The organism is Halomonas sp. Mc5H-6, from assembly GCF_024124705.1.
Classification (GTDB): Bacteria; Pseudomonadota; Gammaproteobacteria; order Pseudomonadales; family Halomonadaceae; genus Vreelandella; species Vreelandella subterranea.
Window position 1 is genome coordinate 166,801 of sequence record NZ_JAMXSI010000005.1, and the last position, 55,842, is coordinate 222,642.

General features: G+C 59.8%; 58 protein-coding genes (2 of these 58 cut by a window edge). 21 read left to right on the forward strand and 37 right to left on the reverse strand.

The window, feature by feature from the left end; translation table 11 throughout:
• The 6 genes from NH395_RS09560 to rpsB all read right to left on the reverse strand — a co-directional run.
• Positions 1-133: the 5' portion of a phosphatidate cytidylyltransferase gene (locus NH395_RS09560; protein WP_253024345.1), read on the reverse strand. 674 nt of this gene lie to the left of the window's left edge; the window shows 133 of its 807 coding nt (coding positions 1-133); its start codon is at positions 131-133; its stop codon lies off the left edge, out of view.
• Positions 126-917: a polyprenyl diphosphate synthase gene (gene uppS, locus NH395_RS09565; protein WP_253024355.1), complete on the reverse strand. Its 792-nt coding sequence runs from the start codon at positions 915-917 to the stop codon at positions 126-128. Before uppS ends, NH395_RS09560 begins: the two co-directional genes overlap by 8 nt.
• 90 nt (positions 918-1,007) lie before the next feature.
• On the reverse strand, positions 1,008-1,565 hold the full coding sequence (gene frr / locus NH395_RS09570; RefSeq protein ID WP_066319453.1) for a ribosome recycling factor: 558 nt from the start codon (positions 1,563-1,565) through the stop codon (positions 1,008-1,010).
• A 4-nt stretch (positions 1,566-1,569) separates the two neighbouring features.
• A complete protein-coding gene (pyrH, locus tag NH395_RS09575; RefSeq protein ID WP_066319449.1) occupies positions 1,570-2,346 on the reverse strand; it encodes a UMP kinase in 777 nt (258 codons plus the stop codon).
• Positions 2,347-2,469: 123 nt separating this feature from the next.
• Positions 2,470-3,339, reverse strand: a complete 870-nt coding sequence (tsf, locus tag NH395_RS09580; RefSeq protein WP_092827648.1) for a translation elongation factor Ts — start codon at positions 3,337-3,339, stop codon at positions 2,470-2,472.
• Between the two features lie 223 nt (positions 3,340-3,562).
• Positions 3,563-4,318 carry a 30S ribosomal protein S2 gene (rpsB, locus tag NH395_RS09585; protein ID WP_066319445.1) on the reverse strand — a complete coding sequence of 252 codons (756 nt, stop codon included), beginning with the start codon at positions 4,316-4,318 and terminating at the stop codon, positions 3,563-3,565.
• A gap of 351 nt (positions 4,319-4,669) precedes the next feature.
• Here rpsB and map point away from each other — a divergent pair, with 351 nt between their 5' ends.
• The 7 genes from map to NH395_RS09620 all read left to right on the forward strand — a co-directional run bounded on the left by map (position 4,670) and on the right by NH395_RS09620 (position 12,427).
• A complete protein-coding gene (gene map, locus NH395_RS09590; RefSeq protein WP_092827650.1) occupies positions 4,670-5,461 on the forward strand; it encodes a type I methionyl aminopeptidase in 792 nt (263 codons plus the stop codon).
• Positions 5,461-8,136: a [protein-PII] uridylyltransferase gene (locus NH395_RS09595; RefSeq protein ID WP_092827652.1), complete on the forward strand. Its 2,676-nt coding sequence runs from the start codon at positions 5,461-5,463 to the stop codon at positions 8,134-8,136. Before map ends, NH395_RS09595 begins: the two co-directional genes overlap by 1 nt.
• Positions 8,137-8,249: 113 nt before the next feature.
• Positions 8,250-9,446, forward strand: a complete 1,197-nt coding sequence (dapC, locus tag NH395_RS09600) for a succinyldiaminopimelate transaminase (RefSeq protein ID WP_253024357.1) — start codon at positions 8,250-8,252, stop codon at positions 9,444-9,446.
• A gap of 41 nt (positions 9,447-9,487) precedes the next feature.
• The gene (locus NH395_RS09605; RefSeq protein WP_253024359.1) at positions 9,488-9,826 is read left to right on the forward strand and encodes a Spx/MgsR family RNA polymerase-binding regulatory protein; all 339 of its coding nucleotides are present in this window, start codon (positions 9,488-9,490) and stop codon (positions 9,824-9,826) included.
• Positions 9,827-9,856: 30 nt separating this feature from the next.
• A complete protein-coding gene (gene dapD, locus NH395_RS09610; protein ID WP_253024361.1) occupies positions 9,857-10,882 on the forward strand; it encodes a 2,3,4,5-tetrahydropyridine-2,6-dicarboxylate N-succinyltransferase in 1,026 nt (341 codons plus the stop codon).
• Positions 10,869-12,041 carry a succinyl-diaminopimelate desuccinylase gene (dapE, locus tag NH395_RS09615; protein ID WP_253024363.1) on the forward strand — a complete coding sequence of 391 codons (1,173 nt, stop codon included), beginning with the start codon at positions 10,869-10,871 and terminating at the stop codon, positions 12,039-12,041. Before dapD ends, dapE begins: the two co-directional genes overlap by 14 nt.
• On the forward strand, positions 12,038-12,427 hold the full coding sequence (locus NH395_RS09620; protein ID WP_253024365.1) for a hypothetical protein: 390 nt from the start codon (positions 12,038-12,040) through the stop codon (positions 12,425-12,427). Before dapE ends, NH395_RS09620 begins: the two co-directional genes overlap by 4 nt.
• Positions 12,428-12,510: 83 nt before the next feature.
• Here NH395_RS09620 and NH395_RS18375 read toward each other — a convergent pair whose 3' ends face one another.
• Positions 12,511-13,041: a cold shock domain-containing protein gene (locus tag NH395_RS18375; RefSeq protein WP_092827663.1), complete on the reverse strand. Its 531-nt coding sequence runs from the start codon at positions 13,039-13,041 to the stop codon at positions 12,511-12,513.
• 111 nt (positions 13,042-13,152) lie between these two features.
• Between NH395_RS18375 and NH395_RS09630 the strand changes: the two genes are divergently transcribed.
• Complete coding sequence (locus NH395_RS09630; RefSeq protein ID WP_092827665.1) at positions 13,153-13,401, forward strand: SlyX family protein; 249 nt, start codon at positions 13,153-13,155, stop codon at positions 13,399-13,401.
• A gap of 25 nt (positions 13,402-13,426) precedes the next feature.
• Here the strand turns inward: NH395_RS09630 and ald are convergent, their stop codons facing one another.
• The 7 genes from ald to radC all read right to left on the reverse strand — a co-directional run bounded on the left by ald (position 13,427) and on the right by radC (position 18,847).
• Positions 13,427-14,545 (reverse strand): alanine dehydrogenase, encoded by a 1,119-nt coding sequence (ald, locus tag NH395_RS09635; RefSeq protein ID WP_253024367.1) that lies wholly within the window; start codon positions 14,543-14,545, stop codon positions 13,427-13,429.
• A 166-nt stretch (positions 14,546-14,711) separates the two neighbouring features.
• A complete protein-coding gene (locus NH395_RS09640) occupies positions 14,712-15,146 on the reverse strand; it encodes a thioesterase family protein (protein WP_253024369.1) in 435 nt (144 codons plus the stop codon).
• 32 nt (positions 15,147-15,178) lie between these two features.
• A complete protein-coding gene (locus NH395_RS09645) occupies positions 15,179-16,369 on the reverse strand; it encodes a class I SAM-dependent rRNA methyltransferase (RefSeq protein WP_253024371.1) in 1,191 nt (396 codons plus the stop codon).
• A 131-nt stretch (positions 16,370-16,500) separates the two neighbouring features.
• The gene (gene mutM / locus NH395_RS09650; RefSeq protein WP_092827671.1) at positions 16,501-17,328 is read right to left on the reverse strand and encodes a bifunctional DNA-formamidopyrimidine glycosylase/DNA-(apurinic or apyrimidinic site) lyase; all 828 of its coding nucleotides are present in this window, start codon (positions 17,326-17,328) and stop codon (positions 16,501-16,503) included.
• A 155-nt stretch (positions 17,329-17,483) separates the two neighbouring features.
• Positions 17,484-17,639: a 50S ribosomal protein L33 gene (gene rpmG / locus NH395_RS09655; RefSeq protein WP_027337782.1), complete on the reverse strand. Its 156-nt coding sequence runs from the start codon at positions 17,637-17,639 to the stop codon at positions 17,484-17,486.
• Positions 17,640-17,687: 48 nt separating this feature from the next.
• Positions 17,688-17,924, reverse strand: a complete 237-nt coding sequence (gene rpmB / locus NH395_RS09660; RefSeq protein WP_066319413.1) for a 50S ribosomal protein L28 — start codon at positions 17,922-17,924, stop codon at positions 17,688-17,690.
• 248 nt (positions 17,925-18,172) lie between these two features.
• Entirely contained in the window at positions 18,173-18,847 is a 675-nt protein-coding gene (radC, locus tag NH395_RS09665) for a DNA repair protein RadC (protein WP_253024373.1), read from the reverse strand.
• A 116-nt stretch (positions 18,848-18,963) separates the two neighbouring features.
• Here radC and coaBC point away from each other — a divergent pair, with 116 nt between their 5' ends.
• From coaBC to slmA, 5 genes are all read left to right on the forward strand, one after another.
• Entirely contained in the window at positions 18,964-20,241 is a 1,278-nt protein-coding gene (coaBC, locus tag NH395_RS09670; RefSeq protein WP_253024375.1) for a bifunctional phosphopantothenoylcysteine decarboxylase/phosphopantothenate--cysteine ligase CoaBC, read from the forward strand.
• A complete protein-coding gene (gene dut, locus NH395_RS09675) occupies positions 20,238-20,696 on the forward strand; it encodes a dUTP diphosphatase (RefSeq protein ID WP_253024377.1) in 459 nt (152 codons plus the stop codon). The genes coaBC and dut overlap by 4 nt, the downstream gene beginning before the upstream one ends.
• A gap of 32 nt (positions 20,697-20,728) precedes the next feature.
• Positions 20,729-22,117, forward strand: coding sequence for a phosphomannomutase/phosphoglucomutase (locus NH395_RS09680; RefSeq protein WP_253024379.1), 1,389 nt, complete (start codon positions 20,729-20,731; stop codon positions 22,115-22,117).
• 115 nt (positions 22,118-22,232) lie between these two features.
• On the forward strand, positions 22,233-23,132 hold the full coding sequence (gene argB / locus NH395_RS09685) for an acetylglutamate kinase (protein WP_253024381.1): 900 nt from the start codon (positions 22,233-22,235) through the stop codon (positions 23,130-23,132).
• Positions 23,133-23,152: 20 nt separating this feature from the next.
• Complete coding sequence (gene slmA / locus NH395_RS09690; protein WP_253024383.1) at positions 23,153-23,761, forward strand: nucleoid occlusion factor SlmA; 609 nt, start codon at positions 23,153-23,155, stop codon at positions 23,759-23,761.
• An 84-nt stretch (positions 23,762-23,845) separates the two neighbouring features.
• On the opposite strand, the gene rpoH is transcribed toward slmA, so the two are convergent.
• From rpoH to ftsY, 4 genes are all read right to left on the reverse strand, one after another.
• On the reverse strand, positions 23,846-24,712 hold the full coding sequence (rpoH, locus tag NH395_RS09695) for an RNA polymerase sigma factor RpoH (RefSeq protein ID WP_066319400.1): 867 nt from the start codon (positions 24,710-24,712) through the stop codon (positions 23,846-23,848).
• 103 nt (positions 24,713-24,815) lie between these two features.
• A complete protein-coding gene (gene ftsX, locus NH395_RS09700; RefSeq protein WP_253024385.1) occupies positions 24,816-25,856 on the reverse strand; it encodes a permease-like cell division protein FtsX in 1,041 nt (346 codons plus the stop codon).
• A complete protein-coding gene (gene ftsE / locus NH395_RS09705; RefSeq protein WP_066319397.1) occupies positions 25,853-26,521 on the reverse strand; it encodes a cell division ATP-binding protein FtsE in 669 nt (222 codons plus the stop codon). The genes ftsX and ftsE overlap by 4 nt, the downstream gene beginning before the upstream one ends.
• A complete protein-coding gene (gene ftsY / locus NH395_RS09710; RefSeq protein ID WP_253024387.1) occupies positions 26,518-27,762 on the reverse strand; it encodes a signal recognition particle-docking protein FtsY in 1,245 nt (414 codons plus the stop codon). The genes ftsE and ftsY overlap by 4 nt, the downstream gene beginning before the upstream one ends.
• A 91-nt stretch (positions 27,763-27,853) precedes the next feature.
• On the opposite strand from ftsY, the gene rsmD reads away from it, so the two are divergent.
• A complete protein-coding gene (gene rsmD / locus NH395_RS09715; protein WP_253024389.1) occupies positions 27,854-28,462 on the forward strand; it encodes a 16S rRNA (guanine(966)-N(2))-methyltransferase RsmD in 609 nt (202 codons plus the stop codon).
• 103 nt (positions 28,463-28,565) lie between these two features.
• Positions 28,566-28,748 (forward strand): cell division protein ZapB, encoded by a 183-nt coding sequence (gene zapB / locus NH395_RS09720; RefSeq protein ID WP_066319393.1) that lies wholly within the window; start codon positions 28,566-28,568, stop codon positions 28,746-28,748.
• Positions 28,749-28,761: 13 nt separating this feature from the next.
• Here zapB and rimI read toward each other — a convergent pair whose 3' ends face one another.
• The 7 genes from rimI to prfB form a co-directional block, all read right to left on the reverse strand.
• The gene (rimI, locus tag NH395_RS09725) at positions 28,762-29,205 is read right to left on the reverse strand and encodes a ribosomal protein S18-alanine N-acetyltransferase (RefSeq protein WP_253024391.1); all 444 of its coding nucleotides are present in this window, start codon (positions 29,203-29,205) and stop codon (positions 28,762-28,764) included.
• Positions 29,195-30,019, reverse strand: a complete 825-nt coding sequence (locus NH395_RS09730; protein WP_253024393.1) for a hypothetical protein — start codon at positions 30,017-30,019, stop codon at positions 29,195-29,197. Before NH395_RS09730 ends, rimI begins: the two co-directional genes overlap by 11 nt.
• The gene (locus NH395_RS09735; RefSeq protein ID WP_066319386.1) at positions 30,016-30,324 is read right to left on the reverse strand and encodes a BolA/IbaG family iron-sulfur metabolism protein; all 309 of its coding nucleotides are present in this window, start codon (positions 30,322-30,324) and stop codon (positions 30,016-30,018) included. The genes NH395_RS09730 and NH395_RS09735 overlap by 4 nt, the downstream gene beginning before the upstream one ends.
• Before the next feature lie 41 nt (positions 30,325-30,365).
• A complete protein-coding gene (locus tag NH395_RS09740) occupies positions 30,366-31,769 on the reverse strand; it encodes an MFS transporter (protein ID WP_253024395.1) in 1,404 nt (467 codons plus the stop codon).
• An 88-nt stretch (positions 31,770-31,857) separates the two neighbouring features.
• Entirely contained in the window at positions 31,858-32,244 is a 387-nt protein-coding gene (locus tag NH395_RS09745) for a hypothetical protein (RefSeq protein ID WP_066319382.1), read from the reverse strand.
• Between the two features lie 91 nt (positions 32,245-32,335).
• Entirely contained in the window at positions 32,336-33,847 is a 1,512-nt protein-coding gene (gene lysS, locus NH395_RS09750; RefSeq protein ID WP_253024397.1) for a lysine--tRNA ligase, read from the reverse strand.
• Between the two features lie 34 nt (positions 33,848-33,881).
• Positions 33,882-34,980, reverse strand: a protein-coding gene (gene prfB, locus NH395_RS09755) for a peptide chain release factor 2 (RefSeq protein ID WP_366065589.1) whose coding sequence is annotated in 2 segments (ribosomal slippage) — positions 33,882-34,904 and positions 34,906-34,980 — 1,098 coding nt in all. Because the reading frame shifts where the segments join, the coding sequence is not laid out codon by codon here.
• A 219-nt stretch (positions 34,981-35,199) separates the two neighbouring features.
• On the opposite strand from prfB, the gene NH395_RS09760 reads away from it, so the two are divergent.
• The 4 genes from NH395_RS09760 (at position 35,200) to NH395_RS09775 (ending at position 40,305) form a co-directional block, all read left to right on the forward strand.
• Positions 35,200-36,780 (forward strand): peptide ABC transporter substrate-binding protein, encoded by a 1,581-nt coding sequence (locus NH395_RS09760; protein ID WP_253024399.1) that lies wholly within the window; start codon positions 35,200-35,202, stop codon positions 36,778-36,780.
• A 77-nt stretch (positions 36,781-36,857) separates the two neighbouring features.
• A complete protein-coding gene (gene oppB / locus NH395_RS09765; protein ID WP_066319373.1) occupies positions 36,858-37,787 on the forward strand; it encodes an oligopeptide ABC transporter permease OppB in 930 nt (309 codons plus the stop codon).
• Positions 37,780-38,658, forward strand: coding sequence for an ABC transporter permease subunit (locus NH395_RS09770; RefSeq protein ID WP_253024401.1), 879 nt, complete (start codon positions 37,780-37,782; stop codon positions 38,656-38,658). The genes oppB and NH395_RS09770 overlap by 8 nt, the downstream gene beginning before the upstream one ends.
• A 33-nt stretch (positions 38,659-38,691) precedes the next feature.
• On the forward strand, positions 38,692-40,305 hold the full coding sequence (locus tag NH395_RS09775; protein ID WP_253024403.1) for an ABC transporter ATP-binding protein: 1,614 nt from the start codon (positions 38,692-38,694) through the stop codon (positions 40,303-40,305).
• A gap of 57 nt (positions 40,306-40,362) precedes the next feature.
• Here the strand turns inward: NH395_RS09775 and NH395_RS09780 are convergent, their stop codons facing one another.
• Positions 40,363-41,703 (reverse strand): outer membrane protein transport protein, encoded by a 1,341-nt coding sequence (locus tag NH395_RS09780; RefSeq protein WP_253024405.1) that lies wholly within the window; start codon positions 41,701-41,703, stop codon positions 40,363-40,365.
• Positions 41,704-41,969: 266 nt separating this feature from the next.
• Between NH395_RS09780 and NH395_RS09785 the strand changes: the two genes are divergently transcribed.
• The gene (locus NH395_RS09785; protein WP_066319364.1) at positions 41,970-42,389 is read left to right on the forward strand and encodes a MerR family transcriptional regulator; all 420 of its coding nucleotides are present in this window, start codon (positions 41,970-41,972) and stop codon (positions 42,387-42,389) included.
• On the forward strand, positions 42,386-44,902 hold the full coding sequence (locus NH395_RS09790) for a heavy metal translocating P-type ATPase (protein WP_253024407.1): 2,517 nt from the start codon (positions 42,386-42,388) through the stop codon (positions 44,900-44,902). The genes NH395_RS09785 and NH395_RS09790 overlap by 4 nt, the downstream gene beginning before the upstream one ends.
• A 74-nt stretch (positions 44,903-44,976) precedes the next feature.
• On the opposite strand, the gene NH395_RS09795 is transcribed toward NH395_RS09790, so the two are convergent.
• The 11 genes from NH395_RS09795 to ffh form a co-directional block, all read right to left on the reverse strand.
• Positions 44,977-45,594 carry a YitT family protein gene (locus NH395_RS09795; RefSeq protein WP_253024409.1) on the reverse strand — a complete coding sequence of 206 codons (618 nt, stop codon included), beginning with the start codon at positions 45,592-45,594 and terminating at the stop codon, positions 44,977-44,979.
• A 43-nt stretch (positions 45,595-45,637) separates the two neighbouring features.
• Positions 45,638-47,461 (reverse strand): DHHA1 domain-containing protein, encoded by a 1,824-nt coding sequence (locus NH395_RS09800; protein ID WP_253024446.1) that lies wholly within the window; start codon positions 47,459-47,461, stop codon positions 45,638-45,640.
• Positions 47,462-47,466: 5 nt separating this feature from the next.
• Positions 47,467-48,855 (reverse strand): threonine synthase, encoded by a 1,389-nt coding sequence (gene thrC / locus NH395_RS09805; protein WP_066319355.1) that lies wholly within the window; start codon positions 48,853-48,855, stop codon positions 47,467-47,469.
• A gap of 8 nt (positions 48,856-48,863) precedes the next feature.
• Entirely contained in the window at positions 48,864-50,180 is a 1,317-nt protein-coding gene (locus NH395_RS09810; protein WP_066319352.1) for a homoserine dehydrogenase, read from the reverse strand.
• An 85-nt stretch (positions 50,181-50,265) separates the two neighbouring features.
• Positions 50,266-51,069: a DsbC family protein gene (locus NH395_RS09815; RefSeq protein ID WP_253024411.1), complete on the reverse strand. Its 804-nt coding sequence runs from the start codon at positions 51,067-51,069 to the stop codon at positions 50,266-50,268.
• On the reverse strand, positions 51,044-51,925 hold the full coding sequence (gene xerD / locus NH395_RS09820) for a site-specific tyrosine recombinase XerD (RefSeq protein WP_253024413.1): 882 nt from the start codon (positions 51,923-51,925) through the stop codon (positions 51,044-51,046). Before xerD ends, NH395_RS09815 begins: the two co-directional genes overlap by 26 nt.
• 112 nt (positions 51,926-52,037) lie before the next feature.
• Positions 52,038-52,394 (reverse strand): 50S ribosomal protein L19, encoded by a 357-nt coding sequence (gene rplS / locus NH395_RS09825; RefSeq protein ID WP_066319347.1) that lies wholly within the window; start codon positions 52,392-52,394, stop codon positions 52,038-52,040.
• A gap of 173 nt (positions 52,395-52,567) precedes the next feature.
• On the reverse strand, positions 52,568-53,344 hold the full coding sequence (gene trmD / locus NH395_RS09830) for a tRNA (guanosine(37)-N1)-methyltransferase TrmD (protein WP_253024447.1): 777 nt from the start codon (positions 53,342-53,344) through the stop codon (positions 52,568-52,570).
• Positions 53,345-53,391: 47 nt separating this feature from the next.
• Entirely contained in the window at positions 53,392-53,937 is a 546-nt protein-coding gene (gene rimM, locus NH395_RS09835) for a ribosome maturation factor RimM (protein ID WP_253024415.1), read from the reverse strand.
• A 45-nt stretch (positions 53,938-53,982) separates the two neighbouring features.
• Positions 53,983-54,231, reverse strand: coding sequence for a 30S ribosomal protein S16 (gene rpsP, locus NH395_RS09840; RefSeq protein WP_007111767.1), 249 nt, complete (start codon positions 54,229-54,231; stop codon positions 53,983-53,985).
• Positions 54,232-54,452: 221 nt separating this feature from the next.
• A protein-coding gene (ffh, locus tag NH395_RS09845; protein ID WP_066319340.1) for a signal recognition particle protein crosses the window boundary here: on the reverse strand, positions 54,453-55,842 show its 3' portion. The gene runs 32 nt beyond the window's last position; only the last 1,390 of its 1,422 coding nucleotides appear in the window; its start codon lies beyond the right edge, outside the window — the gene reads right to left on this strand; its stop codon occupies positions 54,453-54,455.

A 55,842-nucleotide genomic window follows, 5' to 3' on the forward strand; every position in this document is an offset into this window, starting at 1 on the left:
TGGTCCACTCCCATGCACCCAGCAGCATGACGGAGGCCGTGAACAGGGCAAAGCTCTCACCTTGCAGACCGAACAGGCCGACCAGCACCACAGGCGCTAGCCAGACCGCGGTTATCACTCGTTGCTTAAGCACCCTGGGCCTCTAACTGTTCGTCGGTCATGCCAAAACGACGTTGCCGTCGACAGAAATCAGCCAGGGCATCATCGAACGCCTCGGCATGGAAATCGGGCCAGAGCAACGGCGAAAAGTGCAGCTCGGCATAAGCCAGTTGCCAGAGCATGAAATTCGACAACCGCTGTTCGCCGCTGGTCCGAATACACAAATCGATGGGAGGAATATAAGCCCCCTCACTCATCGCCTGGTCCATCTGGACTTCGTCGATAGCGGATGGCGAAATTTCCCCAGCGACCGCCTGTTCAGCCAGTCGGCGGGCTGCCTGAGCAATATCCCATTGGCCGCCATAATTCGCGGCAATCACCAGGTGCATACCGGTGTTGTTGGCGGTCAGCGATTCGGCACGCTGAATATGTTTCTGGATCGCATGAGAAAAGCCACGCTGCTCGCCGATAATCGACAGGCGGATATTACGCTCATGCAGCTTCTTGACCTCTCGCTTGAGGGCCATCAGAAAAAGCTCCATCAGCGCATTGACTTCCGTTGCTGGCCGCTTCCAGTTCTCGCTTGAGAAGGCGAACAGGCTAAGCGTTTCCACCCCACGCTCAGCCGCACGCTGAATGACCGCCCTGACGGCCTCTACGCCTGCGCGATGCCCGCGCGCGCCCGAAAGCCCCCGCGCACGCGCCCAGCGATTGTTGCCGTCCATGATAATGGCCACATGGGACGGCAACGAATCCTTCTCAACCTCCATCGCGTTGGCATCGTCCGGTCGTTGTCCGGGGAGCTGCGGTGACGTCATGAATGCTTGCACCAAAGATCAATCATAGAAAAGCCACTCAAAGATGGCTGAGCGGGCAGCATTGCTGCCCGCGGCGTGAACATCCGCTTCTTACACCTGCATCAGATCGTGTTCTTTCGAAGCGAGCGCCTGATCGATCTCAGCGATGTACTTGTCGGTCAGCTTTTGAATCGCCTCTTCGCCTTCACGCTGATCGTCTTCGGTGATCTCTTTATCTTTTAACAATGACTTGAAATCGCCGTTGGCATCGCGGCGTACGTTGCGCACTGCGACACGCGCGTGCTCTGCCTCGCTGCGCGCCTGCTTGATATAGCCTTTGCGGGTCTCTTCGGTGAGCATCGGCATCGGCACGCGGATAACGTTGCCCGCGCTGGCCGGATTCAACCCCAGGTCAGACGTCATGATCGCCTTTTCGATTTTCTGCACCATGCTCTGTTCCCATGGCGAAATCGTCAGCGTCCGCGCGTCTTCAACGTTGACCGAGGCCACCTGATTCAGCGGCACCTGACTGCCGTAATATTCCACGGTCACCGCATCCAGAATGCTCGGATGGGCACGCCCGGTGCGAATCTTGTTAAAGTTGCTGTGCAGCGCCTCGACACTTTTTTTCATGCGCGCCGCGGCATCTTTCTGAATGTCATTAATCACGTGGTTACCCTCTGTCTATCAGCGTGCCTTCCTTGCCCCCAACTACTAAATTTAGCAGGGCACCAGGCTTGTTCATATCAAACACCCGCACTGGCATGTCATGGTCACGTACCAGGCAGATAGCGGTCAAATCCATGACGCCGAGCTTTTGATCAAGCGCATCATCATAGGTGAGCTGTTCATACTTGACGGCATCGGGGTGTTTCACCGGGTCCTTATTGTAGACACCGTCGACCTTGGTCGCTTTGATCACCACATCAACGTCAACCTCGATACCCCGCAGGCAGGCAGCCGAGTCAGTGGTAAAGAAAGGATTGCCGGTCCCGGCGGAAAACAGCACCACGTCGCCGGACGTCAAATAGCGAATCGCCGTGCGCCGGTCATAGTGCTCGACCACCCCGCTCATGGGGATCGCCGACATCACCCGCGAGCGAATATTGGAACGTTCCAGCGCATCACGCATCGCCAGGGCATTCATCACCGTTGCCAGCATGCCCATATGATCACCGGTGACGCGGTCCATACCGGCTTCATTGAGCGCCGCACCGCGAAACAAATTGCCGCCGCCGATGACGATACCCACTTGAACGCCAATACCCACTAGCTGGCCAATTTCCAGCGCCATCCGGTCCAGCACCTTCGGGTCAATACCAAAGTCATGCTCCCCCATCAGCGCTTCGCCCGACAGCTTGAGCAAAATACGCTTGTATTTTGACTTGGAACCATCGGTTTTCGATTTGCTAGACAGAGAGGTAAGCGGTTCTTGAACATCACGCGACATGGCAATTCTCCTGGGGCAGACCTGGGCGCCGACAAGCGGCATCACCCCTTTCATTATGCAGGGGCCGGATACGCGAAGGCGTGCGCTCGCGCGCACGCCAACCTACAACTGGAACATCAGACCTTAGTGACGGCCAGCCTGTTCCATAACTTCTTTCGCGAAGTCGACTTCTTCTTTCTCAATGCCTTCGCCCACGCCAAAGCGGGTAAAGCCGACCACTTCGCCGCCTGCCGCTTTGACATACTCGGCCACCGTCTGGTTCTGGTCTTTCACGAACGGCTGCTCGGTCAGGCTGTTTTCGGCCAGGTACTTCTTCAAGCGACCTTGCACCATTTTTTCAGCGATCTGTTCCGGCTTACCGGCCATGTCAGGCTGAGCAAGGATAATCGCTTTTTCGGCGTCCAGCTCTTCCTGAGGCATGTTCTCCGGGTGCGCAACCGAGGGGTTGATGGCGGCAACGTGCATCGCCACGTCTTTCGCTACCTGGGCATTGCCGCCTTTAAGGACGGTCAACACGCCAATACGGCCACCGTGAACGTATTCACCGACCACGCCACCGTCAACAGCGTCGACAACAACGGCACGACGCACGCCAATGTTTTCGCCGATCTTCTGCACCAGCTGCTCACGGGCGGTTTCCAGCTCACCGTCCATCACGGCGGCAACGTCTTCGCTTTTAGCAGCGAAGAAGGCATCAGCAATCTTGTTGGTGAAGTCGATGAAGTTGTCATCGCGAGCCACAAAATCGGTCTCGGAGTTGATTTCCACCATAACGCCGTAGCTGCCATCGTCGGCAACGCGGGTTACAACGGCGCCTTCCGCAGCGGTGCGGCCGGCTTTTTTCGCGGCTTTCAAGCCGGAGCTTTTACGCAGGTTCTCAATTGCAACTTCGATGTCGCCACCCGCTTCGGTGAGTGCTTTTTTACACTCCATCATGCCCAAGCCGGTGCGTTCGCGAAGATCTTTAACCTGAGAGGCGCTGATAGCGGCCATGAGATTTCACCTCTGAAATGGTTCTAGCTGAGAGTTAGTTAAACGCCCTGCCGAGTGTCGCAACGGTTCATGACCGAATGATCTCACTCTACACGACGCTGCCGACATTGATGTCGGCCCAAGACTGCCCACTCCAAGCATTAACCCAAAGCGGGAAAAAGGGGGCTCAGGCCCCCTCTTAACATGATGCAGCGCCAGCGATGGCACTGCATCGACCACCGGTTTACTCGGCGGCAGCGCTGCTGTCGGCGTCAGCGGCTTCTTCAGTATCTGTCACTTCGACGAACTCGTCGGCGCGACCTTCTTTTGCACGACCGCAGGCATCGGCAATGGCTTTTACGTAAATCTGGATAGCGCGGATGGAGTCATCGTTGCCCGGAATCACGTAGTCCACGCCATCGGGGTTGGAGTTGGTATCTACCACACCGATGACCGGAATGCCCAGCTTGTTGGCTTCGTTGATCGCGATACGCTCGTGGTCAACGTCAATCACGAACAGCGCGTCCGGAAGGCCGCCCATGTTCTTGATACCGCCCACGGAACGCTCGAGCTTGTCCTGCTCGCGGGTCGCCATCAGGACTTCTTTCTTGGTCAGCTTCTCGAAAGTGCCGTCTTCGTGCATCGCTTCAAGTTCGCGCAGGCGTTTGATGGATACGCGAATGGTCTTGAAGTTGGTCAGCATACCGCCCAACCAGCGATGGTTGACGAACGGCTGGCTTACGCGATTGGCTTCTTCCTTGATGATCTTGCTAGCGCTGCGCTTGGTGCCAACAAACAGGATCTTGTTGTTGGATGCCGCCATCTTCTCGACCACGTCGATCGCTTCGTTCAGCGCCGGCAGGGTATGTTCGAGGTTGATGATGTGAATCTTGTTGCGCGCGCCGAAGATGAATTTGCTCATCTTCGGATTCCAGTACTTGGTCTGGTGACCGAAGTGAGCGCCTGCTTTGAGCAGGTCACGCATATTGACGTGAGACATGATAAAACTCCTGAAACTCGGGTTAGGCCTCCACGCACCCCATGGATCCGACCATTGGCATCGTCAGACGCTGCCAGCGGCACCCGGGACCATGTGCCGGTGCATGTGTGTTTTCAAGGCTTGCTGTTCAATACCGCAACGTTCAACCGCCCGTAAGCGACGAAACCTGCGATGCCGTGATAACGCTTTGATGCTTCATCGACCTCGACAGCAGAAAGTTTGCAGCGGATGACGATTGCAGGAAAGCGCGCGGCTTTATACCATAGATCATCGTCAAGATGAAGCCGTCATCCGTTCAGCGGGCCTTTTATTGCCGCTCAACTTGCCATTCTGAGTCAACATCGAGAATCCATGAACGTTCCCATTAAAACGCCTTCTGAAATCGACAACATGCGCGAAGCTGGACGCCAGGCGGCCAGCGTGATCGAGATGATCACCCCCCACGTCCAGGCGGGCATCAGTACCGGTGAAATCGACCGCCTGTGTCACGAGTACATCGTCAACGAGCTGGGCTCCACCCCTGCGCCACTCAATTACCACGGCTTCCCCAAAGCGACCTGCACCTCGATCAACCACGTGGTCTGCCACGGGATTCCCGACGACGCCAAAAAGCTCAAGAACGGCGATATCATGAACCTGGATATCACCGTGCGCACCGCCGCTGGTTATCATGGCGATTCCAGCGTGATGTTCGTGGTCGGCGAGACCATCCAGGGAGAGCGGCTGTGCCGGATTACCCAGGAATGCCTGTATAAAAGCATTGAGCAGGTCAAGCCCGGGGTGCACCTTTCGGAACTCGCTCGCGTGATTCAGAAGCACGCTGAAGCCAATGGCTACTCGGTTGTCCGTGATTTCTGCGGCCACGGCATCGGCGCCGAGTTTCACGAAGATCCCCAGTTCCTGCATTACGATGGCTACGCGCCCAGCGCTGACATCCGCCTGGAAGCGGGCATGTGTTTCACCATCGAGCCCATGATCAATGTCGGGGGCTACAAGACCAAGGTGTTACGCGATGGCTGGACGGCAGTCACCAAGGACCGCAGCCTGTCGGCACAGTGGGAGCACACCCTGCTGGTCACCGACACCGGCGTTGACGTGCTGACCGCACGCGGCGACGAAGACTTCAGCTTCTTGAATCATTGATGCTTTTACACCACTACCGGTTCGAACCGGATACCACGCTGTTCGACCTTGAGTTGTTCCGCACCGAGCTTGCGGGGTCACGCTCCCCCATCGCGCCGTTCAAGGCAGCGCTTGGCGAAATTCAGACCCGCCTGGACGAACGCTTTCGTGCCGGGGCCGATATTCGCGATCTGGTGCGTGGTCGCGCATGGTATCTGGATCAACTGCTGGCCATCGCCTGGGAACAGCACGACTGGCCCGACGACGGCGTCGCCCTGGTGGCCGTGGGCGGTTACGGCCGTGGCGAACTGCATCCGCATTCGGACATCGACCTGCTGTTGCTGCTCGAGCAAGATGACGACACTCCCTATCGCGAACCGCTGACCGCCTTTATCACCTTTCTATGGGACATTGGCCTGGAGATCGGCCACAGCGTGCGCTCGCTCAATGACTGCGAGCGCGAAGCGGCCGCCGATGTCACGGTGATCACCAACCTGCTCGAGTCACGCCTGATCGCCGGTCCGGAAGCGCTGCGTGAGCGCATGCGCGAGCGGCTCAATGCCGACCACGTCTGGCCGGCGGACCGCTTCTTCGAGGCCAAGTGGCAGGAACAGATTGCCCGTCACTACCGTTATAACAACTCCGAGTACCATCTCGAACCGAACCTCAAAAGCTCGCCAGGCGGGCTTCGCGACATCCAGATGATCGGCTGGGTCGCCAAGCGCCATTTCGGCACCGAGGAATACACCGATATCGTCGCCAACGGCTTCATGAACGATGCCGAACTGCGCATATTAAGCCAGGGGCAGGCGTTTCTGTGGCAGGTCCGCTACGCCCTGCACATGCTCACCGGGCGGGCCGAAGACCGCCTGCTGTTTGACCACCAGCGCACCATTGCCGAGATGTTCGGCTTTCGTGACACCCCCGAAGGCCTGGCGGTCGAACAGTTCATGAAGCGTTACTATCGGCACGTGACCGCCCTGGCCGGGCTTAACGACATGCTGCTGCAGCACTTCGACGAAGTCATCCTGCGCGGCAAAGAGGCGCTGGAGACGGTCAAGCTCAACGAACGCTTTGAAACCAAGGGCGGCTATATTCAGGTGCGTTCGCGCAACCTCTTCCGTGAACAGCCTTCGGCCATGCTGGAGCTGTTTTTGCTGATGGCCAAGCACCCTGAAATAGAAGGCGTCCGCGCCGACACCATCCGCCTGATTCGCGACCATCGCCATCAGATCGACGATCACTACCGGGAAGACCCACACCACCAGCGACTGTTCATGGCCATCATGCGCGCGCCGGGCAATGTTCCCCGCCAGCTGCGGCGCATGAACCGCTACGGCATCCTGGGCAAATACCTGCCCGAATTTGGCCGTGCCGTGGGCCTGATGCAGCATGACCTGTTTCATATCTACACCGTGGATGCCCACACCCTTCGGCTACTCAAGTTCCTGCACGGCTTCCGCAAGCCGGAGGCCAAGGACGACTTCCCGGTCGCGGCCACCCTGATGCAGCAGCTACCCAAGCTGGACCTGCTTTGGATCGCGGGGCTGTTTCACGATATCGGCAAGGGGCGCGGCGGCGATCACTCGGAAATCGGCGCCCGGGACGTCGAACAGTTCTGCCAGCGCCATCACGTCCCCCAACACGACACCAACCTGGTCAGCTGGTTGGTCGAGCACCATCTGCTGATGTCCATGACCGCGCAAAAGCGTGACATCAGCGACCCGGACGTGATTCGCGACTTTGCCATGGAAGTGCGCAACGAGACGCGGCTGGACTATCTTTATGTGCTGACCGTGGCCGACATCAATGCGACCAATCCAACGCTCTGGAACGGCTGGCGGGCGTCGCTTTTGCGCCAGCTGCATGCCGAAACCAAGCGCGCCCTGCGGCGCGGGCTGAAAAACCCGCCCGACCGCGACGACTGGGTGCGCGAAACCCGCACCGAAGCCCGTTCACTGCTGCAAACGATTGGCGTTGATGAAACCGATATCGACCGGCTGTGGGACTCGCTGGGCGAAGACTATTTCCTGCAGTACGCGCCCAGCGAAATCGTCTGGCAGACCCAGGGCATTCTTGCCCACCAACCGTCTCCGCTGCCGTTGGTATTGATCAGCGCGCCCACGGCTGACATGACCGAAGGCGGTACCAAGGTCTTCATTCACACCCGCTCGGTGGACGACCTGTTCGCCGCCACCGCCGCCGCCATGGAACAACTGGGACTGTCGATTCACGATGCGCGTATCGCGACGTCCAACAACGACTGGACACTCAATACCTTCATTGTGCTGGACAATCAGGGTCAGCCAATCCGCGACCCGGCGCGCATCGAAGAAATGCGCCAGCACCTGGTGGAAGAACTCGACGACCCCGACGACTACCCCGACATCGTCACGCGGCACACGCCGCGCCAGCTCAAGCACTTCCGGGTCGCCACCGAGGTTCTGATTGAGCAGGACCCGGCCAACGACCGCACCCTGCTCGAGCTCAGCGCCCCTGACCGGCCGGGTCTTCTGGCCCGCGTGGGGCGCATCTTCATGGAGCAGGATATTGCGCTCTCCGCGGCGAAAATCGCCACCCTGGGCGAACGCGTCGAGGACGTGTTCTTTATCACCACCAAGGCAGGCGAGCCGCTGACCGACCCGGATCGCCAACAACAGTTGCGCGAACGCTTGATTGAGGTGCTGGGGGTTTAAGTCGCAACACACTCCCCGGTGGATTTGAGCCGACAGCGGCGCTTGCCTATAATCGTCGGCTACTTTCGCGACACGACGCCTACAACGACGCCGGCACGGCGTTCTGGATACTCATGAACCCTGATCTCGACGCCCTGCATCCGTATCCGTTCGAAAAGCTGGCGGCCCTCAAGGCGGACCTGACGCCGCCTTCGGCGCTTGCGCACATCCCGCTGACCATCGGCGAGCCCCAGCACGCACCCTACCCTGGCGCACTGGCCGCACTGGTGGCGCATCAGGCCGAGATGGCGCGCTACCCGGCCACTAACGGGCTACCCGCCCTGCGCGAGACCATTGCCGCCTGGGCATGCCAGCGTTTCGCGCTTGCAGGCCTCGATACCGAACGCCAGGTCCTGCCGGTTAACGGCACGCGGGAAGCCATTTTTGCCTTCGTTCAAGCCGCCCTTGACCGAAGCCGCCCGTCCAAAGTCGCGGTACCCAACCCCTTCTACCAGATCTATGAGGGCGCCACCCTGCTGGCCGGCGGGGAACCGCTGTATCTCGACTGCACCGCCGACAACGGCTTTCGTCCGGATTTCTCCGCCGTCAGCGCCGACACCTGGCGCGATGTGCAAATCGTCTTTATCTGCTCGCCGGGCAATCCTACCGGTGCCGTCACGCCGCTTGCCGACTTCAAGCAACTCATCGCTCTGGCCGATGAACACGACTTCATCATTGCCTCCGACGAGTGTTACTCGGAACTCTACCTCGACGAAGCCGCACCGCCGCCGGGGCTCCTGCAAGCCTGCGCCGAGCTGGACCGCGATGATTACCGGCGCTGCGTGGTGTTTCACTCGCTCTCCAAGCGCTCCAATTTGCCAGGGTTGCGTTCCGGATTTGTCGCGGGCGACGCCGACCTGCTGGCCCCCTTCAAGCGCTATCGCACCTACCATGGCTGCGCCATGTCGCTGCCGCTGCAGCACGCTTCCATCGCCGCCTGGCAGGATGAAAACCACGTATTCGCCAATCGCGAGGCTTATCGTGAAAAGTTTGGCGCCGTGACAGAGGTGCTCGCCCCGGTAATGGATTTCCCCACCCCCGAGGCGAGTTTTTACCTGTGGCCCGCCGTGCCTGGTGGCGACGATATTGCCTTTACCCAGCGGTTGTTTGTCGAGCAGCATGTCAGCGTGTTGCCCGGCAGCTTGATGGGCCGTCCCGGGCGCGAAGGCCACAACCCGGGAAGTGGTCGACTACGCTTGGCATTGGTAGCGGAGCTTGCTCCCACGCTTGAAGCCGCCGAGCGGCTACGCCAACTTGTCGAGCGCGGCTAACGCATACATTGACGGCATGACGACATTGTAGGAGGTCATACATGCTAACGCTTTATATCATCAGCAACTGCGACACCTGCCGCAAGGCAGCCAAGGCATTGGACGAGAAGGGCATTCCCTTTAAAACCTACGACCTGCGCAAGGACGGGCTGTCGGCAGCACTGCTGGAGCATATCCTGCACCGCGTCCCGCTGGTCCAGGCGATCAACAAGCAAAGTAAAACCTGGCGCGAGTTATCGGATGAAGAAAAAGATTTTGATGCCAACTCGGGCCGCGAATTGCTCTTGAAACACCCCACACTGTTAAAACGCCCCCTGTTGGAAGTCGACGACGAGACCATTCTGGTCGGCTACAAAGACGGCGACTACGACAAACTTTAAGACGAAACACTGACCTAAAGGAACGCAGTTATGCTGAGCTTTGCGCTTGGAATCGGCACCCAAAACACCCAGGGCGACTGGCTGGAAATCTACTACCCGGCACCGCTGCTCAACCCACCGGAAAGCCTGGTGAGTGCCGCCAGAGAAGTCGTCGATGCCCCCCAGGGCAATGCGGCCATCAGCTTCCTGCCGGAGGATTGTGCGCGCCTGGCCAATGCCCTTCAGAAAGCGGGCCATCCTGAACAGGCGGAGCTGGCTGAGTCTTTCGCGTCCAGCCAGCGCCCATTGGTCGCCATGTTCCTGGAGACCGACCAGCCGCCGCAAACCGCCCCGGAGGTCTACCTCAAGCTGCACCTGCTTTCCCATCGCCTGGTGAAACCCCACGGGCTGGACTTGACTGGCATGTTCGGCCTGCTGCGCAACATTGCCTGGACCAACGAAGGCCCCATCGACATTGAAGAGCTCCCCGCCCGCCGCCTCAAGGCGCGCCTGGCAGGCCGCGCGCTGTCGGTGGATTGCGTCGACAAATTCCCCAAGATGACCGACTACGTGGTCCCCCAGGGCATCCGCATTGGCGACACCGCTCGGGTACGTCTGGGCGCCTACCTGGGCGAAGGCACTACGGTCATGCATGAAGGGTTCGTCAACTTCAACGCGGGCACCGAAGGTCCCGGCATGGTCGAGGGACGTATTGCGGCAGGTGTCATGGTGGGCAAGGGCTCCGACCTGGGTGGCGGTTGCTCCACCATGGGCACGCTTTCCGGCGGCGGCAATATGGTGATCAAAGTTGGCGAGGGCTGCCTGATCGGCGCCAACGCGGGCATTGGTATCCCGCTTGGCGACCGCTGCACTGTCGAAGCCGGCCTGTACATTACCGCCGGGGCGAAAGTGACGCTGCTGGATGACCAGGGCCAGGAGGTCAGCACCGTCGCCGCACGCGAGCTGGCGGGCCAGGACGACCTGTTGCTGCGCCGTCACTCACAAAGCGGCCGAATTGAGTGCCTGACCAATAAAAGCGCCATTGCGCTCAACGAGGCGCTGCATGCCCATAACTGAGCCAGAGGGTTTATCACCGACGCTGCAGCTGGCGTTTGACCTGCTCAGCCGGGCATCGGTGACGCCAGATGACGAGGGCTGCCAGGACCTGATGATCGAGCGCCTCAAGGCGCTCGGCTTTCATATCGAGCCACTGCCGTTTGGTGATGTAAAGAATTTCTGGGCGGTGCGCGGCCATCATGGCCCGGTGCTGGCTTTTGCTGGCCACACCGATGTGGTGCCCAGCGGGCCTCACACCAACTGGGAGTTCCCCCCCTTTACGCCCTGCATCAACGACGAAGGCATGCTGTGCGGGCGCGGCGCCTCCGACATGAAAGGCAGCCTCGCGGCAATGATCACGGCTGTCGAGCGGTTCGTGGCCGCGCATCCCGATCACGACGGCCGTATTGCCTTTCTGATCACCTCCGATGAAGAGGGCCCCGCCATAGACGGTACTCGCGCGGTGGTCGAGCATTTGCGCGAGCGCAACGAACGCCTCGACTACTGCATTGTCGGCGAGCCTTCCTCCACGACACGCCTGGGGGATGCGATCAAGAACGGTCGGCGCGGCTCCCTGGGTGGCGTGCTGCATATCAAGGGGGTACAGGGCCACGTGGCCTACCCGCACCTAGCGTGCAACCCGATCCACCAGGCAATGCCTGCGCTGGATGCACTCGTCAACGAGCACTGGGACGCAGGCAACGATTTTTTCCCCGCCACCAGCTTCCAGGTTTCCAACTTTCGCGCGGGGACCGGCGCCACCAATGTAATTCCCGGTGAGGTCGAAGTCGTCTTCAACTTCCGCTACTCGACGGAAGTCACCCATGAATCCCTCAGGGCACGCAGTGAAGCGATCCTGGATCAACACGGCCTTGACTATCACATTGACTGGATGCTCAACGGCGAACCGTTCTTGACTGCTGAAGGCGAGCTGGTCGATGCCGCCATGCGCGGCGTTGAAGCCATCACTGGCGAGCGTCCCGCGCTATCCACCAGCGGAGGCACCTCGGACGGGCGTTTTATCGCCACCCTGGGCGCCCAGGTGGTTGAGCTGGGGCCGCTCAATGACACGATCCACAAAGTGGATGAGCGCGTGCGCGCCAGCGACCTGGACGACTTAAGCCGGATCTACGAAGCTACCCTGCAGGCGTTGTTCATCTCCGATGAGGTAAGCGCATGATGGAACCTTACCCGGATATCGAGATTTACCTTGCCGATGTCGTTCATTCGGCGCTAAACGAGTGGCTCGCCAACGCCCTGGATGCACCGCCGCTTGCATCGGCAGGTAAAGGCAAATGGCGTACCCAGGGCACCTGCCAGGGGCACACCGTTCCCGTATTGTTGGTGGAAAAAGCCGCCGACGGCTTTGCCAGCCTGTGGTTGGACAGCCGCCATAGCCCCTGGCAGACCGACCAGGAAGCCGCGCAGTACGCGGCTGAAGCCTTGCAGACCGAAATTCGCTGCTCGCTGGGCGGCTGGCATCCCGGCGATGACCCCGACCGCTTTTGGCAGGTACTGCCCGACGGCCGCGAAGGGCCCATTCAATGGCCCGACTCCGGCCGCTAGGCGTTATCGCTAGCCCTGAACGCATTTGACCCCGCCGAAGCGGGGCCAAATGTCGTGCGAGCCAGTCCAGGCGAGACGGATCGTTACTCGATAATACTCACATCGTCGGCCTGCAAACCCCGTTCGTTTTTAATCACGTGGTAGCGCACGATCTGACCTTCGGCGAGCATGCGCGGGCCGCGACCACGAATTGCCCGAAAATGGACAAACACATCGTCACCGTTATCGCGGGTAATAAAGCCGTAACCCTTGTTGGTATTAAACCACTTCACCTCTCCCTCTTCGCGACCGTCGTTCGGGTCGATGAGATCTTCATCCTCGTCCGTCGCAGGGGCTTGAGATTGACGCGGTGCTGGCTTGGAACGAACGGTCGGCGACACCACGACAGGTGGCGCAAGCGCAGCGGTTGCCAGGGTAGCAATGCACAGTACGATGAAACTTCCGATGGCAACGGCAATGTAGATGCCGCCAGCGCCTGTCACGGCCAGTTCGGCCAGCCACTGCTCAGCCAGGGGTGCGTCGGTTAAATGAACAATCCCCGCCAGCAACAGCGGCGTGGGGGCGGCAAGTAAAATACTGATCAAGATGCTGCGAAACACAACTTTTGGGTTCATGGATAAAAAAAGCTCTCTTGTTGTATGGGTAACAGAAGAAGGACAATACTCAATTCAACGGGTTTTGACGACCCGATGTACCGAGCTACTACATAAGGTTGCAATGTTACCATGACATCTACGTTATCGCCCGCCGAGCTCAATCAACAGCTTGAATCTTTAGAAAGCCGCCTGGCTTATCAAGAACACTGGCTCGATACCCTGGACCAAGCCGTCGCCCAGCAGGAGCGCCGACTAGCGACCCTGGAACAACTCAGCGCGCTGATGCGCGAACGGCTTCGCGAACAGCACCAGGCGCTCCAGGCGAATGACGCCCCCGGTACCAGTCGGCCCGAGGACGACATACCGCCCCACTACTGATTAGTCATGATGGGCCAACAGCAGCCTATTGACTCACCGCGTCTGCAGGGTCAACACTTTCCAGGTCAAACGCCTCAGCCACCGCCGCGTAGGTCACCTGTCCATTGTGGACATTAAGCCCCGGCAGGAAGTGCGGGTTATCTCTCAGCGCCCGCTGCCAACCTTTATCCGCCAACGCAAGTACAAACGGCAAGGTGGCATTGGTCAGCCCCAGCGTGGAGGTCCGCGCCACCGCCCCCGGCATGTTGGCAACGCAGTAATGGACAATGCCATCGACAATATAGGTCGGCTCGGCATGGGTGGTGGGTCGGCTGGTTTCGAAGCAACCGCCCTGGTCGATGGCCACGTCCACCAGCACGCTACCCGGCTGCATGTCCGAAAGCATGGCACGGGTGATCAGTTTGGGGGCGGCGGCGCCGGGAATCAGCACGGCACCAATGATCATATCGGCCGTTTTGGCGGCTTCATCGAGCGCATCTGCCGTTGAGTAGACGGTTTTGATCCGGCCTTGATAGCGGTCATCCAGCACTTCCAAACGGTCGATGGACTTGTCCAGAATGGTGACGTCGGCGCCCAACCCCAGGGCCATACGCGCGGCGTTTTCGCCCACCACGCCGCCACCGATGACCGTCACTTTTCCGGGTGCCACCCCCGGCACGCCCGGCAACAGCACGCCCGCACCCCCCTGGGCTTTTTCCAGGCTGTGAGCGCCCGCCTGCACGGCCATGCGACCTGCGACGGTGCTCATCGGCGCGAGCAACGGCAAGCCGCCCTTGGCGTCGGTAATCGTTTCATACGCAATGCAGGTCGCGCCGCTCTCCATCAACCCCTGGGTGAGCGTCTTCTCGGCGGCCAGATGCAGGTAGGTAAACAGGGTATGCTGTGGCGTCAGCCGCGCCACTTCCTCGGCCTGAGGCTCCTTCACTTTCAAGATCAGCTCGGCGTTCTGCCACAGCAAGGCAACATCCGCCTCGACGCTCGCCCCCGCCGCTTCGTAGTCATGGTCATGAAACCCGGCACCTTCGCCCGCACCGGTTTGAACCGCCACCTGATGGCCACGCCCGGCTAATTCCCGCGCACCGGTGGGGGTCAAGGCCACCCGGTACTCGTGGTTTTTAATCTCTTTGGGGACAGCGATGCGCATAGTTGGCTCCTCGTTATTGAGCGAGAAATTCGTCAATCTTGACGTCATTACAGCACAGCTTTTATGTGCTTCCATCCCCCGACATATAAAACAAAAAAAACGCCGGTCAAGGCGTTTTTCAGGAGAAAAATCTAGCGGCTAGCGGCTTTTGGCAAAAAAATCATCGTTATTCATCAACCACCGCATCACCGTAAATACGCCGATACTCGTCGGGCAGGCGCATGGGCCGCCCGCTGGATAGCGCCACGCAGGCAAAGCGGGTACGTGCCTTGAGCAAGGTTTTGGCGTCGTGTTTGCGCTTCAACTGGAAGCGCCGGGTCAAGCTAAAGCGGCCATCGCAGGCCACGATCCAGGTCGCCAACTGGAGCCGGTCCCCCTCATAGCCTGGCGCCAGGTAGTCCAACTCGTGGCGGTGCACGACCATGGCCCGGTCCAACTCGCGGTAACGCTCGAGGGTAAGGCCCAGCGCTTCTGAATGCGCCCAGCTGATTTGTTCAACCCAGCGCAGGTATTCACTGTTATTGACGTGCCGGTAGGCGTCGATAGCCTCATCCGTCACGTCGATCTCCATCACAAAAGGCTCGGGTAGCGCCCATTCCATTGTCCTGGCCCCTCCACCGGTTGCTTTACGACCTAGTCACGGAAAACGCGCACGCCCAGCGCCTTCAGGTAGGACGTTTCCGGGATTGCCGGATGCACCGGATGGTCCGGCCCCTGATGGCCCTGAAAGATCACCTGACCATGACGATCCTGATGACGCGCTGCGCTACGGACCACATCCACCAAGCGCTCGGGGGCCAGGTGCATGGAGCAAGACGCGGACAGCAGCAAACCATCACGCCCCAGCAGACGCATCGCTTCACGGTTCAGTCGGTTGTAGGCACGTTCGCCGTTGGGGATATCCTTGCGTTTCTTGATAAACGCAGGCGGATCCAGAATCACCACGTCGAACTGTTCGCCGTCGGCTTTAAGCGCCGCCAGCGCCTCGAACGCATCGCCTTCACCAATGGCCACCTGTTCTTGTAAGCCGTTCAGTTCGGCGTTGCGGGCCACCTGCTCAAGCGCAGGGCCGGATGAGTCGACACACAGCACCTCAGAGGCACCGCTGGCGGCGGCCTGCACGCCCCAACCGCCGACATAGCTGAAGACGTCCAGCACCCGCTTACCGGCAACCTGGCTATTGAGCCAGGCACGGTTGACCCGATGATCGAAAAACCAGCCGGTTTTCTGACCATCAAGTACCGGCACCACAAAGCGAACGCCATTCTCTTTCAGCAGTACTTCGTCGGGTAGCGTGCCTTTGACCACTTCCACCTGGGCATCGAGACCTTCCTGACGACGCCCGCCGGTGTCATTGCGGAACACGATTGCGCTGGGCTTGAGGACTTTCTCCAGGGCGTCGACGATTTCTTCGGCCAGCGTCTGCATACCCGCCGTGTTCAATTGCACCACCACCACATCGCCGAAGCGGTCGATCACAAGCCCCGGCAACAGGTCGCCTTCACCATGAACCAACCGGTAAAACGGCTGTTCAAACAGTCGCTGACGCAAGGCAAGCGCCTGGTTGAAGCGATGCACGAACAGCGAGCGGTCCAGACGCATCTCGGGATCACGTGACATCACCCGCGCCGCAATGAGGGAATGCGGGTTCACGTAAGCGACACCAAGGGTCTTACCGTTCGACGCCTCGACCAGCGCAGCCTCACCCGCGGTAAAGTTCTTGAGCGGGGTCTCCTTGATATCGACTTCGTTGGAGTAGATCCACAGATGGCCCGCTTTGAGGCGGCGGTCAGCGTTTTTATTCAGGCGCAGGCGTTGGGTCACAACAATCTCCAGAACAACTTTGGCTTCAAAAGCTCGGCTTCAAACACGAGTACTCGATCATCAAGGCTTAAAACTTGCGCTTAAAAACCTGGGCTTAAAATTTAGCAAAACAAAAAGGCGCGGCGCCCCGGTTAGCGCTGGCAGCCGGGGCAAAACACGCTGGCCCGCTGGCCGAGCGTAATACGGCGCAGCTCGGTTCCACAGCGCATGCAGGGCTGGCCGTGTCGACCATAAACATTGAGCCGCTGGGCAAAGTAGCCGGGCTCGCCCTGGCCGCTGACAAAATCCCGCAGCGTCGTACCGCCTTGAATGATGGCAGCCGCCAGCACTTCTTTCACGGCGGCCGCCAGCTTCTCGTAACGGGCCAGGGAAACACGCCCTGCCGCCCGACGGGGGTCAATTCCCGCCATGAATAGCGCTTCAGCGGCGTAGATATTGCCGGCTCCGACGACCACCCGGTTATCCATTAAAAAGGGCTTTACGGATACCCGCTTATTGCGTGAGATGCGATACAGCCAACGCCCGTTAAAGGCGTCATCCAGCGGCTCGGGGCCCAGGTGCACCAGGCGCTTGTCGGCACTGCCATCTCCCTGCTGCCAATCGACGAAGCCAAACCGCCGCGGATCATGATAGCGCAGCACATGGCCGCTTTGGGTCACCACATCCACGTGATCATGCTTTTTAGGCAGATCCCCTACCCGCGCAATCCGCAAGCTGCCCGACATACCCAAATGCCACAGCAAGGTGGCCTCCCCCTCGGCGGTGGCGAGCGGGACCTGCAGGTACTTGGCTCGGCGCGTCAACTCACCGACCCGCGCCCCGACGAGCCGTTCGGCGAGATCGTCAGGTACCGGCACACGCAGGCGGGATTGGCGCACCAATACCTCGGTGATCTCCTGACCTTCCAGATAAGGGGCAATACCCCGCCGAGTGGTTTCAACTTCGGGCAGCTCGGGCATGATGAGAGCCTTTGATGACAGAGTGGTGACGGTCGTTAACGTCTGCAGTGCTTTCGCTTATCGGCGCAGAACACCCAGGCATGCAAAAACCCGGCTTGGGGCCGGGTTTTTAACAGGCGCTCGCCTGCGGTAAAAGCCAGTCATCGCAACCGTAGTTACTTGATTTTGGCTTCCTTGTACATGACGTGCTTACGGACCACCGGGTCATATTTCTTGAATTCGAACTTGTCCGGGGTGTTCCGCTTGTTTTTATCAGTGGTGTAGAAGTGACCTGTACCGGCACTGGACACCAGCTTGATCTTATCGCGCATGGTTTAACTCTCCCAATTTTTGGCCAAACTGTTAGCCAAACAAATAGCTTAGATGGCGTCGCCGCGCTTGCGGATATCGGCCAGAACCGTTTCGATGCCTTTCTTGTCAATGATACGCATACCCTTGGAGGAAACACGCAGCTTGACGAAGCGGCTTTCAGCTTCAACCCAAAAACGATGGGTGTGCAGGTTCGGCAAGAAACGACGACGTGTCTTGCGCTGGGAGTGTGAAACGTTGTTACCAGTTACCGGACGCTTACCGGTAACCTGACATACTTTGGACATGAGAGCCTCCAACTGCTTGGCCAGGATATAATAACCTGAGTGTTCAAAACTGTCGGGCAAACCGGAGCAGGGAAGGAGTCGACGCCGTTAACCGCCAAGCTTTATCCAAATCCGTTATTCAACCCAAGTTTAAAGGTGGCACTTTATACCAGAGCAGCTGGCAATCAGCAAGAAAAACCATCGCAACCGGTCGAAAATCGCCGTTTGTGTCAGTTTACTTAGCTAATTCACTATGATTAACGGCACACTTATAGCCAGCCACGCTCGGCAAATGACACCACGTCTCCGTCCCCCACCACGAAATGATCGAGTACCCGCACATCAAACAGTGCGAGCGCTTCTTTCAGACGATCAGTGATTCGTCGATCAGCATCGCTCGGTTCGGCAACACCCGAAGGGTGATTGTGAGCCAGGATGACGGCACCAGCGTTGTGCGCTAAGGCACGCTTGGCAACTTCGCGGGGATAAACGGATGCGCTGTCTAGGGTACCGCGAAACAGGGATTCATAGCGAATAATTCGGTGCTGCGTATCCAAAAAAAGCACCGCAAATTCTTCATGCCCCAGATGACGCAACTGCGCACTCAGGTAATGGCGCACCAGAGTGGGCGATGTCAGCGCCTCACCGCGGGCCAACTGGGAAGCCAGATGCCGCCGTGAAAGCTCGAGCGTCGCCTGCAGCTGGGCGAATTTGGCGCTCCCCAACCCGCGCGCGTCGCAAAAACGTTCCTGGTCGGCCTCCAGCAACTGACGCAGCCCACCAAAACTGGCGAGCAGGTCCCGGGCCAGGTCGACCGCCGAGCGCCCCTGAACGCCGACGCGCAGAAAAATCGCCAGTAGCTCGGCATCGGATAGCGCCTGCGCGCCCAGATTCAATAGCTTTTCTCTTGGCCGCTCGCCTTCCGGCCAGTGGTTAATGCCCATCATCGCCTCCCTGCGCGGTGTTTCATCTGTCCCTATGCGTGAATGCAGCATGCCAAATTGTGCAGACGAATGGTATGGTAAGCCTCCTAAAGAACGCACAATATGGATCCTATGCCATGACCTCCGTGACTTCGACCACAACGCCCACTGTTAACGGTAAGCGCGTGCTGCTGGGCATCAGCGCCGGTATTGCCGCGTATAAAAGCGCGCTGATCGTGCGACTGCTGAAACAGGCGGGCTGCGAGGTTCGCGTCGTCATGACCGACGGTGCCCAGGCATTCATCACTCCGTTGACACTACAGGCGCTGTCGGGTGAACCGGTTCGTACCTCGCTGCTCGACCCGGAAGCCGAGGCGGGCATGGGCCACATTGAGCTTGCCCGTTGGGCCGACGTCTTGTTGATTGCCCCGGCGACCGCCGACCTCATTGCGCGCCTGGTCCACGGCATGGCCGACGACCTGCTGACCACGCTCTGCCTCGCCTCTGAGGCGCCCCGGCTGATTGCCCCGGCCATGAACCAGGCCATGTGGCGTCACCCCGCCACCCAGCGCAACGTGGAACGGCTCGCTGGGGATTGCTGGCAGCTGATTGGCCCGGCGGCCGGCGACCAGGCCTGCGGCGACGTTGGCCCTGGTCGCATGAGCGAGCCCGAGGCCATTGTTGACGCCCTATTGCATCAGCTTTCGCCCTCCACCAGTGCGACGCCGAGTGCGTCATCACCGCATGTCGTGATTACCGCTGGCCCCACTCGTGAAGCCCTCGACCCGGTGCGCTATCTTTCCAATCACAGTTCGGGAAAAATGGGCTACGCCCTTGCCGCCGCGGCCGTCGCCCAGGGCGCCAGGGTCTCGCTGATCAGCGGCCCTGTGGCGCTGGCAACACCTGCAGGCGTCACGCGCATTGACGTCGAAACCGCCGAGCAGATGCACCAGGCATCGCTGCAGCTAGCCCCTCAGGCAGCGCTGTTTATCGGCTGTGCCGCCGTCGCTGATTACCGCGCGGCAAGTGCCGCCGAGCATAAGCTGAAAAAGACCGATGACAGCGATACTTTGACGCTGACCCTGATCAAAAACCCCGACATTATTGCCTCGGTGGCAGCACTTCCACCTGCCAGTCGCCCTGTGGTGGTCGGCTTTGCCGCCGAAACCCAGGACGTTGAACGCTATGCAGCGGACAAGCTGACCCGCAAGCGCCTCGACATGATCGTCGCCAACGACGTTAGCCAGCAAGGCATGGGCTTTGGCAGCGACGACAACGCGGCGCTTCTGCTATGGCGCTCCCCCCAGGGTATCGAGCGTCGGATGGAAGTCCCCCAGCCCAAAACACAGTTAGCGGAGCGCGTGATCCAACAAGCCCTGACGCTACTCCCCTCGCCTAACGGAGCAACCTTATGAGCCCCCGTCCTCGCCTGCAGTGCAAAATGCTGGATGAACGACTGCGTGACTATTTACCCCATTATGCGACCAACGGGTCAGCGGGCATGGATCTACGTGCGCTGCTTGACGAGCCGCTTACCCTGAACCCCGGCGACACCAAGCTCGTACGAACGGGCCTGGCGATCTATATTGAAGACCCCGGCCTTGCCGGCATGATTTTGCCGCGCTCCGGTTTGGGGCATAAGCACGGCATCGTGCTGGGCAATTTGGTGGGGTTGATCGATGCCGACTACCAGGGCGAGTTGATGATTTCCGTTTGGAATCGAGGGCAAAGCGCTTTCACGATTGCCCCCTTTGAGCGATTGGCACAGTACGTGCTTGTTCCGGTGGTACAGGCTGAACTTGATCTGGTCGATCAATTTAGCGATTCCACCCGCGGCAGCGGCGGCTTCGGCAGCACTGGCCGTCATTAATCGGCACTGGCCATTTTCGTAAGGATATTCCCATGACGACACCCGCAATTCCTGCTTCGATTTTTCGCGCTTACGACATCCGCGGCATTGTCGACGACACCCTTACCGAAGACACGGTGGAATGGATTGGCCGCGCTATCGGCTCTGAAGCCGCCGCACGGGGCGAGTCCACCGTGGTAGTGGCCCGCGATGGCAGGCTCTCGGGCCCTCGTCTACAGACCGCGTTAATGCGCGGCCTGAACGCGGCCGGGCGTGACGTGATTGATATCGGCATGGTGCCCACCCCGGTCCTGTATTTCGCCACCCATATTCTCGACGGCACCCGCTCGGGCGTCATGGTCACCGGCAGCCATAACCCACCCGATTACAATGGCTTTAAAATCGTGCTCGACGGCGAGACGCTCTCCGGCGACGCCATCACCGCGCTTTATGAGCGTCTCGAGTCGGGCGCACTGGAAAGTGGGAGCGGCAGCATCCGCCAAGAGGACGTGCGCGACATTTATATGCAGCGCATCCTCGATGATGTCAGCGTCAGCCGCCCCCTAAAGGCAGTGGTCGACTGCGGCAACGGCGTGGCGGGCGAGCTTGGCCCGCAATTGATCGAGCGCCTGGGCGTTGAAACGATACCACTGTTTGACGAGATAGATGGCACCTTCCCGAACCACCACCCTGACCCCGGCAAACCCGAAAACCTCAAGGACCTGATTCGCACGGTCCAGGAAACGAACGCCGATATCGGTCTGGCCTTCGACGGCGATGGCGACCGGCTTGGCGTGATTACCCCAAGCGGCCGGTTGATCTACCCGGACCATCTGCTAATGGCGTTCGCCACTGACATGCTAAGCCGCAACCCTGGTGCCAAGGTGATTTTTGACGTCAAATGCACCGGCAACCTGACCCAGGTGATCAGTGACGCAGGCGGCGAACCGGAAATGTGGCGTACAGGCCACTCGCTGATCAAGGCACGCATGAAAGAAACCGGCGCCCAGCTGGCCGGTGAAATGAGCGGTCATATTTTCTTCAAGGAGCGTTGGTACGGCTTTGACGACGGTATTTATGCCGCCGCACGACTTGTCGAGATTCTGGCCAACTACCCAGGCGATGCCGATGCCTATTTTGATAGCTTCCCCCAGGACATCGGCACACCGGAAATCAACATTGCCGTCACCGACAGCAACAAATTCACCCTGGTGGATAAACTTGCTCGGGAGGGCGACTTCGGCGATGGTATTAAGACCACGCTGGATGGCATTCGGGTCGACTACCCGGACGGCTGGGGTCTTTGCCGTGCCTCAAACACCACGCCCGTGTTAGTACTACGTTTTGAAGGAAAAAACGAGGCAGCCTTGACGCGTATTAAAGCGCAGTTTGCCAACGCACTGAAAGGCGTCGACCCCGCCTTGACGCTACCCCAGGCTTGACCTGGAACGCCATCATGCTGCGGGACCGAGCCCAATAGAAGGCACGGCCCGACATGAGCGTCACAGTGCGCTGAATACCCATAAGTTAGCCACATCATTTTCAAGGGACAACGTCATGAGTTCAGCCAGTCGCGACCCCCAGGTCGTTGTGGAGGTGCTTTCCGAAGCCCTCCCGTATATTCAGCAGTTTTCCGGCAAAACGGTTGTCGTCAAATATGGCGGCAACGCAATGACGGAAACCACCCTGATCGACTCCTTTGCCCGCAACATCGTGCTAATGAAGGAAGTGGGTATCAATCCGGTGGTCGTGCATGGCGGCGGCCCCCAGATTGGCGACCTGCTGGCCAAGCTCAATATCGAATCGCGTTTCGTCAACGGCATGCGCGTCACCGACTCGCAAACCATGGACGTGGTGGAAATGGTGCTGGGCGGACTGGTCAACAAGAGCATCGTCAACCTCATCAACCAGAGCGGCGGCAAAGCCATTGGCCTGACCGGTAAAGACGGTGCGCAAATCCGCGCGCGCCAGCTCAGAGTGGAACATCAAAGCCCTGAAATGACCGCCCCGGAAATTATCGATATTGGCCACGTCGGCGAGGTCGAGTCGATCTCCACCGACCTGATTGAAATGCTCGCGGCGCGGGATTTCATCCCTGTGATCGCGCCGATCGGCGTGGATGAGGCAGGACACAGTTACAACATCAACGCCGACCTGGTGGCCGGCAAGATTGCGGAAGCCCTCAACGCCGAAAAGCTCATGCTGCTGACCAACGTGGCAGGCCTGATGAATGCCGAGAGCGAGGTCCTCACCGGTTTGACCACGGCTCAAGTTGACGCCCTGATTGCCGATGGGACTATTCATGGTGGCATGCTGCCTAAAATTCAGTGCGCGCTGGACGCCGTGAAAGGCGGCGTCAAAAGTGCCCACATCATCGATGGCCGTGTACCGCATGCTGTGCTGTTGGAGATTTTCACCAACGCCGGGGTCGGCACGCTGATCACCGACACTCACTAACCGCGACGGAGAGCAACGTCATGAGCGATGAACGCAAACCTCGCCGCCGCGAGCAGATCCTTCAGGCCCTTGCCCTGATGCTTGAAGAAGACAGTGGCAAGCGGATTACCACCGCGGCACTGGCCCGCCAGGTCGGCGTCTCGGAAGCCGCGCTGTATCGCCACTTCCCAAGCAAGGCGCGCATGTTCGAAGGGCTGATCGATTTTATCGAAGAAAGCATCTTTGCCCGCATCACCCGGATCATGGAAGAGGTCCCCGACGCCACCAACCGCTGCGGGACCATCCTGTCGCTGGTGCTCGGCTTTGCCGAAAAAAACCCGGGCCTTGCCCGGGTTATGGGGGGCGACGTATTGACCGGTGAAACCGCCCGGCTACGCCATCGGATCCACCAGCTATTCGAACGGCTGGAAGCCCAGTTCAAGCAAATCCTCCGCGAAGCCGAACTGCGTGAAGGGCGTCGCCCGAGCATCCCCGCCTCGGCGGCGGCGAACCTGCTGATCGCCCACGCCGAAGGGCGGATTTCCCAGTATGTACGCAGCGATTTCAAACGCCTGCCCACGGACTACTGGGACGACCAGTGGACGCTGCTGTCGAGCCAGCTGCTGCGCGAAGCGGTACAGCCCGCTTAGCGAAGAGCCTTAAATACAGTCCTGCATAACAAAACGGCGCTCCCCTCTGGGAGCGCCGTTTCTTGCCGGATCAAACCTGCTTGTTCATGCCGCGATGGCATCGCCCATTTTCTGGCGCAGTTTCTTCATGGCATTTTTTTCGAGCTGGCGGATACGCTCGGCGCTGACGCCATAGACATCGGCCAGGTCGTGCAGCGTGGCCTTATCCTCGGCCAGCCAGCGACGCTGGAGAATATCCCGAGAGCGTTCGTCCAGGCCTTCAAGCGCCAGTTGCAGACGGCGCGTCGAGTCTTCCTCGAAATCGCTGTCTTCAAGCTGTGTTGCCGGGTCGGCTGCCATGTCGTCCAGGAAGTTGACCGGTGCTTGGTAGGCGCTGTCTTCATCGTCGCTGGGCGACGCATCGAAGCCCGCATCGTAGGACGACAGCCGTCCTTCCATGTCCCGCACAACGCCGGGTTTGACATTCAGATCCTTGGCGATGGCGTCAACTTCATCGTTATTGAGCCAGGCCAGGCGCTTCTTCGCGCTGCGCAGGTTGAAGAACAGCTTGCGCTGCGCCTTGGTGGTCGCAATTTTAACGATACGCCAGTTGCGCAGCACAAACTCATGGATCTCAGCCTTGATCCAGTGCACCGCAAATGACACCAGGCGAACGCCTTGATTCGGGTCGAAGCGCTTGACGGCTTTCATCAGGCCCACATTGCCTTCCTGAATCAGGTCGGCTTGCGGCAGCCCATACCCCGAATAACTCCGGGCGATGTGCACGACAAAGCGCAAATGCGATAGTACCAGACGTCGCGCCGCTTCCAGGTCGCCTTCATCGTGCAGGCGGAACGCAAGCTCACGCTCTTCTTCGGCACTCAGAACCGCAATGCCGTTGACCGCTTTGATATAGCCGCCCAGGTCATTGCCTGGAGAAAGCTGTCCCACCGGTAGAAGACTAGTGCTCATGTGCAGATGGTCTCCCTTGTAGCCCTTACGTGGTTTGTGTCTCTGTGACCTTGCCATCTAGGCAAGGTTCCCTCGCCGTCGCCTGATGAACAACGCGGGCCGTTCAGCGCGGACGGATACTGGCAAGATGCCGGGACACGGCAAGCCATGCGCCCAACCAGCCAAGTAGTGTACTGCAAGATAGCAAAATTGTGGAGCCTGTGAAGTCCAATCGGGGCAATGAAAAGCTGGCGCCGTAACTTTCCGCCAAGGCGGCCACCGGCAGCGACAACCAGTGGTTGCCCAATGACAGCAGCCCCAGCGCCAGCACGCCGCCGCCGAAGCCGTACCAGGCGCCACTGTAAAGAAAGGGGCGCCTGACAAACGCATGGGTGGCGCCGATCAACATCACCACTTCAATTTCGCGCCGCCGACTCTCCACCGACAGCCGGATGGTATTGCCCACCACCAGCAGCACCCCGAGGCCAAATAGCACCCCCAAAGCCAGCGCCACGCGCGTCCCCAGCGCCGCCAAGTGGCGCAGGCGCTCCACCCAGGCCAGATCGAGGCGCACTTCGTCGACACCCGCTATGTCGTCCAACCGCTCGGCCAGCGCCTGCATGAGCTCAGGATCGACGCTGCCCGGGCGGACCACGATACTGTGGGGCAGGGGATTATCGTCGAGCCCCGAGAGCGCATCCTCGACACCCAGTGATTGCTGAAAATCGGCCATGCCCTGCTCCGCGCTGACCAAGCGGGTCCCTTGCACCGCTTCGTCGGCACTGACCGCCTGCTCGATGCGCTCGGCCTCAGGCAGCTCAACGCTGATTTCAAGGTAGGCGGTGAGAGTGGCGCTATCGTCCAGTTCTGCATCCAGCAGCCGAGCGCTGTCCAGGGTCAACCACAGCGCGGCGGGGAGTACCAGTGCAATGGCAATCGCCAGCATGGTCAGCAAATTACCCAGCGGGTAGCGAATCAGTCGCTGCAGGCTGTCGAGCGCCATTGCCCGGTGGTGCCGTGCCCAGGCACGCAAACGGCTGGACCGGCGCGGTTGCTGGGCACGGGCCCCGCGTTGCGCCGGGCGCTGAGCCTGCTGAGGAGCGGCGCGTGGACGTGTCGACCGGGGAGCGGCGCCTTTCGGTTTTTGGCCGGTCGGTCGTTTCATGCTGCCCCCTCGTCCGCTACCAGCCGACCATCGCGCAGGCGTATGATCCGGTGCCGCAATCCCGCGATCAACGCCAGGTCGTGACTGGCAATCATGACGGTCGTGCCAATCCGGTTAAAGTCTTCAAACAGCCCCATGATGTCCGCGGACAGCTGAGGATCCAGGTTGCCCGTCGGCTCATCGGCGAGCAGCAGGGCAGGCTTGTTGACGACGGCACGGGCAATACCCACGCGCTGCTGCTCACCACCGGAAAGCTCGATAGGCAATGCCTTTTCACGGTGCAACAACCCAACTTTGTCCAGAGCAGCACGCACACGGCGAGCCGACTCACGGGGCTCGATGCCCTGAATATCCAGGGGTAACGAGACGTTATGAAACACGCTGCGGTCAAACAGCAACTGGTGATCCTGGAAGACCACACCAATCTGGCGCCGGTAAAACGGCACCTGGCTGGCATGCAACTGGGCAATATCGTGCCCTGCCACCACCACCCGCCCGCGGCTCGGCTTTTCAAGGCGCATGATCAAACGCAACAGAGAGCTCTTGCCCGCGCCGGAATGGCCGGTAAGAAACACCATCTCGCCCCGCGCTACGCGAAAGTTCAGGTGTGACAGCGCTTCAAAGCGCCCTCCGTAGCGTTTACCCACATGCTCAAAGGCGATCATGGGTTGGCATCGTCTCCCTGGCGATCAAACAGCGCGTTGACAAAGTCCTGCGACGCGAAGGGACGCAGGTCATCCAGCCCTTCGCCGACACCGATGAAGCGGATCGGCGTGTTGAGCTGCTTCGCCAGGGCGAAAATGATCCCGCCCTTGGCGGTACCGTCCAGCTTGGTCAGCGTAATACCGCTGACCGGCACGGCCTCGTTGAAGGTACTGGCCTGGGAAATGGCGTTCTGACCGGTGCCCGCATCCAGCACCAGCATCACCTCATGCGGCGCTGTCTCGTCGATCTTTTTCATCACCCGATGGACTTTTTTCAGCTCTTCCATCAGATGGCCCTTGTTGTGCAAACGACCGGCGGTATCCGCGATCAGCACATCGACGCCGCGCGATTTGGCCGCCGACACCGCGTCATAGATCACCGAGGCGCTATCGGCCCCCGTATGCTGGGCAATCACCGGCACGCTGTTGCGCTCCCCCCACACCTTGAGCTGTTCAACGGCGGCGGCACGGAAGGTGTCCCCCGCCGCCAGCATGACGCTTTTGCCTTCACGCTGGAAACGCTGGGTAAGCTTGCCGATGGTGGTGGTCTTGCCCACACCGTTGACCCCGACAACCAGGATCACGAAAGGGCCGTCGCTGGCTTTATCGAAGCTCAGCGGTATGGTGACGGGCTCAAGCATGGCCGCCAGTTCTTCCTGAAGCCCCCGATAAAGGGCCTCGGGATCCTTCAGTTCCTTGCGCGAGACCCGGGCTTCCAGCCGCTCGATAATCTCGCTGGTCGCTTCAATGCCCACGTCGGCCATCAGCAACTGGGTTTCAAGGTCCTCAAGCAGCTCATCGTCGATCTGCTTTTTGCCCAAAAACAGATCGGCAATGCCGTCAGTCAGGTTGGCGCGGGTTTTGCCCAGGCCCGACTTGATGCGCGACAGCCAGCCCTTTTTCTCGCCTTTGTCAGCGGACGGCTTCTCCCGCAGCGCCGGTTTTTCAACGGGCGTAGGTTCTGGCTCTGGCTCTGGCTCTGGTTCTGGTTCTGGCTCTGGCGCGGGCGTAGGCTCTGGCGTAGCGTCAGACGCAGACGAATGCTCGTCAACCCCGGCTTCCTCGCGGCGGGTATGTTCTGGTGCCTGCTGATCGTCGCTTAACTCATCAGTCGCCTGCTCCTGGGAGGGGTCGACCTGAGACTCGTCCTGCGCTTCCTGCTGGGAATCCTGCTTCTGTTTACGCTTAAAAAAACCAAACATGGATGTCATCCGACTGATAAAGGTAAAGAATGGGATTATCCTACCACCGCCAACCAAGACTTTGGATAACTAGCCCGCTACAATCCGCGTTATGACTCGAAACCGCTCCACTCGCTCATCCTCGTCGCGCCGCTCGGCTGCCAAGCCGCTTGGCAAACTGCGCATTATCGGCGGTGATTTTCGCCGCCGCCAGCTACCGGTCCTCGACAAGCCAGGATTACGGCCCACCCCTGACCGCGTGCGTGAAACGCTGTTCAACTGGCTTGGCCAGGCGCTTTATGGCAAAAAGGTGCTCGACCTTTTCGCCGGCACCGGTGCGCTGGGGATTGAAGCCATCTCCCGCGGGGCGGCCCAGGTCACCTTCGTCGAAAGTGACCGCCAGGTGGCCGCCCACATTACCCAAAACCTTGAAACACTCAAAGCGCAACAAGGGGATGTCGTCGTTCAGGATGCGCAGGCCTTCCTCATGCAACCGGCCCAGTGCTTTGATATCGTCTTTCTGGATCCGCCGTTTCATCAGGGCTGGGCAGCCGGATGTTGCGCTACCCTTGAAGCCGACCACTGGCTCGCACCGGAGGCCATGATTTACCTGGAGACCGAACGCGACCTGACACCTGATGTACCCACGCATTGGGTGCTGCACCGCGAGACCCAGGCAGGGGAAAGTACCGCCAGGCTCTATCAGCGCCGCGCCCCGTAATCAGCGCTTGCGGCTTTGCATTTCGGGCGTTACGCTCGCTCCACTATTTTTAACCGTTTGTTTTACAGGCAAGCATGTCGCTTGTTTTGATCTGGAGGTGAGCATGAGCCTAGAGTTATTCAATCAGCTTGAGCAGCGCGTTACCGATACCGTCGAGGCGCTGGAAATGATGAAGCTGGAAAACGAGACGCTACGTAATGAAAACACCCAGCTCAAGCAGGAACATGAAGAGTGGGAGCGCCGCTTGAGCGCACTGCTGACTAAATTCGATGAAGACCCCTCCTGAGGCAGGACCCGTCTTAAACAGAGCGTGACATCAACAGCGCACTCTCGCGACCGGCAGCCCCGTGGACTGCCGGGTAATAGTCTCGCCGATAGCCGTCCTGCTGAAAGCCAGCGCCTTTATACAGCCGAATCGCCGCCGTGTTGCTTTCACGGACTTCCAGCAGCACCCGTTCACTTTGCCAGCGAGCCGCAACGGCCAACACGGCCTTGAGCACCCGATCGCCGACACCCTGCCCTCTGTGCTCCGGAAGTACGCCAATGGCCTGCAGCTCGGCGTCGAAGGGTAACCGTGCCAGTAGAGCGTAACCGGTCAACTGCTCATCGTGCCAATAGCCCACCACACAGGCGGCATCCCCCGCCAGCGCCTCGCCAAGCAATGCGGCACTGACGCCACTCAGGGCCCGCGCCTCGAGGGCTGCCAGCGCCTGGAAGTCATCATGACTCAGCTCAGTGATCATCTTGACCCGATACCGTCCAATCCTGCGCCAGAGCATGCAATGCTGGCCATAGGTTGCGCTTGGTATCGGCACTGTGCAGTAGCGTGTCCAGTGACGGCGCCTGCCATACCGGCAGCGCCAGCGTGCGGCTTTGCTCTTCGTGCACATCCAGTACCTTCGAGAGCGACTGGCTGTTCGGGTCAGTGGCGCCAGCCCCCCACCACAGTATCTTTTCCAACTGCCATTGCTGGCGACTGGCCGCCCCGCTTATAAACGCATTAACCCCCTCGCGCGCTTCTTCGAGGGGATCTTCTGGTTCAAAGGCATTGGCCATGGGCGGCCATTTGAAGAACATCACCTCCGGCAGCGACCCACCGGCGATCCCCGCCGCCTGGCATATATTGGCAAGCAGGCGTTGCTCAGAAGCATCCATCTCGCCCGGGTGAACGCTTAGCCAACGCCCCCCGATACACACGCACGACAGGCGAAACTGCAGCGGCTCCTTAGCCACCGGCGCTTCGCTGGGCGTTGGCGCGGCGGCCGTTTCTGCTGGCTTGCTGGTGGCCTCGGAACGCTCACCCAACAAGGCGCGCACGGCTGACGGCGATGCCTCCGCCTCCCCTGAGGGGGGCGGTGTTTCCACAGGCGCCGAACGAGGCGCAGGCGCATCATCCAGCAGGGCCTGAAGTCGCTCACGCGGCGGCGTGGGCGTTGCAGGGGTGTCATCCCATTCGCAGGCTTCCGTGGGCCGCGCATTGGGCAACTGATAGCGCGATGCCCAGGCGGTAATCCCCATGGCCTCGAGGTAATGTCGGCGAACAACCTCTGGGGTCACTGCCCGCCCCCACGGCAGTTGGGTGAATCAGGACGCTGACCGCCGCGCATTTCCCATTCATGAGGGGTATACAGATGAAGGGCCAGCGCGTGCACCGGGCCGGATAGCTCGTCGGCCAGCAGCGCATAGATTTTCTGGTGGCGCTTGACGGGCATCAGGCCGTCAAAGGTGTCGCTCACCAACGTCACCTTGAAATGCGTTTCAGAATTCGCGGGGACGTTGTGCATATGGCTTTCATTTTCTACCTGCAGCACGTCGGGCGCTAGCGCCGCTAACTTCTGCTCTATGTGTGCCTGCAGCGTCATGGAGGCTCTCCTTAGGTCGGAAACCCTTCCATTGTACGCGCTTACTGGCCGCCAGACGATGCCCGACGCGCAACCAGCGCACGCCGCGCCAGCGACACCCGCGAAAGGCTCGCCAGCAGCGCCAACAGGGTAGTCGCCGCGCCTAGCCATAACGTGACCTGCACGGCGGCACCCAGCGCCAGCGTAGCGCCCACCAGTGCCACCCCCAGCGACTGCCCCACTGTTCTGGTGGTACTCATCACGCCAGACACATTGGCACTGCGCTCGGGCGGCAGACTGCCCATCATTTCGCGGTTGTTGGGGGGCTGGAAGAGACCGAACCCCACGCCGCATAGCGCGGTCCGCCAGAGACTCCCTGCGACACCGGTTGATTCATCCACCAGCGCCAGCGCCATCAAGCCGATAATCAGCAGCACCAGGCCGGTACTCGACAGCACGCTCGGGTTCACCCGGTCGGCCAACCGCCCGGCTAACGGCCCGACGACCATGATGGCCAGCGGCCAGGGGGTGAACAGCCAGGCGGTCTCGAGCGGCGAAAAGCCCATCTGCTCCTGATAGAAGAACGACAGTGCGACGAAGGCCAGCCCCTGACCGATAAACGCAAGCCCAGACGCCGAAACGGCCAGGGTAAAGCGTTTTTCCGCGAACACGCTGAGCGGTAATAACGGGTAGGGAGCACGGCGCTGCCGGGCGATAAACAAGCCACCGGCGATCACAGCCAGTACTGCCCAGCCCGCACTCTGCCATACGGGGGCGGCATGCCCCACCGCGTCCATGGCCAGGAAAAAGCTCGCCAGCATCAACATCGAAAGCAGCGCCCCCAGGCTATCGAAGCCTCCCCGACGCGGCGTTTCTCTGGGCAGCGCTCGGTTTGCCAGCCATAGCGAACACACCCCCAGGGGCACATTCAACGCGAACAGCCAGGGCCAGTCGGCAAAGGACAAGATCACACCACTTAACGTGGGCCCCGCCGCATAGCCACCGGCCACCACCAGGGCGCTCAATCCAAGCGCACTTCCCAGCAACCGCGAGGGAAAAATCGCCCGATACAACGACGGGCCAATGGACAGCGTCGCCGCCGCGCCCAGGCCCTGCAGCGCACGAAACACCAGCAGCGTTTCCAGGTTCCGCGACAGGGCGGCCCCCAGCGCAGCAATAACAAAGGTTGCCAGGCCAAACAGGTACAGCCGCCGACGCGTCAGCAGTTCGCTGAGACCGGCAAACACCAGCAGAAAAGCTGCACAGACCACCTGGAACACATTGGTGATCCATACCGACCGGGAAGCTGACACACCAAGGTCTGCCGCAATGGTCGGCAGGGCCAGGTTGATCATGGTGGTATCGACAACCGCCATCAAGGTACCGGTCACCAATGCCAGGACAGCCAGGGCGCGCTCGCCCCCTGGCAGGCCATCGTCACCGGGCCGGGTTTCAAACAGTCGCATGGTGATTCATTCCTGAACAGTCCCATGGAAACAACAAAACCGGCCAAAAGCCGGTTTTACAGGAAACTTGCGTGACAATCACAGCGCGCTAGTCGAGTTCGTTATCAAGCAGCAGGGCGTCATCAACATCGGATATTTCCAGGGCCGTATCGTCGTCAAGGTCGATGGCGAGGTAGCTATGCTCGATGCGCAGAAAGGTTTGAAACAGCGACCAGTCAAGCGTCTCGGGCCACTGGCGCTCGTCCTCTTCCCAGGCCCGCAGCTCGGTTTCCAGAATTTCCGCGTAGCGTTCACGAACAAAGGCTTCGAGCGCCTCGGGCGTATCCATCTCCGGGATCAGATACACCGTGCTTTCACGTTCGACGTCGTCCAGGGTCAGGTCGTCGTCTCCCATGGTGGGCTCGAGCGCATTGATCCAGTCCACAAAGGGCTGGGTCGGCCTGACGCTCAGGGCAGAGCGATTTAGCAGTTTCATGGGATTCTCCTCGCCGTCGAAACGTGGTCATTATGGGCGCTAAATCGCGCCCTTACCACTTTTTCGTCCGTCACCGCACCGTTAGCTGGCGTTAATCCGCCTCTGGGCGCATCGCCGGGAATAGCAGAACGTCGCGAATCGAAGGGCTGTCGGTAAACAGCATCACCAGCCGGTCGATGCCGATGCCTTCGCCAGCCGTTGGCGGCAGGCCATATTCCAGTGCGCGCACGTAATCCGCATCGTAGTACATGGCCTCAAGGTCGCCGGCGTCTTTTTCCGCTGACTGCTCCCGGAAGCGCTCGGCCTGGTCTTCGGCGTCATTAAGCTCCGAGAAACCGTTGGCGATCTCACGGCCACCCACGAAGAACTCAAAGCGATCCGTCACAAACGGGTTGGCATCGTTGCGGCGCGCCAAGGGGCTGACCTCGGCCGGGTACTCGGTGATGAAGGTGGGTTGGTCGAGCTTGTGTTCGGCCACTTCTTCGAATATCTCTGTTTGTACCTTGCCCAGCCCCCAGCTCTCCTTGACCTTGATGCCCAGCTTTTCGGCTAACGCACGGGCGGCGTCCAGCGTATCCAGATCCGCATCGCTGATGCCATCGCCGTGATCAAGAATCGCTTGACGCAGGGTCAGGCGGTTGAACGGCTTACCGAAGTCATAGCTGCCACCCTGGTAGTCAATGGTGGTGGTACCCAGCACTTCCTGAGCCGTTGTACGCAGCATGGCTTCGGTCATATCCAGAAGGTCATTGTAATCCGCATAGGCCCAGTAGAATTCGACCATGGTGAACTCTGGATTGTGCCGCGTCGACAGCCCCTCGTTGCGGAAATTGCGGTTGATTTCGAAGACTTTTTCAAAGCCGCCCACCACCAGACGCTTGAGGTAAAGCTCCGGGGCGATACGCAGGTACATGTCGATATCCAGCGCATTATGGTGGGTGATAAACGGCCGGGCCGCCGCACCGCCAGGGATCTGCTGGAGCATCGGCGTTTCCACTTCCATAAAGCCGCGGGCTTCAAAGAAACGACGCATGGCGCTGATCACCGCCGCACGGGTCTCGAAGACCTTGCGCGACTGCGGATTCATGATCAGGTCGACATAGCGCTGGCGGTAGCGGGCTTCCTGGTCGGTCAGGCCGTGAAACTTGTCGGGCAGCGGGCGCAGGCTCTTGGTGAGCAGCTGGGCCTCTTGCATCATCACGTACAGATCGCCCTTGCCGGACTTGTGCACGGGGCCACGGGCAGCAACGATATCGCCGATGTCCCAGCTTTTGATATCGTCCAGCACATCGGCGGGCAGGCCCTTTTTATCCATGTAGAGCTGGATCTGGCCCGCCACATCCTGGATCACAATGAAGGGGCCGCGCTTGCGCATGATACGGCCTGCCACCGAGGCGTGATGATCAAGCGTTTCAAGCTCGGCTTTGTCCTTTTCACCCAGCAGGTTCTGCAACTCGACCGTGAGGCTATCGCGGCGGAAATCGTTCGGGAAAGCGCTCTTGCCCTGCTCTGCCGCCTGTTCGCGACGGGCTGCGAGCTTGGCCCGGCGCTCCGCAATCAGGTGGTTTTCGTTATCGAGAGAAGACGCGTCTTGATTAGCCATCGGGCACCCTATTAATGATCAAACCCTGAAAAGATTACAAACCCTGCTTGAGGCTGGCGACGATAAACTGATCCAGATCGCCATCGAGCACTTTTTCGCAGTTGCTGGACTGGACGTTGGTCCGCAAATCCTTGATGCGCTGATCGTCAAGCACATAGGAGCGAATCTGACTGCCCCAGCCGATGTCGGACTTGGCGTCTTCCGCCTGCTGCTTGGCCTCGTTGCGCCGCTGCATCTCGTGCTCCCACAGCTTCGCCTTCAACTGTTTCATGGCAAAGTCGCGGTTGGCGTGCTGACTACGCTGGCTCTGGCATGCCACCACGATGCCGCTGGGCTCGTGGGTGATGCGCACCGCTGAGTCGGTGGTGTTAACGTGCTGACCGCCCGCACCGCTTGAGCGGTAGGTATCCACGCGAATATCAGAAGGATTGATGTCCACTTCGAAGCTGTCGTCAATTTCTGGTGACAGGAAGACCGACGCAAAGGAAGTATGGCGACGACCACCCGAGTCAAACGGGCTTTTGCGCACCAGGCGATGAACGCCGGTTTCGGTACGCAGCCAGCCAAAGGCGTACTCCCCCTGAATATGCAAGGATGCCGATTTTATGCCGGCCACATCGCCCGCTGAAATCTCGATGATATCCGTCTTGAAACCGTGGCTTTCTGCCCAGCGCAGGTACATGCGCAGCAGGATATTCGCCCAATCCTGAGCTTCCGTGCCGCCCGACCCTGACTGGATATCCAGATAGGCGTTGTTCTGATCCATCTCGCCGGAGAACATGCGCCGGAACTCAAGCTTCTCGAGGTTGGCCTGCAGGTTATCCAGCTCCTTGCGGACTTCGTCGACAGTACCTTCGTCGTCTTCCATTTCCGCCAGCTCGAGCAGATCCCGGCTGTCGCCCAGCCCCTGTTCAAGGTCGTCAATAGTGGCCACGATCGTCTCGAGGGAGGCTCGCTCTTTACCAAGCTTCTGCGCGTAGTCCGGATCGCTCCAGACATTGGGGTCTTCCAGTTCGCGGGTGACCTCTTCTAGCCGATCCTGCTTCTCGGCATAGTCAAAGATACCCCCTAAGAACCTCTGTCCGTTCAGACAGGTCCTTGATCTGGAGGTGAATCGGGTTAGTTTCCAACATGGAATACCTTGGTATTGGTCAGTAAAAAATTAGCTCAGTGAATACGGTTCAAAGGAAAGAAGCACATTGTAACGAAATTGGCTTCCAACAACCATCAGCACCGCCACTATCGAAAATCCGCATAGCTACATGTGTAATTTCTGATGGACACCTACTTTTCAGCGGTGCTAGTACTAAATTGTCAAACAACCGTATTAGGACAATTCTTGAGGGATCGACATGACAACAACACGCACTCTCCTGGGCACTGCCGCATTGGCGCTAAGCGTTGCCGCCCCTCTCCAGGTCCAGGCAGACACACTTCGCCTGGCCATCATGGGCGAGCCAGCGTCGCTTGATCCGCACAAAATCAGCGGCACCTGGGAAAACGATGTGGTGGGTGACCTGTTTGAAGGCCTGGTCACTGAAGCCGCCGATGGCTCGCGTATCCCAGGCGTTGCCGAATCCTGGGAAATCTCCGATGACGGCACAGTATACACCTTCACATTAAGGGACGATGCCAAGTGGTCGGACGGTGAACCCGTCACGGCGGATGACTTCGTGTACGCCTTTCAGCGCATTCTATCGCCTGCCACCGCCGCTGATTACGCTTATCTGCTGTACCCGATCAAAAACGCCGAAGCCGTCTATGCGGGCGACGCCGAGGCAAGCACACTGGGCGTCGAGGCCCTGGACGCCTCCACCCTGCAAATCACTCTTGAGCGCTCAACCCCTTACTTTCTAGACCAGCTTTCCCACTACACCGCCTACCCGGTGCCCAGCCACACGGTGGACACTTACGGCGACGAGTGGGCACGCCCAGGCAACATGGTCTCCAACGGCGCTTTCCAGCTCGAAGAGTGGCAGTCACAAACGCGTATCACGGCAAGCCGCAACCCGCATTTTCATGACGTTGACAATGTCGACCTTGAAGAAGTCGTCTATTTCCCTATCGAAGAACGCAATACGGCGCTGAACCGTTTTCGGGCAGGCGAGATCGACATCGCTCGTGAGTTCCCCACCCAGCAGTACGACTGGCTGATGGAGAACCTGCCCGAAGCCGTTCAGGTAGCGCCTTATCTGGGCATCTATTACTACGCCTTTAATACCCGCGACGGCCATGCAACGGCGGACCCGCGAGTGCGTGAAGCGCTAAGTCTGGCCGTTCGTCGCGAAGTCATTACCGATCAAATACTGGGTACCGGTGAAGTACCGGCTTACAGTTTCGTTCCGCCCAACGTCAGCCACTACGAAGCGCCCACCGCCAGCTTCGCCGAACTCTCCCAGGACGAGCGCATGGCGCGCGCCCGTGAACTGCTGCAAGACGCAGGCTATGGCCCGGATAACCCGCTGGAACTCATGCTGCGTTATAACACCAGCGAGGACCATCGCAAGGTCGCCATCGCCATTGCCGCCATGTGGAAACCCCTGGGCGTTGAGGTAGAGCTTTATAATTCGGAGGTTGCCGTTCACTACGCAGATATTCGCCAGGGCGACTTCGACGTTGCCCGGGCTGGCTGGATCGGTGACTACAATGACGCCCAAAACTTTCTGAGCCTGTTGGAAAGCGGCGTCGCCAATAACTACGGTGCCTACAGCTCGCCGGAATTTGACGCCTTGATGAGCGAAGCCGCCAATACACAGGATCTGGATGAGCGCGCCGACATCATGGCCGAAGCAGAGACCATCGCTCTGGAAGACAGCGCTACGCTACCCATCTACTACTATGTCTCGCGCAACCTTGTCAGCCCCGATCTATCCGGCTGGGAAACCAATATTGAAGATATCCATCGCTCACGCTGGATTCACTTAGACGATTGATTTCCTTTCGTTCGTTTTTATAACGACTGATTGCCGCTACATCCTCAGGCCACTGGCCTGAGGAGCGAGGCCCAAAAATGCTCAGCTACACGCTAAAACGCTTGCTTCAGGCAATCCCGACGCTATGGATTGTCATTACCCTGTCGTTCTTTTTAATGCATCTGGCCCCGGGTGGGCCTTTCGACGGCGAGCGTCAACTGCCGCCGGAAATCGAGGCCAACTTAATGGCCTCTTACGGCCTGGACAAGCCCGTCTGGGAACAATATCTCACCTACATGGGGAACCTGCTCCAGGGCGACCTTGGCCCCTCGTTCAAATACAAGGATTTTTCGGTTACCGAGCTCGTTGCTCAAGGCTTTCCTGTCAGCCTGGAACTCGGACTGTGGGCGATTGGCCTCGCCCTACTGGCGGGAATTCCCATGGGGGTGATTGCGGCGCTTAAACGCAACTCCACCATTGACTATATGGTCATGGGCACAGCGCTGGCCGGGGTGGCCATTCCCAACTTCGTGATAGCCCCGCTGTTGGCCCTGGTGTTCGGTGTCTTTCTCGCCTGGTTACCGGTCGGCGGCTGGAACGACGGTCATTGGAAAAACATGATCCTGCCCGTCGTGGCGCTTTCCATACAGCAGATCGCCTATATCGCGCGGATGATGCGCGCCAGCATGATCGAAGTACTGGGCAGTCACTTTGTCCGCACGGCTCGCGCCAAAGGCCTTAGCGAGCGCGAAGTGATCTTTCGTCACGCCCTGCGCCCGGCCATGCTCCCGGTTATTTCCTACCTGGGTCCTGCCATTGCCGGGATTATTACCGGTTCGGTGGTGATCGAACAGATTTTCGGCATCCCCGGGATTGGTCGTTATTTCGTCCAGGCAGCGCTCAATCGCGACTACACCCTGGTGATGGGCACGGTGGTTTTTTACGGCAGCCTGATCGTTATTCTCAACCTCATCGTCGATTTACTCTACTCGGCTCTGGACCCGCAAATTCGCTATGATAATGAATAATGCAACGTCAGCCCCGCCGGTCACAAGCAACAGCCTGGGGCGTGAAGCCTGGCGGCGGCTCCGCCAGAACAGGGCGGCCACCGCCAGCCTGGTACTCCTCATCGTCATTGCCCTGGCCTGTGTATTCGGCCCCTGGCTAACCCCCTGGGCGCTGGATGAAGTGGACTGGAACGCCTTTCTGGCCCCGCCAAGTCTAGACAGTGGCCACTATGCGGGCACTGACGCCAACGGCCGCGACTTGCTCACGCGGGTATTGCATGGGGGTCAGATTTCTCTTTCCGTCGCCCTGGTGGCGACCCTCGTCTCGCTGGTGATCGGCGTTCTTTACGGCGCGATCGCTGGCTATGTTGGCGGCCGGGTCGACAACCTGATGATGCGCTTCGTCGACATCATGTACTCGCTGCCCTTCATGTTCATGGTCATCCTGCTGATGGTGGTGTTCGGGCGTAACATCCTGCTGATCTACGCCGCCATCGGCGCCGTTGAATGGCTCGACATGTCGCGCATTGTGCGCGGGCAGGTGCTCGCTCTAAAACGCCGTGAGTTCGTTGAGGCCGCTCATGCGTTAGGCGTCAGCAGCATCAAGATCGTCACGCGCCACCTGATCCCTAATGCCATCGGCCCCGTGATCATCTATGTCACCCTCACTGTCCCCAAGGTTATTTTGCTGGAGAGCTTTCTCTCCTTTCTGGGCCTCGGCGTTCAAGAGCCCCTGACCAGCTGGGGCGTCCTGATCAGCGAAGGCAAGGACATGATGGAAACAGCGCCCTGGATGCTGATTATTCCCTCTGCGTTTCTCGCCACCACGCTGCTGTGCTTAAACTTCCTGGGCGACGGTCTGCGCGATGCCCTGGACCCCAAGACGCGCTGAGACAGGCCCCGTCAGCAAACGCAAGGAGGCTACATGCCACAACCATTACTGGAAGTTGATCGTCTGCGGGTCGACTTCGACCTTCCCGATGGCCCCGTCACGGCCGTCAAGGACGTTAGCCTCACCCTGCACCAAGGCGAAACACTTGCACTCGTTGGTGAATCAGGCTCGGGCAAGTCGGTCACCTCGACCGCGGCGATCGGCTTACTCCCCGAGCTGGCTCGCGCCACCGGCACCATTCGCTGGCATGGTGGGCCGGGCAATGAAAACCTGATTACCGTCAACCGCAAGCGCATGCGGGCGATACGCGGCAACGAGATTTCAATGATCTTCCAGGAACCGATGACCTCGCTCAACCCCATGCATCGGGTAGGCAGACAGATTCGTGAAGTCCTGCATAAGCACACGCCACTACGGGGCAACAATGCCTACCTGCGGGTCGTGGAGCTACTCGAACAGGTGGGTATTCCCGAGCCCAAGCGACGCATCGACAGCTACCCCCACGAGCTTTCCGGCGGCCAGCGCCAGCGGGTGATGATTGCCATGGCGCTGGCCTGCGAGCCACAGCTGCTGATCGCCGATGAGCCGACCACCGCCCTTGATGTCACCGTTCAGGCGCAGATTCTCGCGCTGCTGAAAGACCTCCAGGCGCGTTATGGCATGGCGATCCTGTTTATCACCCACGATCTGGGGGTTGTCCGGCACCTGGCTGACAGCGTGTGCGTGATGCAACACGGTGAAATCGTCGAAGCGGGTGCTACCAAAGCGCTGTTTCAATCCCCCCGGCACGCCTATACTCGGATGCTGATTGACGCCAACCCAAGTGGCCATAAGGAACCCGTTCCCAACTCAGCGCCTACCCTGCTCACGGCACAAAATATTGGCGTTCGTTTCCCGATCAAAAAGCGCCTGTTTGGCCCCAACCGCTATTTTGAAGCGGTGAAACACATCGACCTGACGCTACGCAAAGGTCAAACCTTAGGCATCGTGGGCGAATCGGGCTCAGGCAAGACGACCCTGGGCCGGGCGCTTCTTCGGCTGGTAAAAAGCCATGGCAACATCCATTTCGATGACATTGATGTCGGTCAACTTGACCATGCGGGCATGCGCCCGTTGCGGTCACGCATGCAGGTTGTCTTTCAGGACCCCTTTGGCTCGCTGTCTCCGCGCATGACGGTGGGTGAAATTATTGGTGAGGGGCTGCGCGTTCATCAGCCGCTCCTCGGGCGTGCCGAACGCGATACCGAGGTTATCCAGGCCCTTGAAGAAGTCGCCCTGGACCCCGCCCACCGTCACCGCTACCCCCATGAATTTTCTGGTGGTCAACGGCAACGAATTGCTATCGCCCGAGCATTGGTCGTCAAACCCGAGTTCCTGTTGCTGGACGAACCCACCTCCGCCCTTGACCGCTCGGTGCAAATGACCGTGATTAAGTTGTTACGTGATTTGCAACAACGCCACGGCCTGACCTACTTATTTATAAGCCATGACCTTGCCGTGGTGCGCGCACTGGCCGATGAGGTCATTGTGATGCGCCAAGGGGAAATCATTGAGCAAAACGATACCCAATCGCTGTTCAACGCCCCACGCGAGAGCTATACCCGCGAACTGATGCGCGCCGCTTTCCTGGAAAGCCCCGCGGCTTGAGCAGTAAAAAAACCCGGCCGAAGCCGGGTTTGGGTCGTTCTGGCAAACGCTGATTTCTTAGAAGCGATAGGTCAGTTGAGCACCGAAGCCGTGGGCTTCGTTTTTGTAGTCGGCGGAGTAGGTTGCACCACCTGCGCCGTTCAGCAAGTCAGTGCGCTCTTGCTCAACAAAGGTGCCCCGCTCGGTCAGGTAGGAGTAGGCCACATCGATGGTCACGTCATCGGTCGGCGTCCAGCCCGCGCCCAGCGAGAAAATGCGCCGGTCATCAGAGGGAATGCGCACGCTGCGATCGTCATCATTGGTCGGCGTCATGTCCAGGGTTAACCCGGCACGCAGCGCCAAGGTGGGCGTCAGTTGGTACTCACCACCCGTGGCAAACGCCCAGGCGTTGGAGTAATTCTGCTCCTCATTGGTAATCAGGCCGCCTTGATCGTCCACCACGCGGATTTCTTCGAACTGGCTCCAGCGCACCCAGGAGGCACCGAACATCAGCTTCAAACGATCACTCATCTGCTGGGTCAACGAGAAGTTGACCGTTTCAGGCGTGGTCAAATCCAGGTTGGCGGCGCTCGAGCGAACGACATTACCCGTTGGACTGGTGGCGCTGAAATCACCTTCCAGCTTATAGTCCACTTTCGAGCGGTAGGTCAGGCCCAAGGTAGTCTCGGGCACCGGCCGATACATCACCCCAAGGTTATAGCCCCAAGCCTGGTCATCACCGTCCACACGGGAGTCGATATCACCTGACGGATCGAAAGTACTCGCATTTGCTTGACTCGGTAATTGGCGACGAAGCTCACCCTCAACCTGGTTGTAGGTGATACCCGCCCCGACGGACCACTGGTCGTTGAACCGATAAGACACCGTTGGTTGGGCGCTCGCCACAGTAACCTCAGTATAGTCGCCGAAGTAACGGCCCTGGAAGTCGTCTTCATAGTCAGTCTTAGAGCCGAAGGGTGCGTAGACACCAAAACCAAAGGCCAGCTTATCGTTGACCGGGTGAGCATAGAAAGCATAAGGAATCAGCGTACCTGGTACCATGTCACCCTCATTACCACCAGGTACTGCCCCTAGCGTCATTTGGGTGCCGATGGCCGATCCGCCCTGGGCGACCCCTACATCCAACTTGCGATTGGCTTCCACATTAGAAATATCGCTATTAACGTTTAAATATGTACCACCTACCGAGATTTGCGCACGGTCCAGAAACGACATACCGGCAGGGTTGCCGAACACGATGGTCGCGTCTTCGACATTGGAGCTGCGTCCCGCGTGACCGTAGCCCTGGCCGCTGACACTCTGCTCGTTGATTTGGTAACCACCCGCCTGGGCTTGGCTGGCGAAGGCGGCAGTGGCGACGGCGACTGCCAGGGCGAGCTTGTTGAATTTATTGTGCATAGTGGGCCTCTTTTCCCAATGATCCGACGGGATGGTGAACATCCATCATACTTTTTTTGTACATGTCAGTTTTGTCCCAAAAGCCCGCTTGGTTCAAGGGCAAACGAGCGTTTTATTTTATTTTTGCCTTATACATTAGTCGCACGTGCGTTTTAAATCATTGTTTTAACCGTTTCGGCCTATTTTTCTGCTCAGCCTTGACCTTTGTGTAACCCATAGGTTTTAGACTCATGGTCAGTCATCAATACTTTCCATTGGAGCGCACAATGAAAGTCAGCGAGCTGGCAAAACGTGGTGGCGTCACCGCCGAAACGGTACGCCATTACACCCGGGAGCAATTGCTTGCGCCCAAACGACATCCCGATAACGGCTACCAGCTTTACTCCGCGACGGACCTCGAACGGCTGCACTTCATTCAACGGGCGCGCAAGCTTGGTTTCAGCGTCGCCGAAATTCGCGACATCCTCGCTCACGCCGACCACGGGGACTCCCCCTGCCCATTGGTGCGCGACCTGCTGGCCAACCGGCTGCCGCAAATCCGCGCCCAGATCCGCGAACTCGAGGCGCTTGCCCAGCGGATGGAGCAGGCTCTGGAAAGCTGGCAGCACATGCCCGACGGAACGCCGGACGGCCACAGCCTTTGCCGCTTGATCGAAAGCTTCCCCGAGAAGCAGGAGGTAAAATGAGCCAGCACACCCTGACCCGCACGGTGCCCGGCATGAGCTGCCAGGGCTGTGTAACGCGCATGCGCGAGGCGATTCAGCAACAGGACAGCGACGCAGACGTGGTAGGCGAACCAGGTGAAAAGCGCCTCGAAGTCACCACCACGCTGGACGACGCCACCCTGGACCAAACGCTGCGCCAGGCAGGCTACCCGCCCGGCACGCCCGATACGCCGGGCGAACAACGGGACCGGACGACTGACGCCACGCCTGCCCAAAGCGCTCCCCAGGGACGCCACCAGAAAACCCGCCTGGCGATCAGCGGCATGACCTGTGCCAGCTGCGTGAAAAGCGTTCAGAAAGCGCTGGAGCGCACCGAAGGCGTGGACACCGCAAGCGTCAATTTTGGCACGCATACCGCGCAGATTTTTGGCGATGCCGACCAGCAGGCCCTGGTAGTGGCCGTGGAGTCGGTGGGTTACGGCGCCGAGCCCATTGTCGATATGCGCGAGGCGGAAAGAACGCGCTCAGAACAGGAAGCCCACGACTACAAGCGCCGCTTGAAAGGCAGCGCCTGGTCGCTGGCACTTGCCGTTCCGCTGATGCTCAGCATGTTCGTCTATCACCCACACCCAGTGGGCGCCGGGCGGCTGTTCTGGCTGGTGATCGGGCTGCTGACACTGGCTATTCTGGCGTTTCCCGGGCGGCACTTTTTTTTCAACGCCTGGAAAAACCTCAAGCACCATCAGGCCAACATGGACACCCTGGTGGCCATGGGCACCGGTACCGCCTGGCTCTACTCGATGGTGGTCGTGCTGTTTGCCCCCTGGCTACCCGAAGTCGCCCACGGCATCTATTTTGAAGCCTCCGCCATGGTGATCGGCCTGATTCTGCTGGGCAACGCCATGGAGCTTAGAGCGCGCGGGCGCACAAGCGATGCGCTAAAACGCCTGCTCGACCTGCAAAGCCGCACCGCAAGGGTGATCCGGGACGGCGAAGAGCGTGAGGTGGACATCGATGACGTAGGCGAAGGCGACCAGATCCGCGTTCGCCCCGGCGAGCGCCTGCCGGTGGATGGCGAGGTTGTGGAAGGCGCAAGCCACATCGACGAATCCATGCTCACCGGCGAACCCGAACCGGTGAAAAAGGGCCAGGGCGATGAAGTCAGCGCCGGGACGGTCAATGGCAAAGGAGGCCTGGTGTACCGGGCAACAAGAGTGGGCGCCGACACCCGTTTGGGGCAGATCACCGAACAGGTCGCCAGCGCCCAGAATTCGCGCCCGCCGATTGGCGAGTTGGCCGATAAAGTGTCCAGCGTGTTCGTTCCTTCGGTGATGATCATCGCCGTGCTTACCGCACTGGTATGGTTCAACACCGGCGCCGAGCCACGGGTCATCCACATGCTGGTAACGGCCACGACAGTGCTGATTATCGCCTGCCCCTGCGCACTGGGCCTGGCCACGCCGATTTCCACCATGATTGGCGTAGGCAAGGCCGCTGAACACGGCGTGCTGGTGAGAAACGGCGACGCCCTGCAAACCGCCAGCAAACTGACCACACTGGTCGTGGACAAGACCGGCACTCTCACCGAGGGCAAACCCCGTGTTACAGAGGCGGAACTGCTGGACGAGGATAGGGCCCAGACGCTTGGCTATATCGCGGCCCTGGAACGCGGCTCCGAGCACCCGCTGGCAGCAGCATTGATGGCCTATGCCGACGCACATGATGCTGAACCTGCCAGGATTCAGGACTTCGATAGCGTCACCGGGGGCGGTGTCAAAGCGCAAACCACCGACGGTAAGTCACTGCTGCTCGGCAACGCCCGTCTGATGGAGAAGGCCGGCGTCGATCTTTCCGCGCGTCTGGAAAACGCCCGCGAACTGGAAGAGAAAGCCCGCACGCTGGTGTATTTTGCCCTGGATGGGCAATTGGCGGCGCTATTCGGCATCAGCGACCCGCTGCGCGACGATGCCGTTGCCGCCGTCAAGCGGCTACAGGAAGACGGCTTGAACGTCGTCATGCTGACCGGCGATAACCCCCACACGGCCGCAGCGATCGCGCGCCAGGTGGGTATTGACGATTACCGCGCCGGACTGCTGCCCGAAGACAAGCACGCTGACATCGAGCGGCGGCAAAACGCTGGCGAAATCGTCGGCATGGTCGGCGATGGCATCAACGACGCCCCGGCGCTTGCGCGTGCCCATGTCGGTTTCGCGATTGGTCAGGGCACCGATGTGGCCATCGAAAGCGCTGGCATGACGCTGATGCGGGGCTCGCTGCACGGCGTCGCCGATGCCATCGAAATCAGCCGCGCCACCCTGCGCAACATCAAACAGAACCTGATCGGCGCCTTTGGCTACAACGTGCTGTGCATTCCCATCGCCGCCGGGGTGCTTTACCCGCTGACCGGTACACTGCTTTCACCGATGATCGCGGGCGCGGCGATGTCGCTGTCGTCCATCACCGTGGTCAGTAACGCCAACCGCCTGCGGCTATGGAAAACCAGCGCCACTCAATCCAAAGGAGACACTGCATGAGCCTACTGATCAACCTTGCCGGGGTCGGCCTGATCGCGCTGATTGTTTGGTGGTTCTGGCTCAGCTAGACGTTTCTAGCTCACCCCGATATAGCGCCCCGGCTTGTGGTTCAGGGCGATGATCAGGTTGAGCGTCAGCGCCCCCAGTACCGAGTAGGCCACGCGGTCCAGCGGCAACTGGGTGAGCGCTACCAGCAGGATCACCCCGTCGATGCCCAGTTGCACGTAGCCTGCGCGCAGGCCGTGTTTTTCCTGGAGGTAAAGCGCCAGGATATTGATACCCCCAAGACTAGTGCGGTGGCGAAACAGCATCAGCATGCCGATGCCCATCAGCGCGCCGCCCATGAGGGCGGCATAAAGCGACGGCACGGCGGCAAACTGCACCCAGCCCTGGGTGAGCTCCGAAAACAGCGATACCAGGCCGATCGCCGCAAAGGTGCGCAGCGTAAAGCTCCAGCCCATGCGTTTGATGGCCAGGTAATAGAACGGCAGATTGATGGCAAAGAACCACACCCCGAAGCCCCAACCGGTGATGTAATTTAACAGCAGCGCCAACCCAGCCGTGCTGCCCGTCAATAACACCGCATGGGTATAAAACGTCACCCCCAGCGCCACAAAGCAGGTGCCCAGCAACATCGCCATGACATCCTCATAGGGCTTGTGAGGGTCCTTGGGAAGGTCTTCCACACGCATGGGGGGTCCTTGTTTGGTCTGTCAGGATTATCGAGTGATGCGCTTAGACAGGGCTGGCGTGTTCGACCATCAACTGCAGCGTCTCACGCCCCCGCCAGCGGTTGCGATTAAGCTTGTAGGCGCAGTGGAGGGTATCACCGACGCTGAATGCGGGCAGCTCACCGGGGGTCAGCGCGCGAAACCAGATCGCCTTGCAGGTCACCGGGCCCATGGAAAGCTCCATCATCAGGTGCGCGCCTTCCGCGCCGACCGGGCGCAGTGCTTCGACGATAAAGCGCCCTTCAAACAGCGGCGGGTCGAACTCGCGGCCATAGGGGCCAAGGGCCTCGATATCGCCAAGCGTTGCCAGTGACAGCTGTGTCGTGGATAGCTCGCCGTCGGTCCACAGGCGCGGATAGAGCTCGCGGCCTGCCAGTTGCTCTTCCACCGCCTGAAGAAACGCGGCTTTGAAGGCCTCCAGCTGGTCCCGTGGCACGCCCACCCCGGCTGCCCCACTATGGCCGCCAAATCGCGGCAGCGCCTGGGGGGCGAGTTCAAAGGTGCGCTGAAGCGCATCGCGCAGGTGCAGACCGTCAATCGAGCGGCCGGAACCGGTTAGCATGTCGGGGGCAGCCGCCCGGGTAAGCACCAGCGCCGGACGCCCATAGGCTTGCACCAGCCGCGAGGCGACAATGCCCTGAACGCCTGGGTGACCATCTTCCAGTAACACGACGACCGCCGACTCGTTGGCTTCCAGCGCGGGCGCCGCCAGGGCGCGGGCTTCTTCCGCCATATCAGCCTCGATGGCCTTGCGCGACTGATTATCCTGGTCGAGGACTTCCAACTGGCGATTGGCCACGCCCTCGGTTTCCGCGAGCATGAAGTGCAGCGCCGCGTAAGGGTCGTCCAGCCGCGAGCGGGCATTGATGCGCGGCCCCATCTGGAAGGCCAGCGTTTCGGCATTGAACGGTACGCTGTCGGCGCCCAAGCGGGTAGCCATGGCCCGCCAGCAGGCGGCCTCCATGCGGTTGATCAAGGTCAGGCCGTGGCTGACCACTGCACGGTTGGCGGGGCTACCGCCCAGCGACACGCAATCCGCTACCGTGCCCAGCGCGACGTAAGAAAGCCAGGGCGACAGCTTAGGAGTGGAGGCTGACAGCGCCCCCCACTCGATCAGCACGCCGCGGGCCAGCGACATCAGTAGCCACGCCACCATGCACCCGGCGATGGTTTTATCCGGGTAGTCGCAGTCATCACGGGTTGGATTGACGCAGGCATAGGCCGAAGGGGGTGGGCCTTCCAGCGGCAACGCATGGTGGTCGCTGACCACGACATCGATGCCCGCGGCTTTCAAGCGGGCAATGCGCGGCTCGTCGCTGCTGCCGCAGTCGGCAGTAATCACCAGCGACGGCAGCGGCTTCAGGTTCAGCGTGCGCTCGACCAGCGGCAGACTGATTCCATAACCGTCGTGAATACGGTGGCCAATCAGGCTGTGCAGCTTATGCTCCGGGACGCCAAATAACTCGACCAGGGTACGACGGATCACCACATGGGAGGTGATGCCATCCACGTCATAGTCGGTGAGAATCCCGATCGATTCGCCTTCGGCTACCGCCTGGGCGATGCGCTCGGCGGCTCGGCGGCCGTCAGCGAGTTTCTCCGGGTGCGCCAGGTAGCGAAGGCTGGGCGATACCAGCGGCGCCAATTCGCCTTGATAGCCCGGCAGCCGCGAGGCAAGCAGGCGCGCCTGCAGTTCATTCAAGCCTTCCGCCTGGGCGCGGGCATACACCGCCTCGTCCAGTGGACGAGGCTCCAGCCGGGGACGGCTAGCGTGTTGCAGCGACGCCCCCGCCTGGCGGGCAGGTGGTCGGTCTGTCACGTCGGCCATCATACCTAGCGCCGGTTGTCAGCGACAAACTGCTGCACCGCGGCGAGCTCAGCGGGCAACACCGCGTAACGCTCTTCGCGTTCAAGCAGGTCATCCATGTGTGTCGGCAACGGCACGCCCTGGAACCCGGCTTTTACCACCGCTTCGGCAAACTTGGCAGGATGCGCCGTGGCCAGCGTAATCACCGGTGTGGTCTGGTCGGCCCGAGCACGCTCGGCGGCGCGATAGCCGGTGGCCGTATGCGGGTCGAGTATTTCACCGGTACGGTGGTGGGCTTCACGGATCACTTCCAAGATCGTCGCGTCGTCAACGCTGTGGCTTGAGAACTTTTCGCGCAACTTGGCCAGCGGCGCATCGGCAAGCGCCGTGGGTTCCTGCTGAAAACGCTCCAGCAGCGCCGCCACCGCGGCACCGTCCTGGTCGTAGGCATCAAACAGCAGGCGTTCGAAGTTCGACGACACCACGATATCCATGGACGGCGCAAGGGTTGCCGCCAGTTCTTTCTTGGAGAAGTCATTGGCGGCAAGCGTGCGGTGCAGGATGTCGTTGGCGTTGGTGGCAATGATGAACTGCTTCACCGGCAGGCCCATCTTGTAGGCCATATAACCGGCAAAGACATTACCGAAGTTGGCCGACGGCACGCAGAAACTCACTTCGCGCTTGGGCGCACCCAGCGCCACGCCCGCGGCCACGTAATAGACGATCTGGGCCATGATGCGCGCCCAGTTGATGGAGTTCACCGCCACCAGGCGCGTGCCGTTCAGGAAGTCCTGATTGGCGAAGCTGGCCTTGACCATCGCCTGGGCGTCATCGAAATTGCCTTCGATGGCGATGTTGAACACGTTATTGGCCAGTACCGTGGTCATCTGACGACGCTGCACTTCCGAGACACGGTTGTGGGGGTGCAGGATAAAGATATCCAGGTTGTCGCAGTGACGGCAGCCTTCAATGGCCGCCGAGCCGGTGTCACCAGAGGTGGCGCCCATGATGACCGCACGCTCACCGCGCTTTTGCAGGAAGTGGTCGAGCAACCGGCCCAACAACTGCAGCGCGACGTCCTTGAATGCCAGGGTAGGACCATGGAACTGCTCGAGCAGAAAATGGCTGGCGTCCAGCTGCTTGAGTGGCAGCACCGCGTCGTGATTGAAGGTCGCGTAGGCATCGGTGACGATCTGACGGAAGGTATCGTCGTCGATCTCGCCGTTCACAAACGGCTTCATGACGCGAAACGCGATCTCCGCGTAAGACAGGCCAGCCATCGCTTCCAGGTCTTCTTGCGAGAACGACGGCAGCGTTTCCGGCACATAAAGCCCACCGTCGCTGGCCATGCCGGTCAACACCACCTCTTCAAAGGAGAGCGCGGGCGCCTGCCCGCGCGTGCTGATATAACGCATGTGGTGGGTTACTCCCCTTCGTCCAGGCTTTCCACGCGGATACGCGTGACAGGGCCCGCAATATCCGCCATGGCTTCGATTTCACGGATCGCTTCGTTCATCTGCTTCTCCTTGGTGCGGTGGGTCAGCAGGATGATGGGTACCAGCTCGCCTTCGGTCGCCTCTTTCTGGATCAGCGCCTCGATGGACATGCCCTGCTCGGCAAGGATGGTCGCCACGCGGGCCAGTACGCCGGGGCGGTCGACGGCCAGCAGGCGCAGGTAATACGCCGTGGTAATGTCTTCCATGGGCATGATCGGCAGCTGGCTGACGTCTTCGTCAATACCGCTGAACGCCAAGTAAGGCACGCGATAGTGATGGTCGGTGGCAATGTCTCGCGCCACGTCGAGGATATCCGCCACCACGGCCGAAGCCGTCGGCTCCGCACCTGCACCGGCACCGTAATAAAGCGTCGGCCCGACGGCGTCGCCCATTACCGCGATGGCATTCTTGACGCCGTGAACATTGGCAAGCAGACGCTCTTTGGGGATCAGCGTGGGGTGTACCCGCAACTCAAGCCCATGGTCGGTGCGCTTGGAGATGCCCAGGTGCTTGATGACGTAGCCAAGGTTATCGGCCTGTTCAACGTCTTCTGCGGTGATCCGCGAAATCCCCTCGGTGAACGCCTTCTCGAACTGAAGCGGCACGCCGTAGGCGATCGAGGCCAGAATGGTCAGCTTGTGCGCCGCGTCGATGCCTTCAACGTCAAAGGTCGGGTCGGATTCGGCATAGCCCAGCGCCTGGGCTTCGGCGAGCACGTCTTCGAAGGCGCGGCCTTCGTCGCGCATGTGGGTCAGGATGTAGTTGCCGGTGCCGTTGATGATGCCCGCTACCCACTCGATGCGGTTGGCACCCAGGCCTTCGCGCAGCGACTTGATGACCGGGATCCCCCCCGCGACGGCGGCTTCAAACGCCACGATCACGCCCTTTTCGTGGGCCGCCTTGAAAATTTCGTTGCCGTGGACGGCGATCAGCGCCTTGTTGGCCGTGACCACGTGCTTGCCGTTTTCAATCGCGGTCAGCACCAGTTCGCGGGCAATGTCGTAACCGCCAATCAGCTCAACCAGGACATCCACATTGGGGTTGGTGGCCACTTCAAAAACATCCGTGGTGGCATTGATACCGGTAATGTCGCAATCGGGGTGAATACTGCGGTGGCCCACCTGCTCAATCACGATCGGACGACCCGCACGACGTGCAATATCGTCCGCGTTGCGCGTCAGCACATTGAAGGTACCGCCACCGACGGTACCCAGCCCACAAATGCCTACTCTTACCGGTTTCAAAATACTTCCCCTTTCATATTGTGCACTCAGAGGTGCAGTGTCTCAGCGTGATAATGGTTGATCAATCGGCCTGTGGCTGTTGATTCTAGGCGTCGTCCAGTTCCAGCATTTCCACCATGCGGTCCGGCGGCACGAATCCCGGCACCATCTGCCCATCAGGCAGGATAATCGCCGGGGTGCCCTGGACGCCGAGCTGGCGGCCCAGTTCGTACTGCTCGGCGACCGGGTTGTCGCAGCTGGCCGAGCCGGAAAGCGTTTCGCCTCGCTTGGCACGCGACATGGCTTCGCTGGGGTTATCGGCACACCAGACCTGCTGCAGCGTTCTACCCGCGTTGGCATTAACGCCACTACGCGGAAAGGCCAGATAGTGTACCGCAATCCCCCGCTCGTTGAGCTCTGGCACGGTTTCGTGAAGCTTTACGCAATAAGGGCAGGTGGGATCGGTGAACACCACCACCGTCGCTCTCGGCGCGTCTTCTCCACGAAATACCACCCGCTCGCTTTCCGGGACCGCGGCAATCGCCTCGGCGCGCTCCTGGTTGCGCGCCTGCTCGGTCAGGTTCACCAGCCCGCTGTCGGCATTCTCGTAGAGATCGCCGACCAGAAAGTGACTGCCGTCGGCATTGGAATAAAAGGATTCGCCGTTTTCCAACTGGACATGGTAAATCCCTTCCATCGGCGTTTCACGCACCTTGTCGACCGGCATTGCCTGGCCATTGACGCTTAGCGTGTCGCGCAGCGCATCGGTTGCGCTATTTGCCTGCGCTGCCATGGGTAACAACGCACCGACCATCAGCCAGCCTATCAGCTTACACGGCTTGCTCTGGGACGTCGTTTGTTCTGTGCCTCGGCGCATCATGCATTCAACCTCTTGGGTGATGTTCAGCATGCAGACTTTCCAGGCGGGCCTGGGCCACATGCGTGTAAATTTGCGTGGTGGATAGGTCGCTATGACCTAGCAACAGCTGTACGACCCGTAAATTCGCCCCATGATTCAATAAATGGGTCGCAAACGCATGACGAAGCGTATGTGGCGACAGGGGGCGTGTTATTCCTGCCGTGATGGCGTGCACCTTGATGCGATGCCAGAAGGTCTGTCGCGTCATCGCTTTATCACCACGGCCTGGAAACAGTGCCGGGCGCGTGGGATCCTGCATCAGCATGGGCCGCGTCGTTTGCATATACTGGGCCAGCCAGTCGGCGGCCTCCTCCCCCATCGGTATCAGGCGGTCCTTGTCGCCTTTGCCGCGCACCCGGACGACCCCCTGGCGCAAATTGACCGCGTCACTGGTTAACCCTACCAACTCCGAAACCCGCAGTCCGCAGGCGTAGAGCAACTCCAGCATCGTGCGGTCACGTACGCCCAGCGGCGTATCCAGTACCGGCGCCTGAAGCAGGCGCTCCACTTCGTCTTCTTCCAGCGTGTTGGGCAGGCCTGGCTGTACACGCGTCAGGCGCACCTCCGCCAGCGGATCACTGGAAACGTGACCGTGGACGCGCGCCCAGCGGTAAAAACTGCGTAGACTCGACAACACACGAGCATTACTGCGAACCTGATAGCCCGCTTCACGGCGGCTGGTGAACCACGCATCCAGCCGGTCAGGCGTGGGCGACAATAATGACTCGCCGTGCGCCTCCAGGTGCTGCTGCCAGGCGTTCAGGTCGCGTCGATAAGCCGCTAGCGTATGCTCACTGGCCCCGCGCTCCAGCCACAGAGCATCCAAAAAAGCATCAATGACATGCATACGCAAGCCGCCCATTAGGTTGCTTCATCGGTTAGATAAACAAAACCCCGCCCCGCTGAGCGGTGACGGGGTTTTGATACCCAGGCGCAAGCGCCTGCGGAAACGACTCGCCTTAGGCCAGCTTTTCCTTGATACGGGCCGATTTACCGCTGCGCTCGCGCAGGTAGTAAAGCTTGGCCTGGCGCACGTCACCGCGGCGCTTGACTTCAATAGAGTCAACCAGCGGGCTGTAGGTCTGGAAGGTACGCTCAACGCCAACGCCGTGAGAAATCTTGCGCACGGTGAACGCGGAGTTCAGGCCACGGTTACGCTTACCGATGACCACACCTTCAAACGCCTGCAGACGCTCGCGGTTGCCTTCTTTGACTTTCACTTGAACGACGATGGTATCGCCCGGTGCAAAGTTCGGCACCTCTTTGGACATTTGCTCGTTTTCGAGCGCCTGGATCACCTTGTTTTTACTGCTCATCATCATGCTCCTAAATAACGTGGTGGCAAAACCGCTCAGCCATGGAAGGCGGTCGCCGTGATCCCGGCGCTCAATAACGAGCGACGCGGGAGTCGTTATGGGTGACACAGGTGCGCTGGCGCGTCGCCATTACCGCCCTGCACCGCCGCTCATGCCGGTTCAGTCTTGATTTCCTAGTCAGTCTTGGCTGACGAACCGGAAAGAGCGTATTCCTCGATAAACTCGTTCAACAGCTTGCGCTGTTCGGCATCCAACGGTCGCCCTTCCAACAGGTCGGGTCGACGCTGCCAGGTGCGACCCAGGGATTGCTTCAACCGCCAGCGCTTGATGGCGGCGTGATTACCGCTCAGCAGCACATCCGGCACCTGTCGCCCGTCGATAACCTCGGGACGGGTGTAGTGCGGGCAGTCTAACAAACCGTCGTTAAACGAGTCTTCGATGGCGGAATCCTGATGCCCCAATACACCGGGAATCAGCCTTGCCGCCGCGTCAATCAACACCATGGCCGGCAGCTCACCGCCGCTTAGCACATAGTCGCCAATTGACCATTCTTCATCGATGTCACTTTCCACCACCCGCTCGTCAATGCCTTCATAGCGCCCTGCAACAACAACCAATGGGCCTTTAGACGCCAGTGACGTCACACCCTGTTGGTCCAGCTTGCGCCCCTGGGGTGATAGATAAATCACCGTGGGCGTCTGGCCGGTTGCATCATGCGCCTGCTGTCGGGCGTCATGAATGGCAGCGCGTAAGGTGTCGACTTTCATCAACATCCCGGGGCCGCCGCCATAGGGGCGATCATCAACGCTACGATGGCGGTCAGTGGCGTAATCGCGCGGATTCCAGAACGCGAGCTCTATGTGCCGTTTTTCGATCGCTCTACCGACCACGCCCTGCTGGGTGAGCGCATCGAACATCTTGGGAAACAGCGATACCACACCTATCCACATCGCGGGGTGTGAAACGTCGTCTCCACTGCCCGGCTGTTGTTCACTGCTCAAAACTCAGGATCCCAATCAACGACCATTCGGCCGTCTTCAAGACTGACTTCAACAATGACGTCGCCCGGCAAAAACGGCAGCAGGCGCTCACGCTTGTCGATCGCCTCGACATCGCCGCGAACGACCATGACATCGTTGGCACCGGTTTCGAACAGGTAACTGACCTGCCCTAACCGTTCGCCGGCTTGAGTAAAAACCGCAAGGCCTTCAAGCTCATGCCAATAATACTCATCGTCAGAAAGCTCAGGGAGGGCCGCTTTGGGCATCAATATGTCCGCCTGGGCCAATGCGTCGGCCGCGTCACGGTCATCGATCCCTTTAAGCTGAACCACAAGGCCCTTACCTTGCCGACGGCCCTGAACAATGGCCATGCGCGTCAGACTGTCGCCTTGGCGCACCCACCATTCGGGGTAGTCCAAAATGCTGTCCATGGGGCTGGTATAGGAATATACCTTCAGCCAGCCTTTCACTCCGTGGGAGCTTGTCAGCTTGCCGAGCACCACATGCGTGTCGTCAGTATGGCTTGTTTCAAAACGCGTCATTGACGACCTCAACGTACAACAGCACTTGCCACATCGCGAACAGGTTTAGGCCTGTTTACGCGCTTCTTTTACCAACTCAGCAACACGACCTGACAGCTGGGCACCCTGGCTCTGCCAGTGTACGACACGGTCCAGGTCAACGCGCAGGCGTTCTTCCTGGCCACGTGCAACAGGGTTGAAGAAACCGATACGCTCAATGAAACGGCCATCACGGGCGTTACGTGAGTCGGTCACGGTCAGGTGGTAAAAGGGACGCTTCTTGGCGCCACCACGTGCCAAACGAATGGTAACCATACGATAACTATCCTTCGGTTGAGGTTACGAGAGTGCGCCTTAGCGGCGTTCGCTTCCGGAAGCACTCTTCATACTATAAAAGCCTTCAGCGTGGGGTATTGTCATTATATGACCAACACCCACACAAGAAGACGCCGCATTCTACGCAAATGCGCTCGGCTTGGAAAGCCTGATAGCCAGAAAACTATTAGTCCGTCAAGCATGCCACCCGACGGCAATGCCTAGCGGCGCGGGAATCCACCTGGTCCACCCATGCCGCCAGGGCCACCCATGCCACCGGGACCGCCTGGGCCGCCACCGCCGCCCATCATGCCGGACATGCCGCGCATCATTTTTTCCATGCCGCCTTTTTTGCCGGCTTTTTTCATCATCTTCTGCATCTGCTTGTGCTGCTTGAGCAGACGGTTCAAGTCCGGCACCTGAAGCCCCGCACCCGCCGCAATACGGCGCTTGCGTGAACCGTTGATGATTTCAGGCTTGTGGCGCTCCTTGGGGGTCATGGAGTTGATCAACGCCTCAAGCTTGCCGAGCTCTTTTTCGGGACCGGGCCCCTGGGCCATATCCGCCATCTGCCCCATGCCCGGCAGCTTGCCGAGCAAGCCCCCCATGCCACCCATTTTCTTGAGTTGCTGGAGCTGCTCGCGAAAATCTTCCAGATCGAAGCCGTCGCCTTTCTTGACCTTCTTGGCCAACTGGTCGGCTTTGGACTTATCGACCGTGCGCTCGGCTTCTTCAATCAGCGAGAGCATGTCGCCCATGCCCAGAATCCGCGAGGCGACCCGGTCAGGGTGGAAGGGTTCCAGGGCGTCGACCTTTTCACCGACCCCCATGAACTTGATCGGCTTGCCGGTGACATGACGCACCGAGAGCGCAGCACCGCCCCGCGCATCACCGTCGGCCTTGGTCAGGACCACCCCGGTAAGCGGCAGCGCATCGTGGAACGCTTTTGCGGTATTGACCGCATCCTGGCCGGTCATGGCATCGACAACGAACAGCGTTTCGTCAGGCGTGACGGCTTTATGCAACGCCTGAATTTCCGCCATCATGGCTTCGTCGATGGCCAGGCGGCCTGCGGTATCGATCAATACGACGTCGTGAAACTGGATTTTGGCGTGCTTGATGGCCGCTTCGGCAATCGCCACTGGCGCCTGATCCGAGCGGGAGGGGAAGAAGTCGACTTCCACCTCTTTGGCTAGCGTCTCCAACTGGTCAATCGCCGCGGGGCGGTAGACGTCGGCCGAGACCACCAGAACCTTTTTCTTTTCGCGTTCCCGCAGGTAGCGCGCCAGCTTGGCCACCGAGGTGGTTTTACCCGCGCCCTGCAAGCCCGCCATCAGCACCACGGCCGGAGAGCTCTTTAATGTCAGCCCTTCGTTCGCCTCGCCCATGGTGGCTTCCAGCTCTTGCTGGACAATCTTGACGAACTGCTGCCCGGGCGAAAGACTTTTGGATACCTCTTGCCCCACGGCCCGTTCGCGCACCCGCTCGACGAAGTCCTTGACCACGGGCAGCGCCACGTCTGCTTCAAGCAGCGCACGACGAACTTCCCGCAGGGTATCTTTAATGTTGTCTTCGGTCAGACGCGCCTGACCTTTGATCGATTTTAACGTC

What these genes read in the sequence shown, in the direction of transcription:
- uppS (WP_253024355.1), bottom strand. Translation starts at nt 917, where the DNA reads ATGACGTCACCGCAGCTCCCCGGACAACGACCGGACGATGCCAACGCG.
- pyrH (WP_066319449.1), bottom strand. Translation starts at nt 2,346, where the DNA reads ATGTCGCGTGATGTTCAAGAACCGCTTACCTCTCTGTCTAGCAAATCG.
- tsf (WP_092827648.1), bottom strand. Translation starts at nt 3,339, where the DNA reads ATGGCCGCTATCAGCGCCTCTCAGGTTAAAGATCTTCGCGAACGCACC.
- rpsB (WP_066319445.1), bottom strand. Translation starts at nt 4,318, where the DNA reads ATGTCTCACGTCAATATGCGTGACCTGCTCAAAGCAGGCGCTCACTTC.
- map (WP_092827650.1), top strand. Translation starts at nt 4,670, where the DNA reads ATGAACGTTCCCATTAAAACGCCTTCTGAAATCGACAACATGCGCGAA.
- NH395_RS09595 (WP_092827652.1), top strand. Translation starts at nt 5,461, where the DNA reads ATGCTTTTACACCACTACCGGTTCGAACCGGATACCACGCTGTTCGAC.
- dapC (WP_253024357.1), top strand. Translation starts at nt 8,250, where the DNA reads ATGAACCCTGATCTCGACGCCCTGCATCCGTATCCGTTCGAAAAGCTG.
- NH395_RS09605 (WP_253024359.1), top strand. Translation starts at nt 9,488, where the DNA reads ATGCTAACGCTTTATATCATCAGCAACTGCGACACCTGCCGCAAGGCA.
- dapD (WP_253024361.1), top strand. Translation starts at nt 9,857, where the DNA reads ATGCTGAGCTTTGCGCTTGGAATCGGCACCCAAAACACCCAGGGCGAC.
- dapE (WP_253024363.1), top strand. Translation starts at nt 10,869, where the DNA reads ATGCCCATAACTGAGCCAGAGGGTTTATCACCGACGCTGCAGCTGGCG.
- NH395_RS09620 (WP_253024365.1), top strand. Translation starts at nt 12,038, where the DNA reads ATGATGGAACCTTACCCGGATATCGAGATTTACCTTGCCGATGTCGTT.
- NH395_RS18375 (WP_092827663.1), bottom strand. Translation starts at nt 13,041, where the DNA reads ATGAACCCAAAAGTTGTGTTTCGCAGCATCTTGATCAGTATTTTACTT.
- NH395_RS09630 (WP_092827665.1), top strand. Translation starts at nt 13,153, where the DNA reads ATGACATCTACGTTATCGCCCGCCGAGCTCAATCAACAGCTTGAATCT.
- ald (WP_253024367.1), bottom strand. Translation starts at nt 14,545, where the DNA reads ATGCGCATCGCTGTCCCCAAAGAGATTAAAAACCACGAGTACCGGGTG.
- NH395_RS09640 (WP_253024369.1), bottom strand. Translation starts at nt 15,146, where the DNA reads ATGGAATGGGCGCTACCCGAGCCTTTTGTGATGGAGATCGACGTGACG.
- mutM (WP_092827671.1), bottom strand. Translation starts at nt 17,328, where the DNA reads ATGCCCGAGCTGCCCGAAGTTGAAACCACTCGGCGGGGTATTGCCCCT.
- rpmG (WP_027337782.1), bottom strand. Translation starts at nt 17,639, where the DNA reads ATGCGCGATAAGATCAAGCTGGTGTCCAGTGCCGGTACAGGTCACTTC.
- rpmB (WP_066319413.1), bottom strand. Translation starts at nt 17,924, where the DNA reads ATGTCCAAAGTATGTCAGGTTACCGGTAAGCGTCCGGTAACTGGTAAC.
- radC (WP_253024373.1), bottom strand. Translation starts at nt 18,847, where the DNA reads ATGGGCATTAACCACTGGCCGGAAGGCGAGCGGCCAAGAGAAAAGCTA.
- coaBC (WP_253024375.1), top strand. Translation starts at nt 18,964, where the DNA reads ATGACCTCCGTGACTTCGACCACAACGCCCACTGTTAACGGTAAGCGC.
- dut (WP_253024377.1), top strand. Translation starts at nt 20,238, where the DNA reads ATGAGCCCCCGTCCTCGCCTGCAGTGCAAAATGCTGGATGAACGACTG.
- NH395_RS09680 (WP_253024379.1), top strand. Translation starts at nt 20,729, where the DNA reads ATGACGACACCCGCAATTCCTGCTTCGATTTTTCGCGCTTACGACATC.
- argB (WP_253024381.1), top strand. Translation starts at nt 22,233, where the DNA reads ATGAGTTCAGCCAGTCGCGACCCCCAGGTCGTTGTGGAGGTGCTTTCC.
- slmA (WP_253024383.1), top strand. Translation starts at nt 23,153, where the DNA reads ATGAGCGATGAACGCAAACCTCGCCGCCGCGAGCAGATCCTTCAGGCC.
- rpoH (WP_066319400.1), bottom strand. Translation starts at nt 24,712, where the DNA reads ATGAGCACTAGTCTTCTACCGGTGGGACAGCTTTCTCCAGGCAATGAC.
- ftsX (WP_253024385.1), bottom strand. Translation starts at nt 25,856, where the DNA reads ATGAAACGACCGACCGGCCAAAAACCGAAAGGCGCCGCTCCCCGGTCG.
- ftsE (WP_066319397.1), bottom strand. Translation starts at nt 26,521, where the DNA reads ATGATCGCCTTTGAGCATGTGGGTAAACGCTACGGAGGGCGCTTTGAA.
- ftsY (WP_253024387.1), bottom strand. Translation starts at nt 27,762, where the DNA reads ATGTTTGGTTTTTTTAAGCGTAAACAGAAGCAGGATTCCCAGCAGGAA.
- rsmD (WP_253024389.1), top strand. Translation starts at nt 27,854, where the DNA reads ATGACTCGAAACCGCTCCACTCGCTCATCCTCGTCGCGCCGCTCGGCT.
- zapB (WP_066319393.1), top strand. Translation starts at nt 28,566, where the DNA reads ATGAGCCTAGAGTTATTCAATCAGCTTGAGCAGCGCGTTACCGATACC.
- rimI (WP_253024391.1), bottom strand. Translation starts at nt 29,205, where the DNA reads ATGATCACTGAGCTGAGTCATGATGACTTCCAGGCGCTGGCAGCCCTC.
- NH395_RS09735 (WP_066319386.1), bottom strand. Translation starts at nt 30,324, where the DNA reads ATGACGCTGCAGGCACACATAGAGCAGAAGTTAGCGGCGCTAGCGCCC.
- NH395_RS09740 (WP_253024395.1), bottom strand. Translation starts at nt 31,769, where the DNA reads ATGCGACTGTTTGAAACCCGGCCCGGTGACGATGGCCTGCCAGGGGGC.
- NH395_RS09745 (WP_066319382.1), bottom strand. Translation starts at nt 32,244, where the DNA reads ATGAAACTGCTAAATCGCTCTGCCCTGAGCGTCAGGCCGACCCAGCCC.
- lysS (WP_253024397.1), bottom strand. Translation starts at nt 33,847, where the DNA reads ATGGCTAATCAAGACGCGTCTTCTCTCGATAACGAAAACCACCTGATT.
- NH395_RS09760 (WP_253024399.1), top strand. Translation starts at nt 35,200, where the DNA reads ATGACAACAACACGCACTCTCCTGGGCACTGCCGCATTGGCGCTAAGC.
- oppB (WP_066319373.1), top strand. Translation starts at nt 36,858, where the DNA reads ATGCTCAGCTACACGCTAAAACGCTTGCTTCAGGCAATCCCGACGCTA.
- NH395_RS09770 (WP_253024401.1), top strand. Translation starts at nt 37,780, where the DNA reads ATGAATAATGCAACGTCAGCCCCGCCGGTCACAAGCAACAGCCTGGGG.
- NH395_RS09775 (WP_253024403.1), top strand. Translation starts at nt 38,692, where the DNA reads ATGCCACAACCATTACTGGAAGTTGATCGTCTGCGGGTCGACTTCGAC.
- NH395_RS09780 (WP_253024405.1), bottom strand. Translation starts at nt 41,703, where the DNA reads ATGCACAATAAATTCAACAAGCTCGCCCTGGCAGTCGCCGTCGCCACT.
- NH395_RS09785 (WP_066319364.1), top strand. Translation starts at nt 41,970, where the DNA reads ATGAAAGTCAGCGAGCTGGCAAAACGTGGTGGCGTCACCGCCGAAACG.
- NH395_RS09790 (WP_253024407.1), top strand. Translation starts at nt 42,386, where the DNA reads ATGAGCCAGCACACCCTGACCCGCACGGTGCCCGGCATGAGCTGCCAG.
- NH395_RS09795 (WP_253024409.1), bottom strand. Translation starts at nt 45,594, where the DNA reads ATGCGTGTGGAAGACCTTCCCAAGGACCCTCACAAGCCCTATGAGGAT.
- NH395_RS09800 (WP_253024446.1), bottom strand. Translation starts at nt 47,461, where the DNA reads ATGGCCGACGTGACAGACCGACCACCTGCCCGCCAGGCGGGGGCGTCG.
- thrC (WP_066319355.1), bottom strand. Translation starts at nt 48,855, where the DNA reads ATGCGTTATATCAGCACGCGCGGGCAGGCGCCCGCGCTCTCCTTTGAA.
- NH395_RS09815 (WP_253024411.1), bottom strand. Translation starts at nt 51,069, where the DNA reads ATGCTGAACATCACCCAAGAGGTTGAATGCATGATGCGCCGAGGCACA.
- xerD (WP_253024413.1), bottom strand. Translation starts at nt 51,925, where the DNA reads ATGCATGTCATTGATGCTTTTTTGGATGCTCTGTGGCTGGAGCGCGGG.
- rplS (WP_066319347.1), bottom strand. Translation starts at nt 52,394, where the DNA reads ATGAGCAGTAAAAACAAGGTGATCCAGGCGCTCGAAAACGAGCAAATG.
- trmD (WP_253024447.1), bottom strand. Translation starts at nt 53,344, where the DNA reads ATGTGGATAGGTGTGGTATCGCTGTTTCCCAAGATGTTCGATGCGCTC.
- rimM (WP_253024415.1), bottom strand. Translation starts at nt 53,937, where the DNA reads ATGACGCGTTTTGAAACAAGCCATACTGACGACACGCATGTGGTGCTC.
- rpsP (WP_007111767.1), bottom strand. Translation starts at nt 54,231, where the DNA reads ATGGTTACCATTCGTTTGGCACGTGGTGGCGCCAAGAAGCGTCCCTTT.